The sequence below is a fragment of the Streptomyces sp. NPDC093260 genome, from assembly GCF_040683715.1.
In the GTDB taxonomy this organism is placed as follows: Bacteria; Actinomycetota; Actinomycetes; order Streptomycetales; family Streptomycetaceae; genus Streptomyces; species Streptomyces sennicomposti.
The window spans coordinates 1-56,130 of sequence record NZ_JBFBEK010000009.1; the positions used below are offsets into that span (position 1 = coordinate 1).

Here is a 56,130-nt window from a genome sequence, read left to right on the forward strand (position 1 = left end):
TCACACGCACGCCCCCGCCGCACTCATCCGCCGTCGTGCGCGCTCTCCCCCCGGCCTGCCGCCCGCGCCCGCCCCCCCGCCGGCCCCCCCCCCCCCCCCGCGGCCGGAGCCGGCCGTGGCGGTCGCGGCGGCCGCCGCAGCGGAGTCCGCGGCGGAGGCCGGGGTGGGGTCCGGGTCCGGGGCGGCGGTGGGGTCCGTGGTCGTGGCGGGGTCGTCGTCGCCGTGGCCGTGGTGCTCGATGGTCGACTTGCCGGTCCCCGCCTCGATCTGCCGATCGGTCGGCGCGGAGGCAGCGGGCGCCGGTGCGCTGCCGCCGCCTTCGGGACGGCTTCCCGCGCCGCTGCCGCCGAAGGTCACGTCCGAGCAGGAGTAGAACGCCTCCGGGCTGTCCGAACGCTGCCAGACCGCGTACAGCAGCTGCCTGCCGCTGCGCTCGGGCAGGGTGCCCGAGAAGGTGTAGAAGCCGCCCGAGGCCACCGGGTCGGTGACCGTCGCGACCGGGTGCCGGAGATCCAGGTCGGACCAGGCCAGCGGCTTCGCCGGGTCGTAGCCGGGCTTGGTGACGTAGACGGTGAAGGTGCCCTTGTGCGGGGCGGTCACGCGGTACTCGAAGGTGTACGCGCCGCTCTTGACCGAGGTCGCCGGCCAGTCCGCGCGGGCCAGGTCGAGCCCCTTGAACTCCTCGTTGTTCGCGCTGCACAGCTTGCCGTCGGGGATCAGGGCCTGGTGCCGCCCGCCCGCGTCGCCGATCCGGATGCCGTTCCAGTCGTAGAGCGCCTGAGTGCCGCCGGCCGCGACCGCCGCCCGGCACGCCGCCGACCTGGGGCTCTCCGGACCCTCCGCGTAGCACTGCGAGATCCGGCTGACCGGGTCGCCCATCGAACCGTGCGCGGCGGCGGGGGACGCGGCGAGCGCGGTCAGGGCGAGCGGGGCCAGACCGAGGACGGCCAGCGCGGCGGCCGTACGGCGGCGGGACGTCCCCTGCTCGGACACCGCGCAGGGCCTGGGGAGGAAGGACACCGAGGACACCAAGGACATGCCGGAACTCCTGGGAGGGCTCTGATGCGGGACGGGGCGGACGGGATCCCGTGGGTGATCAGAAGCTAGCCCGGGAAGACCGGGAAACGGCCTGCTGGGGGCGGGGGAGGGCGATCCTTATGGTGACGTTAAGGAAGCGCTCAGGCTGTCCTCAGGAAGGCCGGCCGCGGCGGGCCGCGCGGACCCGCCGCGGCCGGCCCGCGCGCGCGGCGTCGCCGGCGCGCACGGTGCGTGCGGCAGGAAAAATCGCCGTCCACCCCGGCGCGCACGGCAGGGGAGTGGGACGGCGACTGCTGGGACTCGTGGCGGTGACGTGCGCGCGTGCGCCGCGTGGCCGTGGGTCACGACCGGGTCAGCTGCCGCGGACGGCCGCTCTGACGCGTCTCATCGGCCGACCCCCGTCATCCGTCCGGCCACCATGTGCGCGCGATGTCCTTGCGGACCTCCGGCCGCCCGGCGGGACGTTCGTCGACCACTTCCTCCCGGACCCGTCGGGTGTCCGTCTTCCTCAGGGGCTTCTGCACTGTCACACGGCGCATCGGTGCCTCCTTCGACGCCTACCGGGTTCCGTGTTCTCACGGAGGTAGACCTTTCGGGCGAGAGTTCCTCATCGGTGCGGGTCTGTCTGTGGCGGCTGTCACGAACAGGACGTCAGTGTCGGGTGTCACCCCGGGGCCGGATGTCAGTGGCGGGTGCCACCCTGGGGCGCATGAGTGAACCGATCACGACCGACGGTCACGCGACGGCACCGGCCTCCGTCGACTGGGACGCACAGGCCGCCGTCTTCGACGACGAGCCGGATCACGGGCTGCGCGATCCGCTGGTGCGCGCCGCCTGGGCCGACCGGCTCCGCGGCTGGCTGCCCGCACCGCCCGCCGACGTGCTCGACCTCGGCTGTGGCACGGGCAGCCTGTCGCTGCTCGCCGCCGAACAGGGACACCGGGTGACGGGCGTCGACCTGTCCGAGGCCATGATCGAACGGGCCCGCGTCAAGCTCGCCGGCCATGACGCGGTGTTCCTGCCCGGTGACGCGGCCCGCCCGCCGGTCGGAGAGCGGCGCTTCGACGTCGTCCTCGTCCGCCATGTGCTGTGGGCGCTGCCCGATCCCACCGGTGCGCTGGCGCACTGGCGGAGCCTGCTGCGGGCCTCGGGGCGGCTCGTCCTGGTCGAAGGCGTCTGGGGGACGGTCACGCCCGTCGGCATACCCAAGGATCGGCTTCTCACTCTTCTCGCCCCCCTCACGGAGCACATCCGTGTGGAACATCTGTCCGAGGATGTACGCCTGTGGGGGAAGGAGGTCGCCGACGAGCGGTACGCCGTGGTGGCCGGGCCGTGAGGCCGGGGAGCCCGGCGGACCCAGCGGTTCCGGTGCTCCGGGGCGGTGGCGCGGCGGGACGACACGGCGGTGGCGCGCGGGGCGTCCGGCGGCTCAGGCCTGGGGCGTGGCCGTGGCCGGGCCGAGGTCGCGGAGGTACCGCACCTCGCTCGCGCACCTCTCGTACCCGAACCACTCGTTGATCGCGAGCATCGGCCCGTTGTCGCTGTCGTTGCCGGTCAGCGCCTCCGTGTACCCGGCGGCGCGGGCGCGGTGCAGCGAGTCGTTCTTGGCGAGCTTGGCCAGGCCCCGGCCGCGGAAGGCCCGCGCGGTGCCCGTCATCGCCGTGACGTACCGGCCGGCGCCGTCCGTGTGGGCGGCGGTGAAGGCCGCGGGCCGTCCGTCGACCACCGCCACCGAGGTCAGCTCGGCGTCGAGCAGCGGATGCCGCCAGGTCTCGGCCAGCCATGCCTCGTAGTCGGTGATCTCGAAGTCGACGTCGCTCGGCTCGTCGGCGGTGGTCTCCGCGTCCAGTGCGAACAGCGGACGCGGGTCGGCGGCGAAGTCCGAGCCGCGGCGCAGCTCCACGCCCGGCGGCAGGTCCCGCAGCGGCGGCAGCTCGCCGGCGGCCAGGTCGAGGCGGAAGAAGTGCGCGGAGCGGCCGGCGCGGTAGCCGTGGCGTTCGGCGAAGGCGCGGTTGCCCGGCTCGTCCAGCACCCAGGAGTGCAGCCGGCGCCCGCCGTGCGCGGCCAGGTGCTCCTCGGCGGCCCGCACCAGGGCGGTTCCCGCGCCGCGGCGGGTGTGCTCGGGGTGGACGTACACGTTGATGTTGCCCTGGCCCGGCTCGGGGCTCTGGTACGACAGGTGCACCTGTGCCGTGCCGATCACCTCGCCGTCGGCGACGGCGACCAGCGGCCGGTAGTGGGCGTCGGGATGCAGATGGGTGAGGTCGTGGACGAGCGTTTCAGGAGTGGTCAGGCCGTACGGCATCGCGATGTGCCGGACCCGGGCGAAGCCCTCGAGGTCGGCGCGCGCGTCGGGGCGGAGCTCACGGACGATCACGGTCATGAGGGCGCACGCTACGGGGGCGGTGCGGTCGGGCGCCTCCCATTTTCGGGCGGGTGCGCGACAATCGGCCCGTGACCTTGAAGATCCACATCGACGACGGCGCGGCCCCCTATGAGCAGGTGCGGGCGCAGATCTCCGAGCAGGCCCGGTCGGGCGCGCTGCCGGTCGGCTACCGGCTGCCGACCGTGCGCGGTCTGGCCGAGTCGCTCGGGCTCGCGGCGAACACGGTCGCCAAGGCGTACCGGGCGCTGGAGGCGGACGGCGTGATCGAGACGCGGGGCCGCAACGGCACGTTCGTGGCCGCCGCGGGGCCCGCCTCCGCCCGCGAGGCGGCGAGCGCGGCGCAGGCATACGCGGAGCGGGTACGGCGACTCGGCCTCACCGAGGACGCGGCCCTCGCCACCGCCCGCGACGCCCTCCGCGCGGCCTACGACCGGTAACCCGCACCGCCGCACACGCCCGGGCCCACGTGTACGGGCCGCCCCCGCCACGGGAGGGGCGCCGCCGTACGGGCCACCGAGCCCCGCACACGGACGCGGCCCGCCGCACGCGCCCGGGAGGCCGGAACACCGCGCACCCGCACGCGGCCTCCCCGGCCGCGCCCCGCCCCGCGCGGCCTCGCCGGCACGCCCCCCATCGCGCCGTGACCGCTCACGCCCCCACCGGCAGGCGGGCCGGGCAGCGGGTCACCGTGCGGTCGGCCCTGCGCGCCGCGGCGGCGAAGACGGTCGCGTCCTCGACCGCCGCGCCCGTCGGGTCGTTGTTGAAGTACGCGTACACGTCCCGCTCGTCCGGCCAGGTCGTCGCGATCCGGTCCACCCAGGTCTCCAGCGAGCGGCGGCCGTAGTGCGGCCAGGCACGCGCCCGGCCCACGTGGAAGCGGACGTAGCCCCAGCCGGCGGTCCGCCACAACGGCGTCACCGGGCGGCCGTGGGCGTCCGCCCAGCACAGGGCCGCACCCCGCGCCTCCAGCACCTCGCGCACCCGCGGCGTCCACCACGAGTCGTGACGCGGCTCGACCGCGACCCGGGCGCCGGGCGGGAAGCAGGCGAGACAGGCATCCAGCAGGGCCGGGTCCGCGCGCAGCGTGGGCGGCAGCTGGAGCAGCACCGGCCCGAGCCGGTCGCCCAGCCCCGCCGCGCGCGTCATCAGGCGGTGCACCGGCTCCGCCGGCTCACGCAGCCGTTTGACATGGGTGAGGAAGCGGCTCGCCTTGACCGCGATCACGAAGTCCGCCGGGATCCGCTCACGCCAGGCCTCGAACGTCTCCCGCTCCGGCAGCCGGTAGAAGGCGTTGTTCAGCTCCACCGTGGCGAACGCGGCGGCGTACTCCTCGAGCCACAGCCGCGTCGGGCACCCGGGCGGGTACAGCACGCCCCGCCAGTCCTTGTACTGCCAGCCCGACGTCCCGACGAACAGGGTCATACGACCATCACAACACCGGATCAGCGCAAGGGCACGGAACGCGCGTCCCGCCCGGCACGCCCCCGCGCTCGCGTCCGCTACAGGTACAGCCCCGCGTCCGCCCCCTCGCGCGGCTCCGGGAGCGCCGTCGGCGAGGTGCCCCGGCGCAGCGCGTACAGCTCGGCCAGGGTGGCCCCGTCGCGTCCCACGCCCTCCTCGGCGCCCAGCCAGGTCACCGCCTCCTGGCGGGTCAGCCTCCCCACCTCGATCCGGGCCAGACAGCGGCCCGGCCGGACCACGGCAGGGTGCAGCCGCTCCAGGTCCTCGTTGGTGGTGACGCCGACCAGCACGTTGCGGCCCTGGCCGAGCAGGCCGTCGGTGAGGTTCAGCAGCCGGGACAGCGCCTGCCCGGCCGTGTGCTTGGCCTCGCCGCGGATCAGCTCGTCGCAGTCCTCCAGGAGCAGCAGCCGCCAGCGGCCCTTGCCCGCCGCGTCCTCCTCGCCGATCGCGATGTCCATCAGATAGCCGACGTCGCTGAACAGCCGCTCCGGGTCCAGGACGCAGTCCACCTGGCACCAGTCCCGCCAGGAGCGGGCCAGTGTGCGCAGCGCGGAGGTCTTGCCGGTGCCCGGCGGGCCGTGCAGCAGCAGGAGCCGGCCCGCGATGTCCTCGGGCGTCGTCCTCATCAGGCGCTCCATCGCGTCCGCGACCGGCGCCGTGTAGTTCGCCCGCACCTCCTCCCAGGTGCCGGCCGAGATCTGCCGGGTGGTGCGGTACGGGCCGCGCCGGGGGGAGACGTACCAGAAGCCCATCGTCACGTTCTCCGGCTGCGGCTCGGGCTCGTCGGCCGCGCCGTCCGTGGCCCGGCCGAGGACCTTCTGCGCCAGCTCGGCGCTGGTCGCCGTGACCGTCACATCGGCGCCCCGGTTCCAGCGGGACACCAGCAGCGTCCAGCCGTCGCCCTCGGCGAGGGTCGCGCTGCGGTCGTCGTCCCGGGCCACCCGCAGCACCCGGGCGCCGTCCGGCAGCAGCGTGGCGCCCGGGCGGACCCGCTCGATGTTCGCCGCGTGGGAGTACGGCTGCTCGCCCGTCGCGAAGCGGCCGAGGAACAGCGCGTCGACGACGTCGGACGGCGAGTCGGAGTCGTCGACGTTGAGCCGGACCGGCAGAGCGTCGTAAGGGTTCGCAGACATGCCGCCATGATCCGCCACCGGACCGCCCCACGCACCCCGTTTGCCGGGCGCGCGCCGTGTCGGCCCCGTCAGGACGCCGAACCCGCCAAACCCTGTCCGCGACGCGATTCCCGCCCGTACTGTTGTCCTTGATGGGACGTCATGGGTGGAATTCGGGGGCGGGGCGGTGGCGGCTCACCGCGCTGCTGGGGGTGGGCGCCGCGGCGCTGGCCCTGGTGGTGGCCCTGCTCAACGCACTGCCCGGCGGCGCGAGCACCGAGGGCACCACACGCGACGGGGCACGGGCGCACGGCACCCCGGCCGCGCCCCGGCACGCGGACGCGCCGTCCGTGGGCTGGGGGTTCACGCACACCCAGTTCAGCGCCGACCAGGGCAGCCCCGCCGCCGTGGACCGCGTCAAGGGACTGCTGGGCAAGGACGGCGGGCTCCCGCAGAACCAGGCGATCATGGGCTGGGGCGCCGACAACCCGGAACCGGTCGAGGGACGCTACGACTTCGCCGCGCTGGACCGCCGGATCGACTTCATGCGCTCCTCCGGCGCCACCCCGGTGATCACCCTGTGCTGCGCCCCGGACTGGATGAAGGGCGGCCGGGCCGGCGTCGACAACACCGACTGGAGCCAGTCCGCCCTGGAGACGGCCCCCACCCCCGGCCACTACGCCGACTACGCCGCCCTCGCCGCGGCCGTCGCCGAACGCTACCCGGACGTCCGCCACTTCATCGTCTGGAACGAGTTCAAGGGCTTCTGGAACGACGGCGCCTCCCGCTGGGACTACGAGGGCTACACCAAGCTGTACAACCTGGTCTACCGGGCGCTCAAACGGATCGATCCCCAGATCATGGTCGGCGGACCGTACCTGGTCATGGACAGCCTCGACCCGCGGCAGAAGGACAACGCCTCCGCCGCGCTGCGCGGCGACTGGGGCGCGATGGACCAGCGGGTCCTGGACGCCTTCGCCTACTGGAACGCGCACAAGGCCGGCGCGGACTTCGTGGTCGTGGACGGCTCCAGCTACACCAAGGACGACGATCTGCTGCCGGACGAGTTCGCCGCCACCGAGAAGTTCACGGCCGTCGGCCGGTGGGTGCGGCAGCAGACGCACGGCCTGCCCCTGTGGTGGGCCGAGTACTACGTCGAGCCCGCCGACGGCAACGACGACCGCAAGGGCTGGACCGAGCAGCGGCGCCTCGCCGTCCAGGCCGCCGGGATGATCGCCATGGCCGAGGGCGGCGCCACCTCCGGCTTCTACTGGAACCCGGAGGAGGAGAAGGGCGCCGGCTGTCCCGGCTGTCTGTGGACGCCCACCGACGGCGCGGACGGCGGCCGCGCCCTGCCGATGCACGGCCTGGTCTCCCGCTTCGGCCGCTCCTTCCCGCCCGGCACCCGCTACGAGACGGTCGCCGTCGCCCCGGACGACGTGCCCGACGTCCGCGTCCTGGCGAGCGCCAAGACGGTCCTCGTGGTCAACACGCGAAACCACCCGACCAGCGCCCGGGTCGACGGCCGCCGCTTCGAGCTGAAGGCGTACGAGGTGAAGTGGCTCGACCGCTGACCAGCGCCCGAGCCGCACCTGACCGGACGCCGCCCCGAGCCGTCCGACCGGGCCCCGCCCGAGCCACTCCCGCCCCGGGCTAGCCGCGTCCCATCGTCATGAACCGCTGCACCAGCGAGGCCGACAGCACCGCCAGCAGGGGCAGCGAGAACCAGAAGCTGCCCTGGAGCCAGTGCAGTTTGCGCACGCTGGGCCGCACCGCCACCCGGACCACCTCGCGCGCCCCGAGCAGCACGACCAGGGCGAGCGCCGCGAGCGCGCCGACCACCGACCACGGCGTCCAGGTCACCTCGGGGCCGATCGGTCCGGGCCGCGGCGCGGGCGCCGCACCCGGGGGCGGCTCGCGCAGCGCGTACATGCTCACGTCGCCGTTGACGAGGACCCGGGTCAGCTCGCTCCGCCCGTCGAGGTTCCGCAGCAGCCGCGCCTCCCAGGTGGCCGAGTAGCCCTTGTCCAGCCGCAGAGAGGAGACCTGGCTCTCGTTGACCATGAGGTACGAGTGCGGGCCCGCGTCCCTGAGCGCCTTGACCAGGCCCGACACCAGCACGGGGTCGGCCGGCGCCAGGGTCGGCACATAGTCGACGCGCTCCATGTCCCGCGCCCCCCACGGCATGGCCGGGGTGACGTCGTTGACGGGGTCGTCGCTCAGCCACAGCAGCCGTACGGTCGGCCGGTCGTGGGCGTAGACGTACTCCATCGCGGCGACCTCGCCGGGTCTGATCCGCTCGAACGGCTCGTTGCCCCACCGGGCCACAAGGAAGCCGCCCATCAGCAGCAGCCCCGTCAGCAGCGCGGCCAGCGGGGCCAGGCTCGCCCGGTCCTTCTCGCGTTCCCGGGCGGTGACCCCGGCGCGCGGGAACAGGGCCAGCCCGGCGAGCAGCCCGGCCCCGGGCAGCGCGAACATGAAGACCCTGAGCGCCATCTCGCCGCCGTAGGACTGCATGCCGAAGCCGAGGAACGGCACGAACGTCAGCACCGGCAGTGACCGTTCCCGGTACCGGTGCCCGCGCCGCCGCCACCAGCCCCAGCAGGCCAGCGCCAGCACCGTCCCGGCCAGCAGCACCCGCGTGTACAGCACCAGCTTGTGCGTGGGGTCGCCGCCCTCGATACGGCCCGAGACGGAGGTCGAGACATTGCCGCCGACCCCGCCCACCCCGCCGAACAGCTCGTCGAAGTGCCCGGACCAGTACGGCTCGGCCATGAAGCCCAGCCAGCACACCACCAGCACCGTGAACAGGACGGGCAGGCCGCGCAGTTCGCAGCGGCCGGCCAGGACGAGCGCGGCCAGCACGCCCAGCATCACGAACGGCGTGAGCTGGTGGGCCGGGACGGTGGCGGCGAACAGACCGATCACCACCGCGAGCAGCACGGTCCGCTGCCGCCGGTCGGCCGGCTCGACCTCCGCCTCGCCGGGCCGCGCCGTCGTCCACAGCATGCGCGGCGCCCGGAACCAGACCAGCAGGACCGCGACGAAGACCAGGTAGAGCAGATAGGTGAAGCCCTGCGGGGAGAAGTAGTCCTGGCCGACCCAGCCGCCCAGCACGAAGATCCACACCCCGGTCCACTTGGCGCGCCAGCCCGCCCGCATCGAACGGGTCAGCAGGAACATCGGCGGCAGATGGAGGAGTTGGACGGTCAGCGGCCACCAGCGGATGACCTCGGTGAAGTCGCTCAGCCCACAGGCCTTCGCGGCGAACGCGGCCACCGCGAAGAACCCCGGCCAGCTCCAGCGCGCGTCCAGGTCGGGCACGGCCTCGCCGGTGCGGTCGATGTAGTCGATGAAGCCGAGGTGCTGCCAGGCCGTGGCGAACCGCGGCTCGGTCTCGATCACCGCGGGCAGCGCGTGCAGCGAGACCACGGTCGCCAGCAGCGTCACCACCAGCAGCGCCCGGTGCTCGCGGCGCGGCCGGAGCAGTGCGGCGAACACCGTGACCAGCAGCGCCGCTCCGGCCAGCGTCGCCGGCGGCAGCACCGAGACGAGTCCGAGCCCGCCCATCCGGTCCAGGTCGGCGTCGGTCAGCCGCAGCGCGGGCACCCAGTACAGCAGCAGCGCGGCGACCAGCAGGCAGCCGAGGACGACCCCGGACCGGGTGGGCGCGAGGCGACTCGGCCGGATGGCCGGGGGAGCGCCGTCCTCCGGCGCCGTCTCCGCCGCCGGACCGGGTGCCTCCACCGCCGCACCGGCGGCCTCCGGTACGACCGTCTCCCCGGCGAAGAGGACCGGCCCGTCCGGTGCTTCCCGTCGCGGCTCCCCGGCGGGGTCCGGCCCGCCGGGCACGACCGTCCGCTCCCCGGTGGTGAACGGCGCGTCCACTTCTCGCCCGGCCGCCGGCCCCGGCGGGGCGGTGCCGGCCGGCGGGGTGCCCGGTCCGGGGCGTACGTCGGGCCGGCGCTCCACATGGTCGAAGTCGACATGGATGCCGAGGGCCAGGGTGTCGGACTCCGGCGCCCACGCGGGCCGTCGCCGGCCCTTCCCGGCGCCGTCCTCGCCCGCGCCCAGGTCGGCGAGGTCACCGTCGGGCGCCACGTCCTCGGGGACGCCCCGGGCCGGTGCGGCCCGGACCGTCCGGTACAGCTTCGGCGCGGCGATCGCCACGATCACGGCGAGACTGGAGATCTCCGCGACGCCCGCCCCGGTGAGCCCCGTCCGCGGCAGCAACAACAGCGTCAGCCCGAGCACCAGCACGCACAACAGGCCCTGCAACCAGGCCAGTCCGGCGGTACGGCTCTGCGCGCGCAGCACCGCGAAGTACGTCTCCGTCACCACCCGCAGCAGCGCGCCGACCGCGAACCAGCGCAGCAGCGGGGTCGCCGCGTGCGCGTACCCCGCGCCGAAGACGTGCAGGATCTGCGGGGCGAGCAGGAACAGCAGCCCGCAGATCGGCAGCATGATCCGGGCCATGCGCCCGAGGGCCGCCCGGGTGTTGGCGGCCAGCCGCGCCGGGTCGTGCGAGCCCTCCACGGTCAGCGAGGCGCCCATGTTGATGGCGAGCAGGTTGACGGTGCCGCCGATGGTCGTGGTGATGTAGAAGTAGGCGTTGTCCGCCGAGCTGACCTGCGAGGCGATGATCACCGGCACCAGGTAGACCACGGCGAGCGAGAACAGCGAGCCGGTGTAGTCGCCGGCCAGGAAGCGCCCCAGCTCGCGGGCGGAGGGCGGCCTGGCGTGCCGTTCGGTCGCCGCCACGTGCCGGGGCACCAGCCGCCGGAACACCAGCCAGCCCAGCGGCACCACGGAGGTGGCGATGGCGACGACCCAGGAGACGAACACCCCGGTGGTGGCGAGCACGGTGGCAAGGCCCACCAGCAGCGCCAGCTTCACCGCCGAGAACACGGTGTTGCCCACGGGCACCCACGGCGCGCTGCGCAGCCCGGTCAGTACCCCGTCCTGGAGGGTGAGCAGGTTCCACGCCATCACGGCCGCGATGAAGCCGAGCCCGTGCGAGAGCCCGTGCAGGAAGCGGTACGACGGCCCCCAGACGTCCAGGGTCAGCAGGAACACCGCCGCCGCGCACGCCACCACCAGCGAACTGCCCGCGTAGGTACGGGCGATGAGGCGTCCGGTGGCGCGGCCGGAGACGGGGATGAACCGGGCCAGCGCCCCGGTGAGCGTGACCGCGGTCAGTCCGGCCAGGAACTTCATGGCGGCGATCGCGGCGGAGCCCTGGCCGACGGCGGAGTCGGAGTAGTAGCGGGCGGCGACCAGCCAGAAGCCGAGGCCCAGCACCGCGGAGATCCCGGTGTTGAGCATCAGCGCGTAGGCGTTGCGGAACAGCTGGCCGCCGCCGGGGGACTCGCCCCGGCCGGGCAGGCGCAGCCGGCGTGCCGGCCGCTCGGGCGCCTCGGGTCCGGGCGCCGGTTCCTCGGTGGTGGTGGTCGTGTCAGACACGGGTGAGGGAAGCCTTCCGGCCGAGCTGGCGGGCTCTGCGGACCAGGGCGTACCCCTTGGTGAGGGCACGGTCCCGGGCGAAGTCGCGGGCGATCGAGCGGCCCTGGACGAGTCGTGTGAACTCCTCGACGGTGGTGGAGCGGCGCACGGTCAGCCGCCGTACCGCGTACGGCCCCTGGCTGCGGCGGGCCAGCGCGTTGCCCACGGCGAGCGCCTGCCGGTAGCCGGCGGCCCTGACACGGGCGCGCACCCGGTGGCTGGAGTAGCCGTACGGGTAGGCGAACGAGACCGGCACGGCGCCCAGTTCACCGGCGACGATCTCCTTGCAGCGGATCAGCTCCGTCCACAGGGCGTCGTCGTCGAGCTGGTCGAGCTGCGGGTGGGTGTGGCTGTGCCCGCCGATCTCGACTCCGACGGCGGCCAGTTCCCGCACCTGGTCCCAGTCGAGCATGGCGTCCAGGCCGCCGCCCGTGTCGTGGGCGCCGCGCAGCCAGCCGGTGGAGACGAACAGCGTGGCCCGGAAGCCGTGTTCCGCGAGGGCGGGCAGGGCGTGCCGGTGGACGCCCTCGTAGCCGTCGTCGAAGGTGATCAGGACCGGGTCGCGTGGCAGCGGCCGGGAGCCGGGGCCGCGCCAGTGGGCGGCGAGTTCTGCCGTGGTGACCGGATGGCGGCCCAGCTCGCGCAGCACCGCCATCTGCTCGGCGAAGGCGGCGGGGGACACGGACAGGTCCCGAGTGGCCGCGTTCGGCTCGTCGGCCACCGCGTGGTACATCAGCACCGGCACGGCTGCGTTCATACGGATCTGCCCCCCACCGCTCTTCCTCCCACCGCTTCCTCGTTCGCCCCGGTCCGCGGGCCGCCCGCGGCGGTCCGGTCCGTCGCGGCCGTCGTGCCGCCTGCGGCCTTCTCGCCCGCCTCGGTCGTCCGGCCGTCCGCGGCCTCTTCGCGCTCCTGGCTCTTGCCACCGCCCGCGGCGTCCCCGTCGGCTCCGGGTCCGGCGGCCGTGAGCCGCGGCGCCCCGGCGGCGGCGTCCGCGGCCCCGGCGGCCGGCGCCGAGAACGCCGTGCCGCCCCGGCGGGCCCGGACGGTGCCGACGGCGTAGCCGCCGGCCGCCGTCAGCACCCCGGCGACGATCGCCCCGGCCCGGCCCGCGCCGCCCTCCCGGGCCAGCAGCGCGTCCCGCAGCCCGCGCGCCACCCCGGCGGGCAGCACCCGGGTCGTGTAACGGCGTTCGGACTCCAGCCCCTTGGCCGCGCCGACGCTGCGCGCCACCAGCGCCTTGGACAGGCCCTCGGCCCAGGTACGGGTGCGGAAGTAGCGGAAGCGCTCGCGGGCGTGCGGCACCCGGTGGTGGATGACCGCCCGGTCGTCGATCAGGAGCACCGCGTCCGGGCGGGCCCGGCTGAGCCGGATGCAGAGCTCGGTCTCCTCGCAGCCCAGCGGACGGCGGTCGCCGTCCCGGCCGATGCCGGTGGCGAAGCCGCCCGCCGCGTCGAACGCGGTGCGCCGGAAGGAGGCGTTGCCGCCGAGCACGTTGCGCACCCGGACCCGGCCGGGCGGCAGGCCCTTGTAGGTGCAGCCCACCACCCAGTCGAACTCCTCCGGGAACCAGGCCGGCCGGCGTCCCGACTCCCACACGGGCACCGTCCGGCCGCCGACCGCCAGCACCTCCGGGTCGGTGTAGGCCTCGGCGAAGCGGCGCAGCCAGTCCCGCTCGGCCACCGCGTCGTCGTCCAGGAAGGCGATCACCTCGCCCCGGGAGGCGGCGATGCCGGTGTTGCGGCCGGCGGACAGGCCGCGCGGGCCCGCGTTGGCGAGCACCCGCACCCCACCGCTCGCCTCCGGGTCCCTGTAGTGGCCGGCCAGTCGGTCCAGGAGCGCCCGGTTGTGGTCCACGACCAGCAGCGTCTCCAGGGCCGGCCGGGACTGCGCCCGCACCGAGGCGACCGCGGCGAGGATGTCCTCCCAGCGGTCCTCGGTGTAGACGCAGATCACGACGGAGATGTCCGGACCGGTCAAGACGTCTCTCCCGGGAACGTGCCGAGCATCGGGGAGTGCCGCTCCTGGCGGCGCAGTTCGCGCCGGTTGGAACGCTCGGCGAGGATCACCTTCAGCACCCGGAGGCCGTCCCGCACGGCGCGCAGATTGCTGGCGCCGTGGATGCGCAGATACTCGTAGCTGGGGATCTCCTGCACCTTCAGTCCGGCCTTGACCACTCTGATGTTCATCAGGGTCTCGACCTCGAAGCCGGTGCAGTCCAGCTCGATCTTGTCCAGGCAGTGCCGCCAGAAGGCGTTGTAGCCGTAGCACAGGTCGGTGTAGCGGGCGCCGAACTTGCGGTTGACCACGGCGCACAGTACGCGGTTGCCGAGCTTGCGCACGAAGGTCATGTCGTCGGTGCCGCCGCCGTTGGCGAAGCGGGAGCCCTTGGCGAAGTCGGCGCCCGAGACCAGGGCGGAGACATAGCTGACGATCTCGCCGCCGTCGGCCGAGCCGTCCGCGTCGACCATCACGATAATGTCGCCGGTGCACGCCTCGAAGCCGGTGATCAGCGCGTCGCCCTTGCCCTTGCCCTGCTGCGGGACGACCCGCACGCCGGGCCACAGTTCGCGGGCGGTCTCGACGGTGCCGTCGGTGGAGTCGCCGTCGACGAGCACCACTTCATGTATCCAGTCCGGCAGTGTCCTGAAGACGTAGGGCAGGTTCTCCGCCTCGTTCATGGCGGGGATCACCACGCTCACCGGCGGCGTGATGGCCAGGTGCGAGGAGATCGGCCGGTACTGGGCGGTCGTGGACGGGGCGGTCGTGGACGGGGCGTCCGCGGCCGGCCGGCGCAGAACGTAGCTCATGGGTTGTGTCCCTCTCGTCCGGCGGACCGCCCGCCCCCGGGCGGCCCGGCTGTGTGTCCGGTTCGAAAGGGGGGCTCTCACCTTGTGGGCACGGCGGAGCGGTCCCCGGGCCCACCGGGTGAGCTGGCAGAACTGACCGGCCGCCAAAGTCGCGGCGGCCGACCGCGCGGCACGGCCCGATCGCCCCTCGGCGACCAGGCACGGCACCCCCCTGCCGCGCCTCACTCCGGCCTGTCCCGGTTTCTGAGCCCTCCCCTGGAACCGCGTGCGGACGGGCCGGTGCGAGTGAGATGTACGACGGTATTGACGATAGAGCCGGTATGGCAAGACCTGATATCAGATCTCACGTTTTCAGGGATTTCGCTGGATTTCCGTGGTACGTGTCAAGCTCGGTGCTTTGAGCGAATTCGCCCCATCTGTTTCAGCAGTCGGTCGGCCGGCTGGAACAGTTCCGGCCGCGACTGCACCGCGTTGCGCAGCGCCCGGACCGGGGCGCGGCGCGCCCGGTGTCCGACCGCCACCGGGTGGCGGCGCGTCACCCAGCCCTCGGACACGCTCAGTTCGCGTGTCTTGAGGGAGTCCTTGTACTCCTTCTGGCCCCGCCCGAGATCGAGGTACGCGATGCCCTCGGCGGCGGCCGCCTCGGCCATCCGCAGATGCAGGACCAGGCCCGGCGAGTACTTCGCGTACGCCGGGTCGTACGCCGGGAACCAGCAGGCGAGCACCCGCTCGGTGCGCAGCCCGAAGTGGGCGGCGACCGGCTCGCCGCCGGCGTACAGCACCGACAGGACGCCCGCGAACGGTTCGGAGCGGGTGTGGAAGAGCCGGGTCACCAGATCGGTGATCCAGGCGTGCGCGAAGCGGTCGCTGCGCCCGGTGCGGCGGTACTGCGCCGACTTCCAGGCCATCAGCGTGGTCAGCACGGCCGGATCGCGTTCGTCGTGGACGTAGGCCACCGGGCCGGCGTCCCGGCCGAGCCGACGGTCCTTGGCGAGGGTGGTGCGGGTGAACTTCGGCGAGCGGGCGCGCAGTTCACCCAGATAGGCGTCGTAGCCCCGGTCGACGTCCATCACCGGGGACGGGAAGGCGCCGGAGGCCCCCGCCTCGAACGGCTCCTGGCCCGCGACCAGATGGTCGAACTCCCAGACCGCGAGCCCGCAGGCCCGCAGCAGTTCGCGGGCGTCCCAGGTGAAGCCGGGCCGGTGCACCATGCCCTGGCAGTCGGAGACGCCGAGTCCGACCGCCCGGCCGACCCCGGCGGCCGATCTCTGGAACGGGAAGAACGCCACCGGTTCGCCGCCCTCGCGGACCACCGCGATCCGCACCCCGCGTCTGCACCGCCCCACCGCGAGGGCGAACTCGGGTGCGAGGAACGGATTGGCCAGTTCCTCCGCGCCGTGCAGATGGGCCTTGGACTGCAGTGCCGTCCACACGGTCCGGTCGGCGGCGCTCAGTTCGCCGGGGCGGTACACACTGATGTCCACGTCACAGGCCCCGTCTTCTCGCCGCGCGGTCACGCCGGCGCCGTACGGCGGCCAGCAGCAGGACGGCGGCGCTGAAGACGGCCACGGTCACGATCCCGCCGGGGACGGACCACCGGTGCACGGCCAGCATCCCCTGGGCGACCAGCATGTCGAGGGCGACCGCGCCCGCCAGCGAGACGAGGGCCCGGGCCGCGGGGTCCAGTCCGCCGAGCAGCGCGGCGATCGCGGCGGCCGGCGCGGCGAGCAGGAAGAACAGGGCGGTCGGGCCGCGCAGCGGCGAGTGGGAGCCGGTCAGCGCGAGCAGCGCCCCGAGACCGGCGACGGCCGTCGCGGCGCCCGCGAGCCACGGCGCGAGGTCCCTCCCCGGACCCGGCCGCGCACGCTCCGCGCCGTCTGTTGGAGCTGTCTTGACGTGGATGGTCTGCATTGGCGACTTTGCCCCCCGAAGCGCCGGATGCCGGGCTTCAATGTCGCGCAGTCGTGCGGGGCCGTCAAGACGCACCCGGCACCCGTAGGAGTGCATCCCGGCGGTCGAAACCTCTTTCCGCTGGTGGCTGACGGGGTGTCGGACAACCGTACGGAACCCCCTCTTTCTGGTTGAACGCCAAAGAATTTTTGGCATGGACACTTCCGGTCAACGCGCGTAGCTGCTACCACAGTTGACGCAGAGATCCTGCTAAAGGGAGGTTCCATGAGACGTTCCCGCATCGCCGCCCGAGTCAGCTCGATCCTTGTCGCCGTCGGCCTCGCCCTGACCGGAGCGGCCTCCGCGCAGGCGTCCCAACAGACCGCCGCCGCAGGGGGTTACGTCGCCCTCGGCGACTCCTACTCCTCCGGCGTCGGCGCCGGAAGCTACATCAGCTCCAGCGGCAGCTGCGACCGCAGCACCAAGGCCTACCCCTACCTCTGGAGCGCCGCACACTCCCCGTCGTCGTTCTCCTTCACCGCCTGCTCCGGCGCGAAGACCGACGACGTGCTCGCCGGCCAGCTCGGTTCGCTCAACTCCGCCACCTCGCTGGTCTCCCTCACCATCGGCGGCAACGACGCCGGCTTCGCCGACGTCATGACCACCTGCGTCACCTCGTCCGACAGCACCTGCATCTCCCGCATCAACACCGCCCGGGCGTACGTCACCTCGACGCTGCCCGGAAAGCTCGACAACCTCTACTCGGTGATCCGCGGCAAGGCGCCCTCCGCACGCGTGGTCGTCATCGGCTACCCCCGCTTCTACCAGCTCGGCCAGACCTGCCTCGGCCTGTCCGACACCAAGCGCTCCGCCATCAACGACGCCTCCGACCTCCTGAACACCACCATCGCCAAGGCCGCCGCCAATCACGGCTTCGTCTTCGGTGACGTCCGCACCACCTTCAGCGGCCATGAGATCTGCTCCGGCGACTCCTGGCTGCACAGCGTCAACTGGCTCGACATCGGCGAGTCCTACCACCCGACGGCCAGTGGTCAGTCGGGCGGCTACCTGCCGGTCCTCACCAACGCCGCCTGATCCCCACGGCGGTCGCACCACCCCGCACCGAACGGAGACCCCGTCCCCCGGGGTCTCCGCCTTCTCCTTCTTCTCCGCGCGAGACGGGCTTCCTTTCGCGCGAGACGGCCCTCTTCTCCGCGTGAGACGGGCTTCTTCGCGTGAGATGGGCCACGTTCCCGCCGCTCCCGGCACACGCGCCGCTTCCGGTCGCACCGCCCGGAGCCCGGCGTATCGGAGTGATCGCTTCCGCCGGTGAGGGCATGCCGCGCTCACCCTGAGCGGGGGCGCGGCTCCACCGCGTGGCGAGGCGCACCGGCACCGCGGCACGCGCTCCGGCGCACCACCGCGATCCCGCGGGCTCCGCACGGGCGACACGCCTCCGGCGGCCCGCGGGACGGCCAAGTCGCGGGCATCACTGGCCGTAATCGTGGAATCCGACCAGGGGCCGGTCCGGCCCGGCAGCCAGCCGGTTGTCCAACTCGCCGTGGAATCGGTCGGATTCGGAGAGTAGTCGTCAACACCCTTACGGGGAAGGTGAATCCTGTGACCGTGATACCCGCATGCCCCCATGGGGAGATAGGGTTACTCTGCCCGGGCCGGGTGGACTCGTACGGGTGGGGAGTGACATGGAGCAGATAACAGTGCGCAGCAGGGCGAGGGTCCCTGCGATCACCTGCGGCAGCAGCGCGACCAGCTCGCGTCTCGACCGCCATCTCGCGGTACTGGGCGGCCCCGCCGTCCCGCAGCGCGAAGCGGCCGAGGCGACCCTGCTGATGCGCGAGCTGACCGCGCGTGACACCGCGCACGACCGCACGGGCAGGGGCGCACGGGTGAGCCGGGTGTCGCTGTTCGCGCCCCTGCGCCGGCTGCGCCGCTCGCTGTTCGGCGGTCGCTGACCGCCGTCGGCGCCCTCCGGAGACGCCCCCGGCGTCCCCGGAGCCGCTCAGCAGGCCCCGCGCTCAGGCCACCACCCCGTCCCGGCGCAACGCTGCGATCTCGTCGTCCGCCATCCCCACGGCTCGCAGCAGTGCCTCGGTGTGCTGCCCGAGCGCGGGCACGTCCCCCATCCGCGCCTCGCCCCCGCCCGGCAGAGTGATCGGCGGCAGCAGCGCCTTGAGCGGCCCGACCGGAGTCCCCACCTCCCGCCACCGCTCCCGCGCCGCCAGTTGCGGATGCCCGGCCACCTCGTGCACGTCCCGCAGGCGTGCGCACGCGATCCCCGCGCCCTCCAGCCGCGCCAGCGCCTCGTCCGCGTCCAGCGCGCCCAGCGCCTTCGCGACCAGCTCGTCCGTACGCTCCCGGCGCGCCACCCGCGCCGCGTTCGTCGCGAACGCCGGGTCCGCCCCCAACTCCGGTCGCTCCAGCACCTGTTCGGCCAGCCTGCGCCACTCCCGGTCGTTCTGCACCGACAGCAGGACCCGCCCGCCGTCGGCCGTGCCGTACGCGTCGTAGGGCGCGATCACCGCGTGCGCCAGGCCGGTGCGCGCCGGGGCGGCGCCCCCGTGCATCGCGTGGTGCAGCGGATGGCCCATCCACTCGGCCAGCGCCTCCAGCATCGACACCTCCACCGGCCCGCCCCGCCCGGTCGCCCCGCGCCGCACCAGGGCGGCCAGCACCCCCGAGAAGGCGTACATGGCCGCCGCGATGTCCGCCGCCGGGATGCCCGCCTTCACCGGCCGCCCCGGCGTCCCGGTCACCGACACCAGGCCCGCCTCGCACTGCACGAGCATGTCGTAGGCCCGCTTGTCCGCGTACGGGCCGCCCGAGCCGTACCCCGAGATGTCCACGGCGATCAGCCGCGGGTGCGCGCCGCACAGCGTGGCCGCGTCCAGACCCAGCCGGGCGGCGGCGCCCTGGGCGAGGTTCTGCACGAACACGTCCGCGTCCGCGACCAGCCGCCGCACCACGGCCAGGCCCCGCGGGTCCTTCAGGTCCAGCGCTATCGACTCCTTGCCGCGGTTGCACCACACGAAGTGGGAGGCCAGGCCGCCGGCGGCGGTGTCGTAGCCGCGCGCGAAGTCGCCGCCGTCGATCCGCTCGACCTTGATCACCCGGGCGCCGAGATCGGCGAGCTGCCGGGTCGCGAAGGGGGCCGAGACGGCCTGTTCGACGGCGACGACGGTGATGCCCTCCAGGGGCAGGGGAAGCTGGTCCATGCGCTGGATCATGACCCGCGCACGGGCGTCTTGTCAGCAGCGTCCGCCCCCCTCCAGGCGGGCCGCGGCTCAGCGGCTCAGTCCGCGCCGCGCGCGTACCGGCGTACCGCGAGCGGCGCGCACAGGGCGATCAGCGCCACGCTCCAGGCGAGCGTCCCGGCGACCGGGTGGGCCACCGGCCAGGCGGCGCCGTCCGGGGCGGGGGCGTTGCCGAACAGGTCCCGCAGGGCCGCCGTGACCGCGCTGATCGGGTTCCACTCGGCGACCGCGCGCAGCCAGCCGGCCAGGTCGCCGGTCGGGATGTAGGCGTTGGACAGCAGCGGCAGGACGAACGTCGACGCGCCGAGCTGACCGGCCGCCTCCTCGCTGCGCGAGAGCAGTCCCAGCAGGATGCCCGCCCAGGTGCAGGCGAAGCGGAAGAGCAGCAGCAGGGCCACCGCCCCGGCCGCCCGCGCGGGGCCGCCCTCGATCCGCCAGCCCACGGCCAGCCCGACCAGCAGCAGCGGCACCGTGCCGAGCGCGGTGACGACCAGGTCGGCCACCGCCTGCCCGAGCGGCACCGCCGCCCGGCTCACCGGCAGGGCGCGGAAGCGGTCCGTCACGCCCCGGTGCGTGTCCTGCGCCGCCTGGAACATGCCCGTCATGATCCCGCCCGCCGCCGTCGCCGCCAGCAGGCCCGGCACCAGGAAGGCGCGGTACTCCCGGCCGGGCATCGCCAGCGCGCTGCCGAAGACGTAGCCGAAGAACAGCAGCATGTTGATCGGCATGATCTGGGTCAGGATCGCCAGGCCCGGGTTGTTGCGGACCCGGAGCAGCTGCCGGCCCACCATCGCCGTGCCGTCGTGCGCCAGGGCGTTCATGCCGCGATCTCCTTCACCGGGGTGTCTGCGGTCAGCCGGAGGAACACGTCGTCGAGGGTGGGCGGTCTGAGGCTGACGTCGAGCACGAGGACGCCGGCCGCGTCGAGTTCGCGCACCAGCCGGGGCAGGGTGAGCGTCGGGTCGGTGCAGACCGCGCCGACGGTGACCCGCTCGTGGTCGAGCACCGGCTCGGCGCCCGTGAGCCGGTCCAGCACGGCCGCCGCCCGCGTCAGATCGGCGGCGTCGGCGAGGACGGCCTCGGCGTGGGCGCCGACCAGTGCCTTGAGCTGGGCCGGAGAGCCGGTGTGCGCGATCCGGCCGCGCTCCACCAGGGCGATCTCGTCGGCCAGCCGGTCGGCCTCCTCCAGGTACTGGGTGGTCAGCACCACCGTCGTGCCCTGCTCCTTCAGCTCCTGCACCGCCGCCCAGATCCGGTTGCGGCTGGCCGGGTCGAGACCGGTGGTCGGCTCGTCCAGGAACAGCACGGCCGGGCGGCGCAGCAGACTGGCCGCCAGGTCCAGGCGGCGGCGCATCCCGCCCGAGTAGGTCGAGGCGCAGCGCCCGGCGGCCTCGGTCAGGCCGAACCGCTCCAGCAGCTCGTCGGCGCGGGCGGCGGCGTCCGGGACGCGGTGCAGCCGGGCGAACAGGCGCAGGTTCTGCCGTCCGGTGAGGTCCGCGTCCACGGAGGTGTCCTGGCCGGTCACCCCGATCGCGCGGCGCACGGCGGCCGGCTCGCGCACCAGGTCGTGCCCGGCCACCCGGGCCGAGCCCGCGTCCGGCCGCAGCAGCGTGGTCAGCAGGCGTACGGCCGTGGTCTTGCCGGCGCCGTTGGGCCCGAGCACCCCGCAGACCGTGCCCTCGGCGACCGCCAGGTCCAGCCCGCGCACGGCGTGGATCTCGCCGAACCTCTTCTCCAGACCCTCACTGAGTACAGCGTACGTAGAAGTCATGGCTCGACCATAGCGCACTACGTACGGTGTACGTAACTACGATGGTGGGGCGAGGTGGTGAACCATGGCTGGCCGTGCGGCCCGACCCGAAGTGATCTGGGCCCGTCCCGAGCGGACCGGCCGGGGGCCGAAGCCCGCGTACACGCGCGCGGACATCGCGGCGGCCGCCGTGCGGATCGCCGACGCCGGCGGTCTCGACGCGGTCTCGATGCGGCACGTCGCCGCCGAACTGGGCTGCGGCACGATGTCGCTGTACAACTACGTCCCCCGCAAGGAGGACCTGTACGAGCTGATGGTGGACGCCGTCGGCGGCGAGCACGAGCTGTGGGAGCCGAGCGGCGACTGGCGCGCCGACATGCGCCGGGTCGCGCACCAGTCCCGCGACCTGATGCGCCGTCACACCTGGCTGCCCCGCCTGATGTCCGGGATCTACGGCTTCAGCCCCCACACCCTGCGTTATCTGGAGCACTGCCTGACCTGCCTGGACCCGCTGGAGGCGTCCTACGGCACCAAGATGGAACTCGTCGCCATGCTCAACGCCGTGGTGACCATGTACGTCTCCAACGAGCTGGCCACCGCCGAGCGCACCCGCTCCCTGCCCTGGTCCGAGGCGGAGGAGACCGCCGTGCGGATCGCCTACCTGGGCGGCCAGGTCGCCACCGGCGCCTACCCGCGCATGGCGGCCGCCTTCGCCGAGGGCGCGGGCCCCGTCGACCTTGAGGCGGTGTTCGAGCGGGCGGTGACACGGGTGCTGGACGGCTTCGCGCCCCGCGGCTGAGCCGGCCGCCGCCTGACCGGGGACGCCCTCAGAGCAGGGCGAACTGGCCCTCCGGGCCCTCCTCCTGGTGGTCCAGGACGGTGGCCGGGCGGCGCGCGGACTCCGGTACCGGCAGGACGCCCGCCGCCCGCAGTTCGGCGACGCCGACCGGATCGGTCACCGGCTCCTCAGGTCCTGGGCCGCGGGCCTCGGCGAGCAGGGCCAGGACCGTGATCAGCTCCAGCAGCTCGGACGTCCACGTCTGCGGCCAGGCCGCCGGGCGGATCGCCGCGAGACCGTCCGCCTCGGCGGGGCCGGTGCGGGCCGCGAACCACTGCTCCAGCACCCGGCCCGATGCGGTCTCGAAGTCCCAGGCCGCCGGCGGCACCGGCGCGATACGGCCCTCGTCCAGGTACAGCGCCTCCTCGTCGCGGTCGTAGCGCACGGTCAGCGGGCGGGGCGGCAGTGGTGCGCGGACGTAGGGGCGGCGGCCGCCGGGCAGCTTGGGGCGCTCGCCGTCGCGGCGCATCAGCCACAGCGTGCGGCGGCCCGCCGCCACACCGGCCGCCCACCGCCCGGGGTCCCCGGTGAGCGGGACGACCGGGCCGTCCGGTCCCGGCCGGCCGGCCGTCAGCGTCCAGGCCAGCACGTCCTCCGGGGCCGGGGCGTGCCCGAGACGGCCGGCCAGATGCTCCAGCAGACCGGGCGCGAGGTTGGGCTCCCGGCCCTCCGGGCGGCGGTACAGCGGGCGGACGCGGCCCGGCCGCAGCAGCGGCAGCAGGGAGGTGGCCAGCAGCGGCGGCCGCCCCGGGCCCGGGGCGGCCGGCGTCTCCACGACGAAGACCTGCCGGTCGTCCGCCACCCGCCACAGCTCCGGCCGGGCCGCGTCGATCAGCCGGTGGTCCGGGATCAGCCACTGCTCGTCGAAGGGCGCCGCCAGCACCCGTACCGGCTCCGGGCACGGGCCCGACGCCCGGGCCAGCTTCTCCGTGCCGCCCGAGCGGCCCGGCAACTGCCCCACGGCCGTGGACGGCGTCCGGGCCCGCGTCGGCTCGAAGAGGGCCTCCCGCTCCGCGCCCTCGGCCCGCAGCAGGGCCTCCCAACGGGAGCGCAGACAGGCGGCGTCGGGGGCCGTCGGCCACCCCCGCCCGAGTCGCGGCGGTGCGACGGACCACGGCATGAGGTCCGCCAGCGGCGGAGCGTCGTCGTCGTACGGCACGCCCGGAATCGTACGGCCTGCGCGGCGGGCGCGGGCCAGGGGCCGGGCGGTGCTCAGGTGGCGTCGAGCGTGACCGTGAACGAGAAGCGGTCGCCCCGGTAGTTGATGACCACCACGTCCAGCGGGCGGCCCGCAGTGTCGTAGGTGACGCCCGTGTAGTGCAGGATCGGACTCAGCAGCGGCACGTCCAGCAGCCGGGCCGTCTCCGGATCGGCCAGCCGGGCCTCCACGGTGTCCGTGATCCGGCTGATGTCCGCGCCCACCACGTCCCGCAGCACCTTGGTCATCGGCCAGCGCACCAGATCGTCCGGTGATATCCGCCCGGCCAGCTCCGGACGGACGTAGTTGCGGGCGTGGTTGGTCGGCTCGCCGGTCTTCTCGTCGCCGCGCAGCCGGTGGTACGTCGCCACCTCGCCGAGATCCGGGAAGAACTCGGCGAGTTCGGCGGGCACCGGCGCCCTGCCGTGCTCCAGCAGCTCGGTCGTCATGCCCGACTGCTGGGCCACGATCGCGTCCACCGAGCCGAGGAGCCGCACCGGGGAGCCGCGCCGCGCCTCCGGCTCGATGAACGTGCCGCGCCGCCGGTGCCGGGTGATCAGCCCCTCGTCCTCCAGCTCCTTCAGCGCCTGCCGCATGGTCAGCACGCTCACCCCGTAGTGCCCGGCCAACTGCTCCTCGGTGGGCAGGCGCAGCGGATCGCGGGGGGAGCGGCCGAGGATCGAGGCGCGCAGCGACTGCGACACCTGGTACCACAGCGGCAGCTTGCGGTTCAGGACGATCGAATCCGGGGCGAAGGAGGTCACGGGCCATCCGTACCGGTAGGGGCCGGTCAGTGCAAGGTCGGTCGCGGGGTCAGTGCGTGGGGCGGAAGTGGCGTTCCAGACCCTGCCACACGTCGTCGTATCGCTGCTGGAGATGCTCGGCGCGGGCCGCGTGCGGGGTGAGGGTGACCGGCCAGCGGGTCTCGAACATGAACGCCAGGCCGTCGTCGATCTTCTGCGGCTTCAGCTCGGCCGCGCTCGCCCGGTCGAACGTCTCCCGGTCCGGTCCGTGCGCCGACATCATGTTGTGCAGCGAGCCGCCGCCGGGCACGAAGCCCTCCGCCTTCGCGTCGTAGGCGCCCTCGATCAGGCCCATGTACTCGCTCATCACGTTCCGGTGGAAGTACGGCGGCCGGAAGGTGTCCTCGCCCACGAGCCAGCGCGGCGCGAAGACCACGAAGTCCACGCCGGCCAGGCCCGGGGTGTCGCTCGGCGAGGTCAGCACCGTGAAGATCGACGGGTCCGGGTGGTCGTAGGAGATGGTCCCGATGACGTTGAACCGGCGCAGGTCGTAGACGTACGGCACGTAGTTGCCGTGCCAGGCGACGACGTCGAGCGGGGAGTGGTCGTAGGTCGCGGTCCACAGGTTGCCGCAGAACTTGTTCACCACCTCCACGGGGCCCTCCACGTCCTCGTACGCGGCGACCGGGGCGCGGAAGTCCCGGGCGTTGGCGAGGCCGTTGGCGCCGATGGGACCGAGGTCGGGGAGGCGGAAGGCGGCGCCGTAGTTCTCGCAGACGTAGCCGCGCGCGGTGGCGTCGAGGAGCTCGACCCGGAAGCGCACCCCGCGCGGGATCAGCGCCGTCTCGCCGGGCTCGGCGTGCAGCAGCCCGAACTCCGTGTGCAGCAGCAGCCCGCCGTGCTCGGGGACGATCAACAGTTCGCCGTCCGCGTCGCCGAAGACGCGCTCCATCGAGGAATTGGCGTGGTACAGGTGTACGGCCATGCCGCTGCGCTGGGTGGCGTCGCCGTTGCCGCCGAGGGTCCACAGCCCGGCCAGGAAGTCCGTGCCGGCCTCCGGCTCCGGCAGCGGGTTCCAGCGCAGCCGGTTGGGGTCGGGCACCGCCTGGTTGAACGGCGCGGTGCGCAGGGAGCCGTTGCCGGTGCGGACGAACTTCGGGTGCGCGGCGGACGGCCGGACGCGGTAGAGCCACGAGCGGCGGTTGTGCGCCCTCGGCTCGGTGAAGGCCGTGCCGCTGAGCTGCTCCGCGTACAGGCCGAGGGGGGCGCGCTGGGGGGAGTTGCGGCCCGCCGGCAGTGCGCCCGGAACCGCCTCCGAGCTGTGCTCGTTGCCGAAACCGGAGAGGTAGGCCAGCGCCTCGGCCCTCTTGCGTGCGTCCCCGCTCATCATCGCTCCCTTGCCGACTGATTCCTATGGAACACCGTAGGATTGCGTTTTCCCGGGCGCAAGAGGGCCTCGGCGATCCCGGTCGTCCTGCGGGTGGTGCGGGAACCCGACCTGAGGGGGATCCAGGCTGTCGGACGGTTGTTCTACCCTCCGGACATGACGTCATGGACCCGTGGATCTCTCGCCGCGCTCGCGGCCTGCGTCCTGCTGTGCGCCGGCGCGGCCGGCTGCGGTTCGGGCGGTGCGCGGGGGAGCGGCACGGCGGAGAAGTCGGCATCGCCGGTGGGCAGGGTCGTCGACCGCGCCGACGAGGAGGGGCGGCCCTACCGCGAGGTGGCCCAGGGGGAGGCGCCCGAGGTCGGCGTCGAGGTACGGCCCGACGCCGACGGCAGCTGGGACGTACGGCTGACCGTCCGCCGCTTCCGCTTCTCCCCGGCCGGCGCGGCCGCGCGTCCGGCGGCCGGGCGCGGCCTCGCCCACCTGCTGGTGGACGGCCGCCTGGTCGGCCGCCTGCGCACTCCCGACTACCGCCTCCCCGCCCGCCTCGTCCCGCGCGGCACCCACCACGTCACCGCCCGCCTCTACGCCGACGACGGCACGGTGTGGGCGGTGGCGGGCCGCCCGGTCCAGAGCACCGCGGACATCACGGCGTCGGGACTGGCGCCGGGGGCCGTGCCGTCGGGAGAGGCGTCGTCTCCGGGAGCCGTGGGGGCAACGGAGGGCGGGCCGGGGTCGGGTGCGCCGAGTGCGACGGCTGCGGGGGCGGGTTCGCCGGGGTCGAAGGAGGCGGGGCCGGGGGCGAAGGGTTCGGGCCCGGAGTCGAAGGGGGCGGTCTCGCCCTCGCCCGCGCCGACGGGATCGTCCTCGCTCCCCGGCACGCACGGGCCGACGGGTACGGCCTCGAGGGCGGGTGCGCCGAAGGGCCGGGCGGATTCGGATGCGGGCGGCAACTCAGGTGCGTCGGAGGAGCACAGGGTGGGTCCGGGACCGGCCCGTGGTGCACCGGTCGGCGACGCGGGTCCGGCCGCGGCCGCGCGCGTGCCGGCGGCGACGGCGGCCCCGGCGGCGGCCCGGGACACGGTGGCGGGCGTGGTGGACGCCGCGACGCGGGCGGCCGGTGCGGCGCGGGACGCGGGCACCGCGGCGGCGGGTGGTGCGGGGCGCGGTTCACCGCCGTGGCCGGGGGATGCATCATGATGCCCGTGCACCAAGCGACCTCGCTCCGCCGCGCCCCCGTGCAGCGGCGCAGCGCCGAACGGCTGACCAGGATCCTCGACGCCTGCGCCGACCTCCTCGACGAGGTCGGTTACGACGCGCTGAGCACCCGCGCCGTGGCTCAGCGCGCGGGCGTGCCGATCGGCTCCGTCTACCGTTTCTTCGGCAACAAGCGGGCCATGGCCGACGCGCTCGCGCAGCGCAATCTGGAGCGGTACACCGAGCGGGTGCTGGAGCGTCTGAAGAAGACCGCCGACGAGGCGGCGGACGAGGACGCGGACCCGTCGGCGGAGGCGGACGGAGGCGTCCGGGGCGTCCACTGGCACGTGGCCGTGGACGCCGTCCTGGACGAGTACCTGGCCATGAAGCGGACCGCGCCCGGTTTCTCCCTGGTCGACTTCGGCAACCAGATCCCCCTCGGCACCCGCCACACCGAGCCCAACCACCGCGTGGCCCGCCGCCTCACCCAGTTGCTCTCCGGTCACCTCCACCGGGAGCCGGACGAGGACCTGCGCCGCGTCTTCCTGATCGCCGTCGAGACCGCCGACACCCTGGTCCAACTCGCCTTCCGCGTCGACCCCGAGGGCGACGAGAAGATCATCGCGGAGACGCGGGAGCTGCTGCGGGCCTATCTGGGCCGCGTACTGGACTGAGCGCGCGGAACAGGCTCGCGCCGGACGGACGTCGGCCGGCTGCACGCCGCGCACGCCCGGCCGCCCGGAGGGAGCGGCCCGCGTCGGCCCCCGGGGAAGCCCGCGCCACGCCGGGCCTGACCCTACGACCGACCCTGGGCCGGCCCTGGGGGCGACCTCCGGGATCGCCGGGGCGGCCGAGTCCGCTTCGGCCGCCGCCCCGGGGAGAGACGTGCCCGCGTCGGCCCCGGGAGGTCCGCTGCGCCGGGCTCGGCCCGGGCGGCCGACCAGGCACGGCCCCTGAGGGCCGGCGCGGGATCGCCCCGGCGGCCGACCCGGGCGCGGTCATGGCGGCGAAGCCGTCCGGGGACGGCCGGGGCGGCGAAGCCCTCCGGGGGCCGCCGCCACGGCCGGACCCGCCCGGGCCCGGGGCCGGCCTCGGTCCGCCGTCGCGGCCGAAGACGCCTCGACCCCCTGGTCCCCCCGGACCACTACGGTCGCCGGCCGGGGCACCCGCGGCAGCCGAGGGACACCCCGTGGCGGCCGGCAGGGACATCCGCGGCGGCCGGGCCGGGGCCCTGGCGGGGCCGGGGATCGGGGCCGTCGGGGGGTCGCTCCGCGGCTGTACCCGGACATCCCCGCCTCCGGCGGTGCGCCGTCTGCTCCGCACGAGTGATCTTTCGCGGCGCGTCGCGCCGGGGTGCCGTGGCGGTGAGGAGCGGTGTGAAAGAGAGTCAGGTGAAAGAGCGATTTGTATGAAAATCGTCTGACTCGGAGGAGCGCGCATGCCCACCCTGACGATCCCACGGACCCTCGGCTCCCGTGCCGGCGCCGTCGCGGCCCTGACGGCCCTCACCGCGGTGGGCGCCACGTGGCTGTCCGCGCCGGACGCCATGGCGCAGGGGGAGGCCGGCGACATCAAGATCCACCGAGCGGGCGTGCCGTTCGGCGTCTCGAAGGACGACCCCGTCGTCTGCCGGTTCTACCTCGACGCCGTCAACTTCGACGTCCTCCCCACCATCGGCTACACCATCCAGGCCCAGCCCCCGCTGCCCACCCGGGCCACCGTCACCGGCACCGTCCCGCTGGCCAACGGCGCCGGCCACACCGACCCGCTGATGCTCTCCGACGGCCAGTACAAGCTGATCTGGACCGTGGCGGGCATCTCGAAGGAGAAGCTGTTCCGCGTCGACTGCCACGACGAGGAGCACCAGCAGGGCGCCCCGGGCCCCGGCCGTCAGATCGACGACCAGAGCCGCGGCGACGGTGACCAGGACCGCGACGACAACGGCCAGCGCGGCGGGAGCGCCCCGGGCCACGACGGGCAGGGCGGCGGCCCCAAGGGCGGCGTGCACGCGGGCGGCGGTGGTCTCGCCAGCGCCGCCGACGCGTTCTCCCCGGTCGCCGGGGCCGCCGCCGTCGGCCTGGTCGTGGTCAGCGGGGTCGCGTACTTCCGGCTGATCCGCCGGCGCCCCCATGGCGCCGCGTAGACGCCGACGCAGGCCCTGGTACCGGACCCGCGCCTACCGCCTGGTCAGGACGGCCGCCCTCACGGCCGTCCTGGTGACGGCGGGGGTCCGGTGCGGGGGGCACCACGCGCACGACGCACCCGGCCGCGCGGCCGGCCCCGCCGCGGCGGCCCGCGTCGGCACGGACGGCGAGGGCGCGGACCCCACCGCACCGCCGCACGACACGGGCCCGCCGCCCGCACCGCTGCCCCCCTCCAAGGCGACCTCGCTGCGCATCCCCTCCCTGGGCATCGAGGCCCCGACCATCGGCGTCGGCCTCGACGCGCACCGGCAGCTGGGGACCCCGCCGGTCGACAAGCCCAAACTGGTCGGCTGGTACGAGGGCGGCCCCACCCCGGGCGAGTCCGGCACCGCCCTCGCGGTCGGGCACCGCGACACCACGACCGGCGCCGCCGTCTTCGCCGCGCTCGGCCAGGTGGAGCCGGGCCGCACCATCGAGGTGCGGCGCGCGGACGGCCGTACCGCCGTCTACACCGTGGACAAGGTGCGCGTCTTCGACAAGGACCGCTTCCCCGACAAGGAGGTGTACGGCCCCTCCCGCCGCCCCGAACTGCATGTCATCACCTGCGGCGGCCTCTACACCCGCCGCACCGGGTACTCCAGCAACGTCGTGGTCTTCGCCCACCTGACGGCGACGAAGTGAGCCCGGGCGGCAGGAGCCGGGGCGGCCGAGACCGAAGTGACCGAGGCCGGGGCGTCCGAAGCCCGGTGGGGGCGCCGGCTCCCGAACCGCCGCCCCCACCCGCCCCTCGCCCCGGACCGCCCATCTCAACAGGTGGACGCCCACGCCGGATCATGTCCGGTGTCTTCCCCCGAGTGCGTACATTCCGTTAACTTCCGTGACTCACACGCCCCGTACGACCCGCACGGGGCGTCCGACGCGCGGAGCCCCAGCGCTCTGGTGAGTCCCCGAAGGCATGCCTCATGACACGCGCCATCTCTCTGCACGACGTGAGCAAGACCTACGGCACCAAGGGCGGCCGGGTGGTGGACCGGCTGTCGCTCGACATCGCACCGGGTGAGTTCCTGGTCCTGCTCGGCCCCTCCGGCTGCGGCAAGTCCACCGTCCTGCGGATGATCGCGGGGCTGGAGGAGATCACCGAGGGGCAGTTGCTGCTCGACGGCGAGTACGCCAACGACCTGCCGCCCGCCGGCCGGGACATGGCGATGGTCTTCCAGAACTTCGCGCTCTACCCGAACATGACCAGCCGCGACAACATCGGCTTCCCGCTGCGCATCGAGTCGCCCGGCGCGGACCACGGCGCACGCGTCGGCGCCACCGCCCGGATGCTCGGCATCGAGGACCTGCTCGACCGCTTCCCCGGCCAGCTCTCCGGCGGCGAGCGCCAGCGGGTGGCCATGGGCCGGGCCATCGCCCGCCACCCCTCCGCCTTCCTGATGGACGAGCCGCTGTCCAACCTCGACGCCAAGCTCCGCAACCATCTGCGCGCCGAGATAGCCAAGCTGACCAGGCAGCTGAAGGTCACCACCGTCTACGTCACCCACGACCAGTCCGAGGCCATGTCGCTCGGCGACCGGGTCGCCGTGCTGCGCGGCGGCGTCCTCCAGCAGGTGGACACCCCGCGCGCGGTGTACACGCTGCCCCGCAACGTCTTCGTCGCCGCCTTCGTCGGCACCCCGCGCATCAACCTGCTGCGCGGCCTGGTCCGCGCCCCGCTGGACGGCGCCATGACCATCAGCCTCGGCAAGCAGTTCCTGCGGCTGCCCGAACCGCTCACCCTGGACCACCAGTTGCTGCGTGTACAGCAGGGCCGGGAGGTCATCGTGGGCCTGCGCTCGGAGGCGGTGCGGATCGCGAAGCCGAGCGCCGCCCGGCCCGGCGAGGTGCCGCTCACCGGACTGGTGGAGCACCTGGAGTTCCAGGGCCACGAGGTCCTCGTGCACTTCGACACCGGCTCCAGTCCCGCCGTCGTACCGGACCTGGAGGCCCCGCGCCCGGCCCGCCGCCCGGCCGGCAGGCGACGGCGCGACGGCGGCACGGCCCTGGAGTGGCTGCGGGAGCGGGCGGGCGCCCTGCGCGCCGGATCGCCGGTGGCCGTGCTCGACCGCACGGCCGAGGCGCCCGGCATGCCGGACGCCCCCGCCGCGCCGGAGCCGCGGCTGCCCGGCGACCTCGTCGTGCGCACCACGCCGGACATCCGGCTGGGGCACGGCATGCAGGTGCCGCTCCTGGTGGACCTCGCCCACCTGTTCGTCTTCGACCAGCACGGCGAGCGGATCTGCCCGGTCCCGGATCATCTGCCCGACCTGGACGAGTGAACCGGCGGGGGAGGAGGGCGGGGTGATCCGGCGGACACTTCCCGGCGGTCTCTGGTATCCGAAAACTATCGACGCTAGTTTATGGCCTGTCGGTAGGTTGTGACGCGGACGGAGCGACCGCGGTCCACGGACCAGGACGATGCCGCCCCCGCCCCCAAGGAGCGCAGCACCATGAAGGCACACGACGGCATGTACATCGACGGCGCCTGGCGGCCCGCCGTGGGCCGGGACGTCATCGAGGTGGTGAACCCGGCCGACGAACAGGTCATCGCCACCGTCCCCGCGGGCACCGCCGAGGACGTGGCCGCGGCGGTGCGCGCCGCCCGCGCCGCCCTGCCCGGCTGGGCCGCCACCCCGCCCGCCGGACGAGCCGCGCGCCTGGCCGCCCTGCGGGACGTCCTCGCCGCCCGCAAGGACGAGATCTCCGAGACCGTCACCGCCGAACTGGGCTCGCCCCTGGCGTTCTCGCAGGCGGTGCACGCGAGCGTGCCGATCGCGGTCGCCGGCTCCTACGCCGGCCTCGCGGCGACGTACGCCTTCGAGGAGGTGGTCGGCAACTCGACCGTGTTCCACGAGCCGGTCGGCGTGGTCGGCGCCATCACGCCCTGGAACTACCCCCTGCACCAGATCGTCGCCAAGGTCGCCCCCGCGCTGGCCGCCGGCTGCACGGTCGTCCTCAAGCCCGCCGAGGACACTCCGTTGACCGCCCAGCTGTTCGCCGAGGCGGTCGACGAGGCCGGGGTCCCGGCCGGCGTCGTCAACCTGGTCACCGGCCTCGGCCCGGTCGCCGGCCAGGCGCTCGCCGAGCACCCGGACGTCGACCTGGTCTCCTTCACCGGCTCCACGGCCGTCGGCCGGAGGATCGGCGCGACGGCCGGCGCCGCCGTCAAGCGGGTCGCCCTGGAACTCGGCGGCAAGTCCGCCAACGTCATCCTGCCCAGCGCCGACCTAGCCAGGGCGGTCAACGTCGGCGTCGCCAACGTCATGTCCAACTCCGGCCAGACGTGCAGCGCCTGGACCCGCATGCTGGTGCACCGCGACCGGTACGACGAGGCGGTGGGACTCGCCGCCGCCGCTGCCGCCAAGTACGGCGACCGGATCGGCCCGCTGGTCAACGCCAAGCAGCTCCAGCGGGTGCGCGGCTACATCGAGCAGGGTGTCGCCGAGGGCGCGCGCCTGGTCGCCGGCGGCCCCGAAGCCCCACGCGAGCGCGGCTACTTCGTCGCCCCGACCGTCCTCGCCGACGTCACGCCCGGCATGACCGTCGCCCAGGAGGAGATCTTCGGCCCGGTCCTGTCGGTCCTGCGCTACGACGACGAGGACGACGCCCTGCGGATCGCCAACGGCACGGTCTACGGCCTGGCCGGCGCGGTGTGGGCGGGTGACGAGGAGGAGGCGGTCGCCTTCGCCCGCCGGATGGACACCGGTCAGGTCGACATCAACGGCGGCCGGTTCAACCCGCTGGCCCCCTTCGGCGGTTACAAGCAGTCCGGCGTCGGCCGGGAACTCGGCCGGCACGGCCTGGCCGAGTACCTCCAGACCAAGTCCCTCCAGTTCTAAGGGAGTCACGAGCCATGGCCGTACGCGCCGCCGTCCTGCCCGCCATCGGGGCCCCGCTGGAGATCACCTCCGTCGAGCTGCCCGAGCCCGGCCCCGGCCAGGTCCGCCTGCGCCTGGCCGCCGCCGGGGTCTGCCACTCCGACCTGTCGCTGACCAACGGCACCATGCGGGTCCCGGTGCCCGCCGTCCTCGGCCACGAGGGCGCAGGCACCGTGCTCGCCGTCGGGGAGGGCGTCGACCATGTCGCACCCGGCGACTCCGTCGTCCTCAACTGGGCGCCATCCTGCGGCAGTTGTCACGCCTGCTCGCTCGGCGAGGTGTGGCTGTGCGCCAACGCGCTCAACGGCACCGCCGACGTCTACGCCCGCACCGCCGACGGCGTCGAGCTGCACCCCGGACTGAACGTCGCCGCCTTCGCCGAGGAGACCGTCGTCGCCTCCTCCTGCGTCCTGCCCCTGCCCGAGGGCGTCCCGCTCGCCGACGCCGCCCTCCTCGGCTGCGCGGTCCTCACCGGCTACGGCGCGGTCCACCACGCGGCCGAGGTCAGGCCGGGGGAGACCGTGGCCGTCTTCGGCGTCGGCGGAGTCGGCCTCGCCACCCTCCAGGCCGCCCGGATCGCGGGCGCCGAACGGATCGTCGCCGTCGACGTGTCCCCGAAGAAGGAAGAGCTGGCCCGCGCGGCGGGCGCCACGGACTACGTCGTCGCCTCCGGGAACACGCCCCGCGAGATCCGCGCCCTCACCGGGAAGCAGGGCGTCGACGTGGCCGTGGAGTGCGTGGGCCGCGCCGTCACCATCCGCGCCGCCTGGGAGTCCACCCGCCGGGGCGGCCGTACGACGGTCGTCGGCATCGGCGGCAAGGACGAGCAGGTCACCTTCAACGCCCTGGAGATCTTCCACTGGGGCCGCACCCTCACCGGTTGTGTCTACGGCAACTGCGACCCGGCCCGGGACCTCCCCGTCCTCGCCGACCACGTCCGCACCGGCCGCCTGGACCTGAGCGCCCTGGTGACCGAACGCATCGCCCTGGACGGCATCCCGGCCGCCTTCGAGAACATGACGGCCGGCAAGGGCGGCCGGTCCCTGGTGGTGTTCTGACCGCGCCCGTCCCGCACGGCGGACGCGACGGGCGCCCGCGAGCCGGTCAGGACACGTGCCCGCGCCGCCGTCCCGCCGGCGCCGTCGGGACGGCGAACCGCGACGCCCGCCAGGCACGGCACCCCGCCCGCCGGCGGCAGCGCGCCCGGCGCCTCGCCCGGCAGCGGCCACGACATCAGCACCACCGGTGCCGGCACCGCGTACGTCGTCGCGGCCGTCCGGCTCGCCGTCGTCCGGGGGCAGGCCCGGACGCGGCCTACGCCCCTCGCCCGACCTGCTCGTACTGTTGCGCCAGACCGTCCAGCAGCGCGGACAGCCCCGCCTCGAAGGCCCGTTCGTCGATCTTCTCCTGCTGCTCGGCCAGCAGGTGCGCCTGGCCGAGATGCGGGTAGTCGGCGGGGTCGTAGGCGCTGGCGTCGTCCACGAAGCCGCCGGCGAAGGAGCCGAGCGCGGAACCCATGATGAAGTACCGCATCAGCGCGCCGATGGAGGTCGCCTGCGCCGGCGGCCACCCCGCGTCGACCATCGCGCCGTAGACCGCGTCGGCCAGCCGGAGCGCGGCCGGGCGGCGGCCGGGGCCGCGGGCCAGCACGGGGACGATGTTCGGGTGGTCGCGCAGGGCGGCCCGGTAGGAGACGGCCCAGTCGTGCAGCGCGGTCCGCCACTCCCGGCCGTCCTCGAACATCGACAGATCGACCTGCGCGCTCACCGAGTCCGCGACCGCCTCCAGGATCTCGTCCTTGGTGCGGAAGTGGTTGTAGAGCGAGGGCCCGCTGACCCCGAGTTCGGTCGCGAGGCGCCGGGTGGAGACGGCCGCCAGGCCCTCGGCGTCCACGAGCTCCCGCGCCGTCGTGACGATGCGGTCGGTGCTGAGGAGGGGCTTGCGCGGTCGGGCCATGGCCCACATAGTAGGGCTGCGGGGTAAAACTAGCAGTGTTAATTTAAATGTACGGCTTTCAAGATCTGTCATCTTTGGGGTGATCCGTCATGAACCTCGGCCTCAGCGAGGAGCAGACCGCGGTGCGGCAGCTCGCCCGGGACTTCGTCGAGCGGGAGATCGCCCCCCACGTCGTCGCCTGGGACCGCGCCGAGGAGGTCGACCGGTCGCTCGTGAAGAAGCTCGGGGAGGTCGGCTTCCTCGGGCTCACCGTCCCCGAGGAGTACGGCGGCTCCGGCGGCGACCACCTCGCCTACTGCCTGGTCACCGAGGAACTCGGCCGCGGCGACTCCTCCGTGCGCGGCATCGTCTCCGTCTCCCTCGGCCTGGTCGCCAAGACCGTCGCCGCCTGGGGCGACGAGGAGCAGAAGCGGCGCTGGCTGCCGGGCCTGACCTCCGGTGAGTACGTCGGCTGCTTCGGCCTGACCGAACCCGGCACCGGTTCCGACGCGGGCAACCTCGCCACCCGGGCGGTGCGCGACGGCGACGACTACGTCATCAACGGCGCCAAGATGTTCATCACCAACGGCACCTGGGCCGACGTCGTCCTGCTCTTCGCCCGCTCCACCGACGCCCCCGGCCACAAGGGCGTCTCCGCCTTCCTCGTCCCCGCCGACACCCCCGGCCTGACCCGCCGCACCATCCACGGCAAGCTCGGCCTGCGCGGCCAGGCCACCGCCGAACTCGTCCTGGAGGACGTGCGGGTGCCGGCCTCCGCCATGCTGGGCCCGGAGGGCAAGGGCTTCGCGGTCGCCATGTCCGCGCTGGCCAAGGGCCGGATGTCGGTGGCGGCCGGCTGCGTCGGGATAGCCCAGGCCGCGCTGGACGCCGCGGTCCGCTACGCCGGCGAGCGCGAACAGTTCGGCAAGAGCATCGCCCACCACCAACTCGTCCAGGAACTGATCAGCGACATCGCCGTGGACGTGGACGCCGCCCGGCTGCTGACCTGGCGGGTCGCCGACCTGATCGACCGCGGCCTGCCCTTCGCCGTGGAGTCCTCCAAGGCCAAGCTGTTCGCCTCCGAGGCCGCCGTGCGCGCCGCCAACAACGCCCTCCAGGTCTTCGGCGGCTACGGCTACATCGACGAGTACCCGGCGGGCAAGCTGCTGCGCGACGCCCGGGTGATGACCCTCTACGAGGGCACCAGCCAGATCCAGAAGCTGGTCATCGGACGGGCGCTGACGGGGGTCTCCGCCTTCTGAAGCCGCCCTCGCCCCCGGTGGGTCCGGTGCCGCGGCCGAGTACCCGGTATGAGTACCCGGACTGAGTATCCCGGCGGATGTGGCCGCGGCCACATCCGCCGATGCTGTCGGGCATGAGTGACACACCGGTCAAGCAGCAGAGCACGGCCGCCTTCTACGGCCAGGCCGTCGCCTCGTTCTCCATCGCCCTCGCGGCCACCGCCGTCGGCATCTTCCGGCTCGACACCGACGCCTGGGTCCGGGGCTTCCTCGCCATCGCCGTGCTGTACCTGGTCACCTCCGCCTTCACGCTCGCCAAGGTGATCCGGGACCGCCAGGAGGCCGGGCAGATCGTCAGCCGGGTCGACCAGGCCCGGCTGGAGAAGCTGCTCGCCGAGCACGACCCCTTCGAGAAGCTGTGAGGCCCGTGCCCGCAGCCCGCCCGCTCCGCTAAGCGCCCGCTCAGCTTCGGCGGTATGGTGGTGCCCCGGACGCAGAAAGGGGCTTGTGAGCGATGAGTACGGCGGAGGAGACGGGCGGCGACGCGCAGCCGTGGGGCGAGGTCACCCCGGACGCGGCCCGGAGGCTGCTGGTGGCAGCCGTGGAGGCCTTCGCCGAGCGGGGCTACCACGCGACGACGACCCGTGACATCGCGGGCCGCGCCGGGATGAGCCCGGCCGCGCTCTACATCCACTACAAGACCAAGGAAGAGCTGCTCCACCGCATCAGCCGGATCGGCCACGAGAAGGCCCTGGACATCCTGCGCACCGCGGCCCGGGGCGAGGGCGGCGCGGCCGACCGGCTCGCCGACGCGGTCAGCTCCTTCGTCCGCTGGCACGCCGGCGGGCGCACCACCGCGCGCGTCGTCCAGTACGAACTGGACTCGCTCGGCCCCGACGCGCGCGCCGAGATCCTCGCGCTGCGCCGCCAGGTGGACGCCGTGGTGCGCGCGATCATCGAGGAGGGCGTGGCCGCGGGCGAGTTCGACGTGCTGGACGTGCACGGCACCACGCTGGCCGTGCTCTCCCTGTGCATCGACGTGGCCCGCTGGTTCAACGTCGACGGCCCCTACACCCCGGAGGAGGTCGGCACGCTCTACGCCGACCTGGTCCTCCGCATGGTCGGCGCGAAGCCGGAGGGGGCGGGGCGGGGGTAGGACGCTGGCCGCCCCACAAGGGCGGTGCCCTCCGAAGGGGCGGCCCGGCTTCCCGCCCCCCGGCGGCGCTCAGAGGTAGTAGCGGGACACCGACTCCGCCACGCACACGGGCTTGTCGCCGCCCTCGCGTTCCACGGTGAAGGCGACGGTCACCTGCACGCCGCCCTGCACGTCGTCCACGCCGGTGATCACGGCGGTGGCGCGCAGCCGCGAGCCGACCGGGACCGGGGCGGGGAAGCGGACCTTGTTGGTGCCGTAGTTGACGCCCATCTTCACGCCCTCGACCGCGATCAGCTGCGGCCCGAACAGGGGCAGCAGGGACAGGGTCAGGTAGCCGTGGGCGATGGTGGTGCCGAACGGGCCCGCCGCGGCCTTCTGCGGGTCCACGTGGATCCACTGGTGGTCGCCGGTCGCCTCCGCGAACAGGTCGATCCGCTTCTGGTCGATCTCCAGCCAGTCGGTGTGCCCCAGCTGCTCGCCCACCGCCGCCTTCAGCTCGTCGACGGAGGTGAAGATCCTCGGCTCTGCCATGTGCCCGGCCTCTCGCATCGCACGTCATTGTCTAAGCAACTGCTTAGCATGCTAGCGGCGACGGCCCCTGTCAACGGCGGCCGGGTGCGACACGGTGGGTAGGCTGTGACGAGTGCCCCAGATTCCCGGCAAGATCCACGAGCTGACCGTAGGCCAGGTCGCCGCGCGCAGCGGCGCCGCCGTCTCCGCCCTGCACTTCTACGAGTCCAAGGGCCTGATCAGCAGCCGCCGCACCAGCGGCAACCAGCGCCGCTACTCCCGTGACACCCTGCGCCGGGTGGCCTTCGTCCGGGCCGCGCAGCGCGTCGGAATCCCGCTGGCCACGATCCGCGAGGCGCTCGCCGAACTCCCCGAGGAACGCACGCCCACCAAGGAGGACTGGGCTCGCCTCTCCGAGCGGTGGCGGTCCGAACTCGACGAGCGCATCCGGCAGTTGAACCGGCTGCGCGATCACCTCACCGACTGCATCGGCTGCGGTTGCCTGTCCCTGGACACCTGCGTGCTGTCCAACCCGGACGACGTCTTCGGCGAGCACCGCACCGGATCCCGCCTGATGGAGGAGCGCCGCGGCACGAAGGGCGGCGGCGCGGCGTAGGCGCCGCCCGGGAGGGCGTGGCCCTCGGGGCCCGCACCCCGACGGTGCGCCGTCCGCCGACCGGCGGTCCGGCCGCTCGTCCCGGAGCCGGGCGGGCCGGATTCCCGCGCCTGGCGACCGCACGCGTGCGGGAGAGGGGCCCACGACCGCCTTTCGACACGCCGATCCTCGCCCGGCGCGGTGTCCAGCCGCCGGCACGACGAGCCCGGGCGCCTTGGTCCGTACGGGATCGGCGTCCCCGCACGGGCGGCGGGGGCCGGCGCCCGGCGCGCCCGTCCGGCTCACGGGACCTCTCACCCGCTCTTCCGGCCGACGCATGGGGCGTCCCACCCGCGTACGGCGTCCGGCGGCCACGACCGCCCCGCCGGACCCGGCGCCCCCGCCCGGCGCCCCCGCCCGGCGGGCACGGCCGCCGTGCCCCCAGCCTCCGCGCAGCGGACGCGCCCGCCGTACGCAGCGCCCGGCTGGGTCGCGCCGCCGCGCACCCCGCGCCCCGTCCTGCGGGCTGACCGGCCCGCGGCGGGGGCCGCCCCGCCCCGCACCCGGTTCCACGGGCAGCGCCGGCGGGCGCCCCGGACCCGCCCGGCGGGCGCCCCGGACCCGCCCGGCGGGCGGGCCGGCCCCGCGGTGAGGGGGCGCACAGACGCCCGCCCCCTCAGGCCGACACCAGCAGTCGGCCCCGCCTGGCGTGGGCCATGGCCTCGTCGGTGAGGACCGGACGGGGGACCAGGATCCCGCAGTCCGCGCAGACCGGGCCCGAGGACGGCTCGTGGTCCAGGCCGTAGCGCCAGACCAGGCGCTCACCGTCGCACACCGGGCAGGCCGCGCCCGGCTCGCGCTCCAGCGCGGCGATCAGCCGGCGCAGCACCTCCGCCAGCGGCTCACCGGGATGCACCCTCGGGTCGTCGCACCAGGCCACCCCGAAGCCGCCCCAGGTCAGGCGGTGCCAGTCGTCCACGCTGCCCGGCCGGCGCAGCCCGTCGTGCTTCTCCCTCCTGCGCCGCCGCGCGAAGGACGCCTCGTAGTCGAGCCACACCGAGCGCGCCTCCTCCAGTTCCTCCAGTGCGGCCACGAGCCGCACCGGATCGGGGGACCTGTCCTCGGGACCGAACCCGGCCCGGGAGCACAGATGGTCCCAGGTCGCCCGGTGCCCGTAAGGAGCGAACCGCTCCAGGCACTTGCGCAGCGAGTACCGACGCAGCGCCAGATCGCACCGCGGGTCCCTCACCTGTCTCGCCAGACTCCGGAAACCGGCCATCGCCCTGCACCTCCGTCACACCTGCACCTGTACATCGGTCACTTCGGCGGCGTCGCACGGCCCTTCACGCGCGGCCGTCGTACGAGCGTCGCCGAGTAGACGTGCCGACCGGCGATCCGGCTCCATCCGATTTCCGATGTCTGCCATAACTCCGCCCCTGTTGACCGTCATGTCCGCCGCGAGAAAGCCCTCCCTTCGAAAAGTGACGCATGCTCATCTTCCAACTCGGGTGTACCGGCGGTAACCTCCGGGCCGACCCCATCGGGAGGAGCTGCCCATGCCACGGCGCACCCCACATGACGCGCTCGACGAAGTGAGAACTCCCCGCAGATTCCCCGGGTTCCTGAAGACCGCATCCGTATGCGTCCTCGTTGCCGGTCTTTTGGCGCCCTTTTCCCCGGCGATGGCCGCCGACACCGCCCCGAAGGCCGCCGCGGACGACTACTGCGGCGGCCAGTGCTCGGACATCCTGCCGCCCGGCGAGAACGGCAACGCCACACTCGCCCAGATCCTCCTCAACCAGGGCTTCGGCACCCAGCCGAGCCACGCCGAGGACCAGCTCGGCCCGTACGCGAACCTCGCCAAGGGCTACCCGGCGCTCACCGACGACAAGATCAACAGCTTCTTCAACGACGCCTCGTTCGGAGTCCCCGCCGGACAGGTCGCCTCCACCGAGAAGCCCGCCGGCCGCGGCGACGTCACGATCGTCCGCGACAAGAGGACCGGCGTCCCGCACATCACCGGCACCACCCGCTACGGCACCGAGTTCGGCGCCGGGTACGCCGCCGCCGAGGACCGGCTGTGGCTCATGGACGTCTTCCGGCACGTCGGACGCGGCCAGTTGACCTCCTTCGCCGGCGGCGCCCCCGCCAACCAGGGCCTGGAGCAGCAGTTCTACCGCAACGCCCCCTACACCGAGGCCGACCTCCAGGCCCAGATCGACAGCGCCGTCGCCAAGGCCGGCGACCGCGGTCAGCAGGCCCTCGCCGACGTCAACGCCTACCTCGCCGGCATCAACGCCTACATCGACGCCGCCGATCCCGGCCGCTACTTCCCCGGCGAGTACGTCCTGACCGGACACAAGGACGCCATCACCAACTCCGGCGCCATCGACCACTTCAAAGTCACCGACCTGGTCGCGCTGGCCTCCGTGGTCGGCTCCCTCTTCGGCTCGGGCGGCGGCGGCGAGGTCGACAACGCCCTCTCCCTGCTGGCCGCGCAGGCCAAGTACGGCGTCGAGGAAGGCACCAGGGTCTGGGAGTCCTTCCGCGAACGCAACGACCCCGAGGCCGTCCTCACCCTCCACGACGGCCAGAGCTTCCCCTACGCCGCCAAGCCCGCGAACCCCAGGGGCCAGGCGCTGCCCGACCCCGGCTCGGTGACCGACGAGCCCCTGGTCTACGACCGCACCGGCGGCGCGGCCGGCGCCGCCGCCGAGAGCGCCACCACCACGGCCGCCAAGTCGACTCTGTCCTCGGCCAGGCGCGGCATGTCCAACGCCCTCGTCGTCAGCGGCGCGCACACCGCCAGCGGCCACCCCGTCGCCGTGTTCGGCCCGCAGACCGGCTACTTCGCCCCCCAGCTGCTCCTGCTCCAGGAGATCCAGGGCCCGGGCATCAGCGCCCGCGGCGCCTCCTTCGCGGGCCTGAGCATGTACGTCGAACTCGGGCGCGGCCAGGACTACTCGTGGTCCGCCACCACCTCCGGCCAGGACATCATCGACACCTACGCCGTCGAACTGTGCCAGGACGACCACCACTACCTGTACCACGGCACCTGCACGGCCATGGAGCAGGTGCAGCAGGCCAACTCCTGGAAGCACACCGTCGCCGACGGCACCGCGGCAGGCTCCTACACGATGCGCGTGTGGCGCACCAAGTACGGCCCCGTCCAGTACCGGGCCACGGTCGGCGGCAAGAAGGTCGCCTACACCAGCCTGCGCTCCTCCTACCTGCACGAGGCCGACTCCATCATCGGCTTCCAGATGCTCAACGACCCCGACTTCGTGAAGGGTCCCGCCGACTTCCAGAAGGCTGCGCAGCACATCAACTTCACCTTCAACTGGTTCTACGCCGACTCCCGGCACACCGCCTACTACAACAGCGGCGACAACCCGGTGCGGGCGAGCGGCGTGGACGCCGAGTTCCCGGTGTGGGCGCAGCCGGCGTACGAGTGGCAGGGCTGGGACCCGGCCGCCAACACCGCCGACTACACCCCCGCCTCCGCCCACCCCAACTCGATCGACCAGGACTACTACATCTCCTGGAACAACAAGCAGGCGAAGGACTACGCGGCCGCGCCCTGGGGCGAGGGCTCGGTGCACCGCGGGAACCTGCTGGAGGACCGGGTCAGGAAGCTCGTCGCGGCCGGCGGCGTGACCCGCTCCGCCCTGACCAGGGCGATGGCGGACGCCGCCCTCGCCGACCTGCGCGCCGAGGACGTCCTGCCCGAGCTGTTGAAAGTGATCGACACGTCGGCGGTCACCGACCCGACGGCCGCCGCGGCGGTCGCCAGGCTCAAGACCTGGGTCGCGGCCGGCGCGCAGCGCACCGAGACCTCGGCCGGCTCCAAGACGTACGCGAACGCCGACGCCATCCGCATCCTGGACGCCTGGTGGCCGCTGTTGGTGAAGGCCGAGTTCGAACCGGGCCTCGGCAGCGGCCTCTACACCGCCATCGGGGCCAACCTGCCCGTCGACGAGGCCCCCTCCGCCGGACACGGCCCGACCGGCTCGCACGCCGGCAGCGCCTTCCAGTACGGCTGGTGGAGCTATGTCGACAAGGACATCCGGGCGGTGCTCGGTGAGTCCGTGCAGGGGCCGCTGGCCCGGAAGTTCTGCGGGAACGGCGACCTGAACGCCTGCCGGGACAGCCTGCTCGGCAGCCTCAAGCAGGCCGCGGGGCTGACCGCCGCGCAGGTCTACCCCGGCGACGACCAGTGCTCGGCGGGCGACCAGTGGTGCGCCGACTCGATCGTCCAGCGCGCCCTGGGCGGCATCAAGCACGGCAGGATCAGCTGGCAGAACCGGCCCACCTTCCAGCAGGTGGTGGAGTACACCTCGCACCGGTGACCGCCCGGAACGGTACGACGCGTGGCGGGGGCGCGGCACCGCCCCCGCCACGCGCCCGGTCGGCCGGCCCCGATAATGGCGTGGTGATCGACAGGCGTCTGCGCGTGGTACTGGCCGAGGACTCCGTCGTCCTCCGCGACGGCATGGTGGAGCTGCTCGGCGCCCGCGGCTGCGAGGTGGTGGCCACCGCCGGGACGGCGCCCGACCTGCTCGCCGCGGTGGACGCGCACCGGCCCGACGCGGCCGTGGTCGACATCCGGATGCCGCCCACCCACACCGACGAGGGCATCCGGGCCGCCGTGGAGATCCGCGGGCGGGCGCCCGAGGTGGGCATCCTGGTCTTCTCCCAGCACGTGGAGATCGCCTGGGCCGCGCGGCTGCTGGCCCACGGCGCGGCGGGCGTCGGCTACCTGCTGAAGGAACGCGTGGCCCGCACCTCCGAGTTCGTGGACGCGCTGCGCCGCGTCGCCGACGGGGGCACGGCGCTCGACCCCGAGATCGTCACCCAGCTGATGCGCGGCGGGCGCAGCAGCCGGGTGGACGCCCTGACCCCGCGCGAGCGCGAAGTGCTCCAGCTGATGGCCCAGGGGCACTCCAACCGGTCCATCGCCGCGCTGCTGGTGGTGTCGGAGCGGGCGGTGGAGAAGCATGTCGCCGCCGTCTTCACCAAGTTCGGCCTGCATCCGGCGGACACCGACAACCGCCGGGTGAAGGCCGTCCTCACCTACCTGGAGGACAGCGGGAGGTGACCGCCCGCCACCGGTGGCCCGCCGGTCACAGACGCACCGGCAGCTCGGCGGTGATCACGGTGGGGCCGCCGGGCGGGCTGTCGATCCGCAGGACGCCGTCCACCGCCGCGAGCCGCCCGGCCAGCCCCGACAGCCCGGTGCCGGTCCCCGCCGCCGCACCGCCGCGGCCGTCGTCGCGCACCGTCAGCCGCACGCGGCCGCCGGCCGTGCGCGCCGTCAGCTCGGCCGCGCGGGCGCCGCTGTGCTTGGCGACGTTGGTGAGCAGTTCGGCGGCGCAGAAGTAGAGGGCCCGTTCGACCGCCGGGTCCGGGCGCTCCGGCAGGTCCAGCCGGACGGCGACCGGCACCGGGGAGGTGGCGGTGAGGGCGGGCAGCGCCTCGGCGAGGCCGCCGTCCAGCACGGGCGGATTGATGCCCCGGGTGAGCCGCCGCAGCTCGGCGATGGTCTCGTCGGTCTGACCGCGGGCGCGGTCCACCAGGGCGCGCAGCCGGCCGAGGTCCGGGTGCGGGACGGGCGCGAGGGCGTCGTCGGCCAGCGAGAGGGTGATGGCGAGGGCGACCAGCCGGGCCTGGGTGCCGTCGTGCAGATCGCGCTCCAGCCGGCGCAGCCGGTCGGTGTTCTCGGCGAGCAGGGTGGCGCGGGCGGTCTCCAGTTCCCGGACGCGCCGCTGGGTGCGGGCGGGGCCGAGCAGCAGCCGGGCCAGCCCCCGGTTCGCCGCGCTCAGCGCCCGTACGGCCCCGGGCACCGCGGCGAGGAGGGCCAGGCCGAGGGGTACGCAGACGACGTCCAGCCGGTCGACCCCGTGCGGACCGGCTTCCAGTGCCCGCCGCCAGAGCGGGAAGCCGGTCAGCCAGCCGCAGCCGAGGGGGAGTGCCACGGCGGCGGCGAACCCGAGCACGCCGAGCGGCAGCCGCAGCACCAGGTAGAGCAGCGTCCGCCAGGCGACCGGATCGGCCAGCACGACCCGGCCGCGGGCGACGAACCCGGCCGGGCGGGGCAGCGCGGCCGGCGCCTCGACGCGCTCGCCGAGCAGCCGGCCGACCAGCCGCCGGTGCAGCGCGCCGAGCCCCCGTGCACCCCGCAGCGCGGCGACCAGGAACGGCAGCCCGAGCACGGTCAGCGACAGCAGCGTCCCCGCGTACAGCACGGCGAGCGCGTACACCCCGCCGGCCACGGCGACCGGCAGCCCGACCACGGCGAACCCCCACTCCCCACCGCGCACGGCGAACCAACGCCGCACCACCTCAGCCACACCGCCCCCGAACCCCCACGCCCTGGCCGGCCGCCCCGCCTCGCCCGGCCGACCGGCCCGCGCCGACCCGCCCGGCCTCGAACCCGCGGGCCCGCCCGGTCGCCGCGACCCGCTGGTACGCCCCGTCCTGCCCGGCTCGTTCAGTCCGCCCGGCTGCCCCGCCCGGTCGGGGCACCGCAGCCGGCCCGTACGCCGCGGCCCCGGCGGCCTCGGTCTCTCCGGTTGCCTGGGCATGCGCGGACGCCCCCGCTCGCCCTGTCCGTTCGGCCTCCCCGCTCGGCGAAGCGCCTTCGGCTCGCCCGGTCCGCGTGGCCTGCCCGGCCCGTCCGGCCGCAGCGGAGGGCAACGGCGAACCGGCGCCCGCCGTGTCCGCCGGCCGCCCGGCGCGGGCCGCGCCCCCAGCGCCGGGCCCGCCCGGTCCGGGCGTCGTCACCGCCGCGGCGGCCGGCGCCTCCCCGGGCACGGTCCCCGTCGTCGCCCCGACGCCCGGGGCCCCACCGAGGTCAGTCACGCTCGCCGCCCGCCAGTTCCGCCGCCGGGCCGTGCAGTGCCCGCAGGCCCGCGGGCACGACGGCCGCGGCAGTGAGCGCCGCCGCGGCCGCCGCGATGCCGCAACAGGCCGCGACCGGCACGGACGGCACCCAAGAGCCGGTCGCGGCCCTGCTGAACGCGGCCGACGCCGCGCCCGCGACCGCCGCGCCCAGCAGCACCCCCACCGCCGTGCTCAGCGCCGCCTCCGCGGTCAGCATGCGCAGCACCTGCGGCCGGGTCGCGCCCACCAGCCGCAGCAGCGCGAACTCACGGCGCCGCTCGGCCGTCACCGCGATCAGGGTGTTGACCGTGGAGACGGCGGCGAAGCAGGTCAGCATGGTCAGCTCGGCCTGGCGCAGCCAGACGTCCGTGGCGGAGGCGGCGCCGGCCGCCGACGCGTCCGTGGCGTGCCCGGCGGTGCGTGTCATGATCAGCATGGTGCCCGACAGCCCCACGAGCAGCGCCACCGGCACCACGGCGGACGACAGCCGCCGCGCGTACCCGCGCAGGTTCGCGTCGGCCAGCCAGCCCGCGCCGGGCGCCAGTGCCCGCACCGGCGCGCCCAGCGCGGCCGTCACGGCGCGCGCCGCGAGGGGCCCCGCCAGGGCCAGGGCGAGCAGCAGCACCACCGCGCCGAGCAGCGCCGCCTGCCCTGCCTTGTCCGTCTGCTCCGCCGGCCGCGTCGCGGCCAGGCGCAGCAGCAGACCGCCGCCCGCCAGCGCGGCGATCCCGGCCAGCAGGCGCGGCACGCCGGTCCGCCTGTGCTCCGTCGAACTCGCGGCGAGGGCGGCGGCGGGAGCGATCCGGGAGATCCGCCGGGCCGCGACGGCCGAGGCGGCCAGGCCGACGACGAGCACCGCGGTCAGTGCGACCAGCCCGGGCGCCAAGCTGCCCGGAATCCGTACGCCCGGCGCCGCCATCCCCCGCCGCCGCAGTTCGGCGAGGAGGAGACGGGCCGTCACCGAGCCCGCACCCCAGCCCGGCGCGGCGACGAGCAAGGCGGTCGCGACGACCTGGCAGCGGACCAGTCGCCGCGCCTGGCCGGGCGTCGCCGCGATGGTGCGCAGCAGGGCCAGCTCACGGTGCTGCTGACGGAGCGCGGAGCCCAGCGCGCCGACGACGACGAAGAACGCCACCAGCACGGCGATCTCGCCGAACGCCCCGGCGATCACCGTCAGCGAGGGGCCGGTGGCCGTACGCCGGACCGCCGCCTCGGTGGCGATGTCGGCCGCGAGCAGCGAACCGAACAGGGTGAGGGTGGCGAGGGCGAGGAACAGCGCGGCCGCGAGACCGGCGAAGGCGGCCGGACGTCGGCGCATCTGCCCGAGGGCGATCGGAAAGGTCGGGGCCATCATGTTCACCCGCCCAGCCGGCTGAGCGCATCGCCGACCCGGGCGGCGGTGGGCCGGTACAGCTCGTCCACCAGCACGCCGTCGGCGAGCAGCAGCACCCGGTCCGCGTAGGCGGCGGCGACCGGGTCGTGGGTGACCATCGCGCAGGTCTGCCCCTCCCGGTCCACACCGGCGCGCAGCAGGGCGAGGATCTCGTGCCCGGTGGCCCGGTCCAGCGCACCGGTCGGCTCGTCGGCGAACAGGACCCGGGGCCGCGTGACCAGCGCCCGCGCGATCGCCACCCGCTGCTGCTGCCCGCCGGACAACTGCCCGGGCCGGAGCCGTTCCCGCCCGGCGAGCCCCACCCGGGCCAGCGCGTCCAGCACCCGCTCGCGGTCGGGGCGTTCACCGGCGAGCCGGCCGGGCAGCTCGACGTTCTGCGCGACGGTCATCGCGGGCATCAGATTGAACGCCTGGAAGACGAACCCGACCCGGCGCCGCCTGAGCCGCGCCAGCCGCCGTTCGGGCAGCCGGGACACCTCCGTACCGCCCCACCAGACCGAGCCCCGCGTGGGCCGGTCCATCCCCGCGAGGCAGTGCAGCAAGGTGGTCTTGCCGGACCCCGAGGGCCCCATCACCGCCGTGAAGGTGCCGGGCGCCAGCGCCACCGACACCCCGCGCAGCGCCCGCACCGCGGCGCCGCCGCGCCCGTAGTCGCGGTGCAGGTCCCGCGCCCGGGCGGCGGTTTCCGTCCCGGCGTCCGTCGTCGTCTCGGTCATGCCCTCATCCTCGGCGGGCGGGACACGGTGATCGACCGTGCCCGCCCCCGGATCGAGGGTTCGGGAAACCGCACCCCGGGCCGCGCGGCCCCGGCGGGGGCCGGTGCGCCGGAGCCGTCGGGGCCGCCGCCCGCCGAACGCCTCACCCGCAGGGCGTCCGCCCCGGACCTCACCGGTAGAGCAGGTACCCCTCGCGCACCTTCCGGAACGCGGCCAGTTCCCCGCTCCACCCGGCCACCACCTCGTCGGTGTCCGCCCCGGCGTCGATCATCGTGCGTACCCGCGTCGAACCGGTGAGCTTGTCGATCCAGTCGTCCGACCGCCAGGCGAAGCCGTCCCAGACCCGCTTGGCGGTGACCAGCAGCGCGACGCCGGTGCGTACGGGGTCGAAGGCGGCCCGGTCGTGGACGTGCAGCTGCACCCCGCCGACCGTCGTGCCCTGGAACTTGGAGAAGGTGGGCGCGAAGTACGCCTCGCGGAACCGCACCCCGGGCAGGCCGAGCGCGTTCACCGCGGCGGCCCAGCGCCCGTCGAGGCCCTCCGCGCCGAGGAGTTCGAAGGGGCGGGTGGTGCCGCGCCCCTCCGACAGGTTGGTGCCCTCGAACAGACAGGTGCCGGAGTAGACGAGGGCGGTGTCGGGGGTGGGCATGTTCGGGCTCGGCGGCACCCAGGGCAGGTCCGAGGCGTCGTAGAAGCCGGACCGCTGCCAGCCGGTCATCAGGACCGTCTCCAGCTCCACCGGCGTGCTCAGGAACTCGCCGTTGAACAGCCGCGCCAGCTCCGCGACCGTCATGCCGTGCGCCTGCGCGATCGGCTGCCGTCCGACGAAGGTCGCGAACTCCTTGTGCAGCACCGGCCCGAGAGCCTGGCGGCCGGTCACCGGGTTGGGCCGGTCCAGCACCACGAACCGCTTGCCGGCCAGCGCGGCGGCCTCCATGCAGTCGTACAGGGTCCAGATGTACGTGTAGAAGCGGGCTCCCGCGTCCTGGATGTCGAAGACGACCGTGTCCACGCCGGAGGCGGTGAACACGTCGGCGAGCGGCTGTCCGCTCTTGAGATACGTGTCGTACACGGGCAGCCCGGTGGCCGGGTCGTCGTAGCGGCCCTCGGAGCCGCCGGCCTGCGCGGTGCCGCGGAAGCCGTGCTCGGGGCCGAACACGGCGGTCAGCTCGACCCGGCGGTCGGCGTGCATCACGTCCACGATGTGCCGCACGTCCCGGGTGACTCCGGTCGGGTTGGTGACGATGCCGACGCGCTGCCCGGACAGGAGGCGGTAGCCGCTCTCGGCGAGCCGCTCGAACCCGGTCCGCAGGGACCGGTCGCGGCCCCGCCCGGCCGCCTGGGCCTGCCCGGCCGGGACGGTCGTGGCCGCGACCGCGGCCGTCGTGGCGAGCAGGCTCCGTCGGGACAGCTTCATACGGTGACCTCCGTGATCGCGGCACGTGTCATGCCCACGCACGCTAGCGCGCGGCGGGACGGCAGGGAACGCGCCGGACCGCCCCGGTGATCGGGGAGCGGGCGGAAACCCCCCTTCCGGACTCCATACCGACCGGTTAGTGTGGCGCGGCAGAGCCGTAGCGTGCCGTGTCGAAGGAGACCGATGGTGCAAGCCGTTCAGGGTGCGGGAGTGGTCGTCACCGGAGCAGGGGGCGGCATCGGGGCCGCTCTGGCCCGCCGGTTCGCCGCAGGCGGCGCGAAGGTCGTCGTCAACGACCTCGACGCCGTACGGGCCGCCGCCGTCGCCGAGGAGATCGGCGGCATCGCGGTGCCGGGCGACGCCTCCGCGATCGTCGCCGAGGCGCGGGACGCGCTCGGCGGCGCCGTCGACGTGTACTGCGCCAACGCCGGCCTCGCCTCCGGCGGCTCCGAGGCGGCCGGCGAGGAGGTCTGGGCGCAGGCCTGGGACGTCAACGTCATGGCCCACGTCCGCGCCGCCGAGGCGCTGCTCCCTCACTGGCTGGAGCGCGGCGCCGGCCGGTTCGTCTCCACCGTCTCCGCCGCCGGGCTGCTCACCATGATCGGCGCCGCCCCCTACAGCGTCACCAAGCACGGCGCGTACGCCTTCGCCGAGTGGCTGTCACTGACGTACCGGCACCGCGGGATCAAGGTGCACGCGATCTGCCCGCAGGGCGTGCGCACCGACATGCTGGCCGCCACCGGCAGCGCGGGCGACCTGGTGCTCCAGCCCACCGCGATCGAACCGGAGGACGTGGCCGACGCCCTGTTCAAGGGCATCGAGGAGGACCGCTTCCTGATCCTGCCGCACCCGGAGGTCGCCGGCTTCTACCAGGCCAGGGCCGCCGACCCCGACCGCTGGCTGAGCGGCATGAACCACCTCCAGCGCAAGTGGGAGGAGACCCGGTGACCGCCGCCCCCGCCTCCCGCTACGCCGCCAAGCCCTGGCTGGACCTGCTCGACCAGGCCCAGCGCGCCCCGGTCCACCCGGCCGACTCCCTCGTGCACGCCCTGCGCCGCTCGGCCGCCGAGGCCCCCGACCGCACCTTCCTCGCCTACTTCGACGCCCGCCTCACCTACCGCGAGGTGGACGAGCTGAGCGACTCGGTCGCCGGCCACCTCGCCGCGCGCGGCCTGGAGCGCGGCGAGCGGGTCGCGGTCCTGTTCCAGAACTCCCCGCACTTCGTGCTCGCCGTCCTCGGCGCCTGGAAGGCCGGCGCGGTCGTCGTGCCGGTCAACCCCATGTACAAGTCGGCCGAGGTCGCCCACGTCCTGGCCGACGGCGAGGTCGCCGCGCTGGTCTGCTCGGACCGCGCCTGGGAGTCGTATCTGCGCGAGACGGCCGCCGGCTCGCCGGTGCGCATCGTGCTCACCGGCTGCGAACGCGACCTGCAGACCCGCGACGACGCGCGCGTGCTCGCCTTCGAGCGGCTGCCCCAGGCCGCCGACGCCGACGACCTGGTCGCCGTCGCCCGCGCCGGCCGCACCGCGCCCGCCGACCGCGACCCCGCGCCCGACGGCATCGCCCTGATCAGCTACACCTCGGGCACCAGCGGCACCCCCAAGGGCGCCACCAACACGCACGCCAACATCATGTACAACGCCGAGCGGCAGAGCACCGGACTCGGCCTGCCCGAGGCGCCCGTGTACTTCGCGCTGGCCCCGCTGTTCCACATCACCGGCATGGTCTGCCAGTTCGGCGCCTGTCTGAACAGCGCCGGCACGCTGGTGCTGGCGTACCGCTTCGAGCCGGGCGTGGTGCTGGAGGCGTTCGCCGAGCACCGGCCGCACTACACCGTCGGCCCCTCCACCGCCTTCATGGCGCTGGCCGCCCACCCCGCCGTCACCGCGGACCACTTCTCCTCCTTCGCGGTCATCTCCTCCGGCGGCGCGCCGCTGCCGCCCGCGCTGGTGGAGAGGTTCCGGGCCGGCTTCGGGCCGTACATCCGCAACGGCTACGGCCTCACCGAGTGCACCGCGCCCTGCGCCTCCGTGCCGCCCGGCCGGGAGGCGCCCGTCGACCCGGTCTCCGGGACGCTCGCGGTGGGCGTGCCGGGCCCGGACACCGTGGTGCGGATCGTGGACGACGAGGGCCGGGAGCTGCCGTTCGGCGAGTCCGGCGAGATCGTCGTCAGCGGCCCGCAGGTCGTGCCCGGCTACTGGCGCCGGCCCGACGCCACCGCCGAGACCTTCCCCGGTGGCGAGCTGCGCACCGGCGACATCGGCTTCATGGACGAGCGGGGCTGGCTCTACGTCGTCGACCGCAAGAAGGACATGATCAACGCCTCCGGCTTCAAGGTGTGGCCGCGCGAGGTCGAGGACGTCCTCTACACCCACCCGGCGGTCCGCGAGGCGGCCGTGGTCGGGGTGCCCGACGGGTACCGCGGGGAGACCGTCAGGGCGTACATCAGCCTGCGTCCGGGCGCCCGGGCGGACCCGGAGGAGCTGGCCGCGTACTGCAAGGAGAGACTGGCCGCCTACAAGTACCCGCGGCAGGTGGAGATCCTGCCCGAGTTGCCGAAGACGACCAGTGGGAAGATCCTCCGTCGGGAGCTGCGTTCCCGTACACGTGGAAGTCAGCAGGAACAGCAGGACCGGTAGGTCCACGGAAAGGCAGGTGGCGGCAGTGCCCAGGACGACGGACCCGGCCGGGACCCCGGTTCCCCAGCGGCTCCTGGCCGCTGCCACCCGGCTCTTCGCCGAGCGGGGGTACGACCGCACCTCCGTGCAGGAGATCGTCGAGGCGGCCGGCGTCACCAAGGGCGCCCTCTACCACTACTTCGGCTCCAAGGACGATCTGCTGCACGAGGTGTACGCGCGCGTGCTGCGCGTCCAGCAGGAGCGGCTGGACGCCTTCGCCAACGCCGACGAGCCGGTGGAGAAGCGGCTGCGGGACGCGGCCGCCGACGTCGTCGTCACCACGATCGACAACCTCGACGACGCGATGATCTTCTTCCGCTCCATGCACCACCTCAGCCCGGAGAAGAACAAGCAGGTGCGCGCCGAGCGCAGGCGCTACCACGAGCGCTTCCGCGCCCTCATCGAGGAGGGCCAGGAGCAGGGCGTCTTCTCCACGGCCACCCCGGCCGACCTGGTGGTGGACTACCACTTCGGCTCGGTCCACCACCTCTCCACCTGGTACCGCCCGGGCGGCCCGCTGGCCCCGCAGGAGGTCGCCGACCACCTGGCCGACCTGCTGCTGCGGGCGCTGCGGCCGTAGGCCTCATGGGAACGCGTAAGGGGCGGTCGCCACGGCGACCGCCCCTTACCTGCCTGCCGTCACAGGCGTTGTACCGGCTGTCACAGGTACTTCTTCAGCTCCCGGCGGGCCAGCGACCGCTGGTGCACCTCGTCCGGGCCGTCGGCCAGCATCAGGGTGCGCGCCCCCGCGTACAGCTCGGCCAGCGGGTAGTCCTGGCTCACCCCGCCCGCGCCGTACAACTGGATCGCCCGGTCCAGGATGGCGACCACCGCACGCGGCGTGGCGATCTTGATGGCCTGGATCTCGGTGTGCGCGCCCCGGTTTCCGACCGTGTCCATCAGCCAGGCCGTCTTCAGCACCAGCAGCCGCAACTGCTCGACCTGGACCCGGGCGTCGGCGATCCAGTTCTGCACCACGCCCTGCTGGGCCAGTGCCTTGCCGAACGCCGTGCGCGACACCGCCCGGCGGCACATCAGCTCGATCGCCCGCTCGGCCATGCCGATCAGCCGCATGCAGTGGTGGATGCGGCCCGGACCGAGGCGGGCCTGCGCGATGGCGAAGCCGCCGCCCTCCTCGCCGACCAGGTTGGACGCCGGCACGCGCGCGTGGTCGAAGACCACCTCGGCGTGCCCGCCGTGGTAGTGGTCCTCGTACCCGAACACCTGCATGGCCCGCTTCACCGTGACGCCCGGCGTGTCGCGCGGCACCAGCACCATGGACTGCTGGCGGCGGATGTCGGCGCCGTCCGGGTCGGTCTTGCCCATCACGATGAAGACGGCGCAGTCCGGGTGCATCGCCCCGGAGATGTACCACTTGCGGCCGGTGATGACGTACTCGTCGCCGTCCCGCTCGATGTGCGTGGTGATGTTGGTGGCGTCCGAGGAGGCCACCTCCGGCTCGGTCATCGCGAACGCCGAGCGGATCTCACCGGCCAGCAGCGGCTGGAGCCACTGCTTCTTCTGCCGCTCGTCGCCGAACTGGGCCAGCACCTCCATGTTCCCGGTGTCCGGGGCCGCGCAGTTGGTGGCGGTGGGCGCCAACTGCGGGGAACGGCCGGTGATCTCGGCCAGCGGGGCGTACTGGAGGTTGGTCAGCCCGGCGCCGTGCTCGGCGTCCGGCAGGAACAGGTTCCACAGCCCCTGCCGGCGTGCCTCGGCCTTCAGCTCCGCCACCACCGGCGGGTTCTCCCACGGGGAGGCGAGCCGGGCGCGCTGCTCGTGCGCCACCTGCTCGGCCGGGTAGACGAACTCGTCCATGAAGGCGAGGAGTCGGGTGCGCAGTTCCTCGGTGCGCGCGTCGAACGCGAAGTCCATGGTGGATCAGCCCTCCTGGAGGCCTTCGTGAAGCGTGGTCAGACCGTGCTGGATGAAGACGGGGACGAGATCGCCGATGCGGTCGAAGCCGCCGCCGACCGTCTGGCCGAGCGTGTAGCGGTAGTGGATGCCCTCCAGGATCACGGCGAGCTTGAACCAGGCGAACGCCGTGTACCAGGCCACCGACGAGACGTCGCGCCCCGAGCGGGCGGCGTAGCGCTCGATCAGCTCGGCAGGGGAGGGGTGCCCGGCCGCCTCGGCGGTGGTGGACACCGGCGACTTCGGCAGACCGAGCGGGGTGCAGTACATCACCAGCAGGCCCAGGTCGGTGAGCGGGTCGCCGAGCGTGGACATCTCCCAGTCGAGGATCGCCGTGATCCGGTCGTCCGCGCCGATCAGCACGTTGTCCAGGCGGTAGTCGCCGTGCACGACGGTGGGCGCCGGGGAGTCGGGCAGGGCCCGGCCGAGTGCGGAGTGCAGTTCGTCGATGCCGGGCAGGTCGCGGTTGCGGGAGGCGTCGAGCTGCTTGCCCCAGCGGCGCAGCTGCCGGTCCAGGAACCCCTCCGGCCGCCCGAAGTCGGCGAGGCCCACCTCGGCGGGGTCCACCGCGTGCAGCCGGACCAGCGTGTCCACCAGCGAGAGCACCGCGTCGCGGGTGCGCTGTTCACCCAGCGGGGCGAGCTGGTCGGCGGTCCGGTACGGGGTGCCCTCCACGAACTCCATGACGTAGAAGGGCGCGCCGAGCACCTCCTCGTCCTCGCACAGCAGCACGGGGCGCGGCACCGGCACGTCCGTCGGGTGCAGCGCGCTGATCACCCGGTGCTCGCGCTTCATGTCGTGCGCGGTGGCCAGCACATGGCCGAGCGGAGGCCGCCGCACCACCCACTCGGCGGTGCCGTCGGAGACCGCGTACGTCAGGTTCGAGCGTCCGCCCTCGATCAGCCGGCCGGACAGGGGGCCCTGCACCAGGCCGGGCCGCTCCCGGTCGAGCAGGCCGCGCAGCCGGTCGAGATCGAGTCCGGGTGGGTGGTCGGGGCTCATCATTGCTCCTGGGGGCAGATCCGAAGCGAACGGGACCCGTCCATGATGCCGACCGGTCGGTATGTCGTCCAGTGCCCGCCCCGAACGTGACCGGGGCCACCTTCCCAGGGGCACGGGGCCTCCTGGGTCTTTCGTCCGGACCGGGCCGCCGCGATCCGGACGAGCGGGCCTGAGGCGTGTTCCGGAAGCGGCGTCGTCCGCCCGAAGGGCGGGACCCGCGGCGTCCGGCGCGGTGCATCGCAAGGCGGAAGGTCGTCCGCGTACCGGGCGTACACGGAGGATCCCGGCAACGCGGCGAGGCGCCGTGCCGGACGCCGCGGGCCGGACGGGACCTTCGGAACACACCTAGACGACCAGCGCCGCCGCACACACCGCCAGTGCGGCCGTGGCCAGCACCGCCGCCGCGGCGAGCCGTGGGGTGAGTGCGGGCGGGGTCGCCCGGTCGAGGCGGCGGATGCGGAACTGGGCGAGCAGCAGGAAGCCGAGCCAGAGCAGACAGCAGACGGCGCACACGACGACGCTCCCGGCCGTGGCCCCGCCGCGCAGGGTCGCCCGCACGGCCAGCACGGCGGCCACCGTCCCGGACAGCGTCGTACGCCGCCAGGCCAGCCGGGTCCGCTCGGGCTGCAACCCGGGGTCCCGCCGCCCGGCCGCCCCTCCCGAGCCGCCTCGCCCGCCGCCTTCCGCTGGCCCGCCCGGCCCCGCGCCGCCTCGCCCCGTGCCGCTCATCCCGCCCGGCCGGTGAGGACGACCGCGACCATCACCACGGCGACCACCGCGACGACGACGCTCAGCAGCGCCGGGAACCGCGACGCCGGCAGGTCCTCCCCGCGCCGCATCGCCCGTTCGCACCGCACCCAGTGGTTGATCGCCCGCAGGGAGCACAGCACCCCCGCGCCGAGCAGAGCCAGCGCGAGACCGACCCGCCACTGCCAGCGCAGGTGCGGCAGGAACTGGTCCACCGCGAACCCGCCGCCGATCAGGGCGAGCGCGGTCCGCAGCCAGGCGAGGAAGGTCCGCTCGTTCGCCAGCGAGAAGCGGTAGTCCGGCGTACGGCCCTCCTCCCGCACCTCCTCGGGGGCGAACCACAGGCGGACGTTCCGTACGAAGTCGATCACGCCAGGACCCTACCCGGGCGGGTGAGGCGGTGATCCGTGCGCCGTCTCACCGCGTACGTTCGCCGCCTCACCGCGCCGACCGGTACGCCTTCAGCCGCTCGTACGCCGCCAGGCTGTCCGGCGTCCACTCCCACGCGTGCAGCCGGCGCTCCACCTCGTCGGCCGGCAGGAAGTCGTGCCAGGCGACCTCCTCCGCCTGCGGCCGGACCGGCAACTCGCAGCGGACCTGGTACACCGACGACCACCAGCCGGAGCCGTCCACGTGCTCGTAGAGGAACTTGAACAGGAACTCGGGGCGGGCCAGCCCGCTCACCCCCAGCTCCTCCTCGGCCTCGCGCAGCGCCGCGTCGTCGTAGTTCTCGCCGGCCCCGACGACCCCGCCCACGAACATGTCGTGCAGGGACGGGAAGGCGAGCTTGGTCGCGGTGCGGCGGTGCACGAAGAGCCGGCCCTCGGCGTCGCGCACCTCGATGAAGACGCAGCGGTGCCGCAGCCCCCGGGCGTAGACCTCGCCGCGCGGGGCCTGTCCGATGATGTGGTCGTTCTCGTCGACCAGGTCGAGGATCTCGTCCGCAGCGCTCATGCCCCCATCCAACCAGCCGCCCCACCGCCGCGGGCGGCCGGAGGCCTCAGCGGGTCTGGAGCTTGTGCTCGTCGCGTTCCGTGGAGGAGGCGCCGCAGGGCATCGCCGGGTGCAGCCCCAGCAGCACGATGCCGGCGACGATCGCCGCCAGGCCCGCCGCCTCCCAGGTCAGTGCGGCCACGTCGGTGCGCAGCCGGTCGCCGAGGAAGCCCACCCCGCAGGCGATCCCGGCCAGCGGCTCGGCCGCCGTCAGCGCGGGCAGCGACATCCGCAGCGGGGCCGTCTCGAAGGCGCTCTGCACCAGGATCAGTCCGGTGACGCCGATGGCGAACAGCCCGTACGGCTGCC

The 56,130-nt window shown here is 74.2% G+C and carries 51 protein-coding genes and 2 pseudogenes (1 of these 53 only partly in view); 22 read left to right on the top strand and 31 right to left on the bottom strand.

Annotated elements, in window-relative coordinates; all coding sequences use genetic code 11:
• Together AB0N63_RS13395 and AB0N63_RS13400 are read right to left on the bottom strand one after the other, a co-directional pair.
• On the bottom strand, positions 1-1,038 hold the full coding sequence (locus tag AB0N63_RS13395; protein WP_365528180.1) for a lytic polysaccharide monooxygenase: 1,038 nt from the start codon (positions 1,036-1,038) through the stop codon (positions 1-3).
• A gap of 401 nt (positions 1,039-1,439) precedes the next feature.
• The gene (locus AB0N63_RS13400) at positions 1,440-1,577 is read right to left on the bottom strand and encodes a hypothetical protein (protein WP_086025454.1); all 138 of its coding nucleotides are present in this window, start codon (positions 1,575-1,577) and stop codon (positions 1,440-1,442) included.
• 170 nt (positions 1,578-1,747) lie between these two features.
• On the opposite strand from AB0N63_RS13400, the gene AB0N63_RS13405 reads away from it, so the two are divergent.
• Positions 1,748-2,374, top strand: coding sequence for a class I SAM-dependent methyltransferase (locus AB0N63_RS13405; protein WP_365528184.1), 627 nt, complete (start codon positions 1,748-1,750; stop codon positions 2,372-2,374).
• 93 nt (positions 2,375-2,467) lie between these two features.
• Here the strand turns inward: AB0N63_RS13405 and AB0N63_RS13410 are convergent, their stop codons facing one another.
• Positions 2,468-3,421, bottom strand: coding sequence for a GNAT family N-acetyltransferase (locus AB0N63_RS13410; protein ID WP_365528187.1), 954 nt, complete (start codon positions 3,419-3,421; stop codon positions 2,468-2,470).
• A gap of 71 nt (positions 3,422-3,492) precedes the next feature.
• On the opposite strand from AB0N63_RS13410, the gene AB0N63_RS13415 reads away from it, so the two are divergent.
• Positions 3,493-3,861, top strand: coding sequence for a GntR family transcriptional regulator (locus tag AB0N63_RS13415; protein WP_365528190.1), 369 nt, complete (start codon positions 3,493-3,495; stop codon positions 3,859-3,861).
• A gap of 211 nt (positions 3,862-4,072) precedes the next feature.
• Here AB0N63_RS13415 and AB0N63_RS13420 read toward each other — a convergent pair whose 3' ends face one another.
• Both AB0N63_RS13420 and AB0N63_RS13425 read right to left on the bottom strand, forming a co-directional pair.
• The gene (locus AB0N63_RS13420; protein WP_365528193.1) at positions 4,073-4,846 is read right to left on the bottom strand and encodes a DUF72 domain-containing protein; all 774 of its coding nucleotides are present in this window, start codon (positions 4,844-4,846) and stop codon (positions 4,073-4,075) included.
• Between the two features lie 77 nt (positions 4,847-4,923).
• Entirely contained in the window at positions 4,924-6,018 is a 1,095-nt protein-coding gene (locus AB0N63_RS13425; RefSeq protein ID WP_365528196.1) for a DUF5925 domain-containing protein, read from the bottom strand.
• Between the two features lie 131 nt (positions 6,019-6,149).
• Between AB0N63_RS13425 and AB0N63_RS13430 the strand changes: the two genes are divergently transcribed.
• A complete protein-coding gene (locus AB0N63_RS13430; RefSeq protein WP_365528199.1) occupies positions 6,150-7,571 on the top strand; it encodes a xylan 1,4-beta-xylosidase in 1,422 nt (473 codons plus the stop codon).
• 79 nt (positions 7,572-7,650) lie between these two features.
• On the opposite strand, the gene AB0N63_RS13435 is transcribed toward AB0N63_RS13430, so the two are convergent.
• The 6 genes from AB0N63_RS13435 to AB0N63_RS13460 form a co-directional block, all read right to left on the bottom strand.
• Positions 7,651-11,460: a lipopolysaccharide biosynthesis protein gene (locus AB0N63_RS13435; protein ID WP_365528202.1), complete on the bottom strand. Its 3,810-nt coding sequence runs from the start codon at positions 11,458-11,460 to the stop codon at positions 7,651-7,653.
• On the bottom strand, positions 11,453-12,256 hold the full coding sequence (locus tag AB0N63_RS13440; protein WP_365528204.1) for a polysaccharide deacetylase family protein: 804 nt from the start codon (positions 12,254-12,256) through the stop codon (positions 11,453-11,455). Before AB0N63_RS13440 ends, AB0N63_RS13435 begins: the two co-directional genes overlap by 8 nt.
• Positions 12,253-13,479 (bottom strand): glycosyltransferase family 2 protein, encoded by a 1,227-nt coding sequence (locus AB0N63_RS13445; RefSeq protein ID WP_365528207.1) that lies wholly within the window; start codon positions 13,477-13,479, stop codon positions 12,253-12,255. The genes AB0N63_RS13440 and AB0N63_RS13445 overlap by 4 nt, the downstream gene beginning before the upstream one ends.
• Positions 13,476-14,309 (bottom strand): glycosyltransferase family 2 protein, encoded by an 834-nt coding sequence (locus AB0N63_RS13450; protein WP_365528209.1) that lies wholly within the window; start codon positions 14,307-14,309, stop codon positions 13,476-13,478. The genes AB0N63_RS13445 and AB0N63_RS13450 overlap by 4 nt, the downstream gene beginning before the upstream one ends.
• A gap of 383 nt (positions 14,310-14,692) precedes the next feature.
• Positions 14,693-15,793, bottom strand: a complete 1,101-nt coding sequence (locus AB0N63_RS13455) for a GNAT family N-acetyltransferase (protein WP_365528212.1) — start codon at positions 15,791-15,793, stop codon at positions 14,693-14,695.
• A gap of 1 nt (position 15,794) precedes the next feature.
• On the bottom strand, positions 15,795-16,220 hold the full coding sequence (locus AB0N63_RS13460; protein ID WP_365528214.1) for a hypothetical protein: 426 nt from the start codon (positions 16,218-16,220) through the stop codon (positions 15,795-15,797).
• A 264-nt stretch (positions 16,221-16,484) separates the two neighbouring features.
• Here AB0N63_RS13460 and AB0N63_RS13465 point away from each other — a divergent pair, with 264 nt between their 5' ends.
• Positions 16,485-17,294, top strand: coding sequence for an SGNH/GDSL hydrolase family protein (locus tag AB0N63_RS13465; RefSeq protein WP_365528217.1), 810 nt, complete (start codon positions 16,485-16,487; stop codon positions 17,292-17,294).
• A gap of 608 nt (positions 17,295-17,902) precedes the next feature.
• Positions 17,903-18,172, top strand: a complete 270-nt coding sequence (locus AB0N63_RS13470) for a hypothetical protein (RefSeq protein ID WP_009187810.1) — start codon at positions 17,903-17,905, stop codon at positions 18,170-18,172.
• A gap of 63 nt (positions 18,173-18,235) precedes the next feature.
• Here AB0N63_RS13470 and AB0N63_RS13475 read toward each other — a convergent pair whose 3' ends face one another.
• The 3 genes from AB0N63_RS13475 to AB0N63_RS13485 all read right to left on the bottom strand — a co-directional run bounded on the left by AB0N63_RS13475 (position 18,236) and on the right by AB0N63_RS13485 (position 21,242).
• Entirely contained in the window at positions 18,236-19,432 is a 1,197-nt protein-coding gene (locus AB0N63_RS13475) for a CaiB/BaiF CoA-transferase family protein (RefSeq protein ID WP_365528219.1), read from the bottom strand.
• A gap of 77 nt (positions 19,433-19,509) precedes the next feature.
• A complete protein-coding gene (locus tag AB0N63_RS13480; protein WP_365528222.1) occupies positions 19,510-20,292 on the bottom strand; it encodes an ABC transporter permease in 783 nt (260 codons plus the stop codon).
• Positions 20,289-21,242, bottom strand: coding sequence for an ATP-binding cassette domain-containing protein (locus tag AB0N63_RS13485; RefSeq protein WP_365528224.1), 954 nt, complete (start codon positions 21,240-21,242; stop codon positions 20,289-20,291). The genes AB0N63_RS13480 and AB0N63_RS13485 overlap by 4 nt, the downstream gene beginning before the upstream one ends.
• Positions 21,243-21,306: 64 nt before the next feature.
• Between AB0N63_RS13485 and AB0N63_RS13490 the strand changes: the two genes are divergently transcribed.
• A complete protein-coding gene (locus AB0N63_RS13490) occupies positions 21,307-22,020 on the top strand; it encodes a TetR/AcrR family transcriptional regulator (protein WP_365528226.1) in 714 nt (237 codons plus the stop codon).
• Positions 22,021-22,048: 28 nt separating this feature from the next.
• On the opposite strand, the gene AB0N63_RS13495 is transcribed toward AB0N63_RS13490, so the two are convergent.
• From AB0N63_RS13495 to hmgA, 3 genes are read right to left on the bottom strand one after another with little or no spacing between them, the layout of a single operon-like run.
• Positions 22,049-23,227: a type ISP restriction/modification enzyme gene (locus AB0N63_RS13495; protein ID WP_365528754.1), complete on the bottom strand. Its 1,179-nt coding sequence runs from the start codon at positions 23,225-23,227 to the stop codon at positions 22,049-22,051.
• A gap of 44 nt (positions 23,228-23,271) precedes the next feature.
• On the bottom strand, positions 23,272-24,021 hold the full coding sequence (locus tag AB0N63_RS13500) for a GntR family transcriptional regulator (protein WP_365528228.1): 750 nt from the start codon (positions 24,019-24,021) through the stop codon (positions 23,272-23,274).
• A gap of 49 nt (positions 24,022-24,070) precedes the next feature.
• The gene (gene hmgA, locus AB0N63_RS13505; protein ID WP_365528231.1) at positions 24,071-25,387 is read right to left on the bottom strand and encodes a homogentisate 1,2-dioxygenase; all 1,317 of its coding nucleotides are present in this window, start codon (positions 25,385-25,387) and stop codon (positions 24,071-24,073) included.
• 156 nt (positions 25,388-25,543) lie between these two features.
• Between hmgA and AB0N63_RS13510 the strand changes: the two are divergent.
• The 7 genes and pseudogenes from AB0N63_RS13510 to AB0N63_RS13540 form a co-directional block, all read left to right on the top strand.
• Positions 25,544-26,041 (top strand): annotated as a pseudogene (locus AB0N63_RS13510) (hypothetical protein); the annotation flags it as partial.
• Between the two features lie 539 nt (positions 26,042-26,580).
• Positions 26,581-27,255 (top strand): TetR/AcrR family transcriptional regulator, encoded by a 675-nt coding sequence (locus AB0N63_RS13515; RefSeq protein WP_365528234.1) that lies wholly within the window; start codon positions 26,581-26,583, stop codon positions 27,253-27,255.
• Positions 27,256-28,019: 764 nt separating this feature from the next.
• The gene (locus AB0N63_RS13520; protein WP_365528237.1) at positions 28,020-28,724 is read left to right on the top strand and encodes a hypothetical protein; all 705 of its coding nucleotides are present in this window, start codon (positions 28,020-28,022) and stop codon (positions 28,722-28,724) included.
• Positions 28,711-29,406, top strand: a complete 696-nt coding sequence (locus AB0N63_RS13525) for a class F sortase (RefSeq protein ID WP_365528239.1) — start codon at positions 28,711-28,713, stop codon at positions 29,404-29,406. Before AB0N63_RS13520 ends, AB0N63_RS13525 begins: the two co-directional genes overlap by 14 nt.
• Positions 29,407-29,687: 281 nt before the next feature.
• Complete coding sequence (locus AB0N63_RS13530; protein WP_365528242.1) at positions 29,688-31,043, top strand: ABC transporter ATP-binding protein; 1,356 nt, start codon at positions 29,688-29,690, stop codon at positions 31,041-31,043.
• Between the two features lie 171 nt (positions 31,044-31,214).
• A complete protein-coding gene (locus tag AB0N63_RS13535; protein WP_365528244.1) occupies positions 31,215-32,603 on the top strand; it encodes an aldehyde dehydrogenase family protein in 1,389 nt (462 codons plus the stop codon).
• Between the two features lie 14 nt (positions 32,604-32,617).
• Positions 32,618-33,700 carry a Zn-dependent alcohol dehydrogenase gene (locus AB0N63_RS13540; RefSeq protein WP_365528246.1) on the top strand — a complete coding sequence of 361 codons (1,083 nt, stop codon included), beginning with the start codon at positions 32,618-32,620 and terminating at the stop codon, positions 33,698-33,700.
• 89 nt (positions 33,701-33,789) lie between these two features.
• Here AB0N63_RS13540 and AB0N63_RS13545 read toward each other — a convergent pair.
• Both AB0N63_RS13545 and AB0N63_RS13550 read right to left on the bottom strand, forming a co-directional pair.
• Positions 33,790-33,936 (bottom strand): annotated as a pseudogene (locus AB0N63_RS13545) (EamA family transporter); the annotation flags it as partial.
• Positions 33,937-33,956: 20 nt separating this feature from the next.
• Entirely contained in the window at positions 33,957-34,598 is a 642-nt protein-coding gene (locus tag AB0N63_RS13550) for a TetR/AcrR family transcriptional regulator (RefSeq protein WP_365528249.1), read from the bottom strand.
• Between the two features lie 89 nt (positions 34,599-34,687).
• Between AB0N63_RS13550 and AB0N63_RS13555 the strand changes: the two genes are divergently transcribed.
• The 3 genes from AB0N63_RS13555 (at position 34,688) to AB0N63_RS13565 (ending at position 36,974) form a co-directional block, all read left to right on the top strand.
• Positions 34,688-35,839, top strand: coding sequence for an acyl-CoA dehydrogenase family protein (locus AB0N63_RS13555; protein WP_365528251.1), 1,152 nt, complete (start codon positions 34,688-34,690; stop codon positions 35,837-35,839).
• Positions 35,840-35,952: 113 nt separating this feature from the next.
• The gene (locus AB0N63_RS13560; RefSeq protein WP_009187793.1) at positions 35,953-36,240 is read left to right on the top strand and encodes a YiaA/YiaB family inner membrane protein; all 288 of its coding nucleotides are present in this window, start codon (positions 35,953-35,955) and stop codon (positions 36,238-36,240) included.
• A 92-nt stretch (positions 36,241-36,332) separates the two neighbouring features.
• Positions 36,333-36,974: a TetR/AcrR family transcriptional regulator gene (locus AB0N63_RS13565; RefSeq protein ID WP_365528254.1), complete on the top strand. Its 642-nt coding sequence runs from the start codon at positions 36,333-36,335 to the stop codon at positions 36,972-36,974.
• Positions 36,975-37,043: 69 nt separating this feature from the next.
• Here AB0N63_RS13565 and AB0N63_RS13570 read toward each other — a convergent pair whose 3' ends face one another.
• The gene (locus AB0N63_RS13570) at positions 37,044-37,505 is read right to left on the bottom strand and encodes a MaoC family dehydratase (protein ID WP_009187791.1); all 462 of its coding nucleotides are present in this window, start codon (positions 37,503-37,505) and stop codon (positions 37,044-37,046) included.
• 112 nt (positions 37,506-37,617) lie between these two features.
• On the opposite strand from AB0N63_RS13570, the gene soxR reads away from it, so the two are divergent.
• The gene (soxR, locus tag AB0N63_RS13575) at positions 37,618-38,100 is read left to right on the top strand and encodes a redox-sensitive transcriptional activator SoxR (protein WP_365528257.1); all 483 of its coding nucleotides are present in this window, start codon (positions 37,618-37,620) and stop codon (positions 38,098-38,100) included.
• A 655-nt stretch (positions 38,101-38,755) separates the two neighbouring features.
• Here the strand turns inward: soxR and AB0N63_RS13580 are convergent.
• The gene (locus tag AB0N63_RS13580; protein WP_365528259.1) at positions 38,756-39,358 is read right to left on the bottom strand and encodes a hypothetical protein; all 603 of its coding nucleotides are present in this window, start codon (positions 39,356-39,358) and stop codon (positions 38,756-38,758) included.
• 277 nt (positions 39,359-39,635) lie between these two features.
• On the opposite strand from AB0N63_RS13580, the gene AB0N63_RS13585 reads away from it, so the two are divergent.
• Positions 39,636-42,428 carry a penicillin acylase family protein gene (locus tag AB0N63_RS13585; protein WP_365528262.1) on the top strand — a complete coding sequence of 931 codons (2,793 nt, stop codon included), beginning with the start codon at positions 39,636-39,638 and terminating at the stop codon, positions 42,426-42,428.
• A gap of 83 nt (positions 42,429-42,511) precedes the next feature.
• A complete protein-coding gene (locus AB0N63_RS13590) occupies positions 42,512-43,177 on the top strand; it encodes a response regulator transcription factor (protein WP_365528264.1) in 666 nt (221 codons plus the stop codon).
• Positions 43,178-43,202: 25 nt separating this feature from the next.
• Here the strand turns inward: AB0N63_RS13590 and AB0N63_RS13595 are convergent, their stop codons facing one another.
• The 4 genes from AB0N63_RS13595 to AB0N63_RS13610 form a co-directional block, all read right to left on the bottom strand.
• Complete coding sequence (locus AB0N63_RS13595; protein ID WP_365528266.1) at positions 43,203-44,429, bottom strand: sensor domain-containing protein; 1,227 nt, start codon at positions 44,427-44,429, stop codon at positions 43,203-43,205.
• Between the two features lie 503 nt (positions 44,430-44,932).
• The gene (locus AB0N63_RS13600; RefSeq protein ID WP_365528268.1) at positions 44,933-46,312 is read right to left on the bottom strand and encodes an ABC transporter permease; all 1,380 of its coding nucleotides are present in this window, start codon (positions 46,310-46,312) and stop codon (positions 44,933-44,935) included.
• A gap of 5 nt (positions 46,313-46,317) precedes the next feature.
• Complete coding sequence (locus AB0N63_RS13605; RefSeq protein ID WP_365528271.1) at positions 46,318-47,070, bottom strand: ABC transporter ATP-binding protein; 753 nt, start codon at positions 47,068-47,070, stop codon at positions 46,318-46,320.
• Positions 47,071-47,239: 169 nt separating this feature from the next.
• Entirely contained in the window at positions 47,240-48,487 is a 1,248-nt protein-coding gene (locus tag AB0N63_RS13610) for a DUF1343 domain-containing protein (protein ID WP_365528273.1), read from the bottom strand.
• A 183-nt stretch (positions 48,488-48,670) separates the two neighbouring features.
• Here AB0N63_RS13610 and AB0N63_RS13615 point away from each other — a divergent pair, with 183 nt between their 5' ends.
• From AB0N63_RS13615 to AB0N63_RS13625, 3 genes are read left to right on the top strand one after another with little or no spacing between them, the layout of a single operon-like run.
• Positions 48,671-49,435 (top strand): SDR family oxidoreductase, encoded by a 765-nt coding sequence (locus AB0N63_RS13615; protein ID WP_365528276.1) that lies wholly within the window; start codon positions 48,671-48,673, stop codon positions 49,433-49,435.
• Complete coding sequence (locus AB0N63_RS13620; protein WP_365528278.1) at positions 49,432-51,126, top strand: AMP-binding protein; 1,695 nt, start codon at positions 49,432-49,434, stop codon at positions 51,124-51,126. Before AB0N63_RS13615 ends, AB0N63_RS13620 begins: the two co-directional genes overlap by 4 nt.
• A 25-nt stretch (positions 51,127-51,151) precedes the next feature.
• Positions 51,152-51,745 (top strand): TetR/AcrR family transcriptional regulator, encoded by a 594-nt coding sequence (locus AB0N63_RS13625; protein ID WP_365528281.1) that lies wholly within the window; start codon positions 51,152-51,154, stop codon positions 51,743-51,745.
• Positions 51,746-51,825: 80 nt separating this feature from the next.
• Here AB0N63_RS13625 and AB0N63_RS13630 read toward each other — a convergent pair whose 3' ends face one another.
• From AB0N63_RS13630 to AB0N63_RS13655, 6 genes are all read right to left on the bottom strand, one after another.
• On the bottom strand, positions 51,826-53,040 hold the full coding sequence (locus AB0N63_RS13630; protein WP_365528284.1) for an acyl-CoA dehydrogenase family protein: 1,215 nt from the start codon (positions 53,038-53,040) through the stop codon (positions 51,826-51,828).
• Positions 53,041-53,046: 6 nt separating this feature from the next.
• Positions 53,047-54,081: a phosphotransferase family protein gene (locus tag AB0N63_RS13635; RefSeq protein ID WP_365528287.1), complete on the bottom strand. Its 1,035-nt coding sequence runs from the start codon at positions 54,079-54,081 to the stop codon at positions 53,047-53,049.
• 345 nt (positions 54,082-54,426) lie between these two features.
• Entirely contained in the window at positions 54,427-54,711 is a 285-nt protein-coding gene (locus tag AB0N63_RS13640; protein ID WP_365528290.1) for a DUF202 domain-containing protein, read from the bottom strand.
• 95 nt (positions 54,712-54,806) lie between these two features.
• Positions 54,807-55,199 (bottom strand): DUF202 domain-containing protein, encoded by a 393-nt coding sequence (locus AB0N63_RS13645; protein WP_365528293.1) that lies wholly within the window; start codon positions 55,197-55,199, stop codon positions 54,807-54,809.
• A gap of 67 nt (positions 55,200-55,266) precedes the next feature.
• On the bottom strand, positions 55,267-55,782 hold the full coding sequence (locus AB0N63_RS13650) for an NUDIX domain-containing protein (protein WP_365528295.1): 516 nt from the start codon (positions 55,780-55,782) through the stop codon (positions 55,267-55,269).
• A 46-nt stretch (positions 55,783-55,828) separates the two neighbouring features.
• Positions 55,829-56,130 carry the 3' end of a DMT family transporter gene (locus AB0N63_RS13655; RefSeq protein ID WP_365528297.1) on the bottom strand. It continues 595 nt past the right edge of the window, so the window shows 302 of its 897 coding nt (coding positions 596-897); its start codon lies beyond the right edge, outside the window; its stop codon occupies positions 55,829-55,831.

Bases quoted from the DNA above. Each gene is read 5' to 3' on its own strand.
- AB0N63_RS13395 (WP_365528180.1), bottom strand. From the start codon at position 1,038: ATGTCCTTGGTGTCCTCGGTGTCCTTCCTCCCCAGGCCCTGCGCGGTG.
- AB0N63_RS13400 (WP_086025454.1), bottom strand. From the start codon at position 1,577: ATGCGCCGTGTGACAGTGCAGAAGCCCCTGAGGAAGACGGACACCCGA.
- AB0N63_RS13405 (WP_365528184.1), top strand. From the start codon at position 1,748: ATGAGTGAACCGATCACGACCGACGGTCACGCGACGGCACCGGCCTCC.
- AB0N63_RS13410 (WP_365528187.1), bottom strand. From the start codon at position 3,421: ATGACCGTGATCGTCCGTGAGCTCCGCCCCGACGCGCGCGCCGACCTC.
- AB0N63_RS13420 (WP_365528193.1), bottom strand. From the start codon at position 4,846: ATGACCCTGTTCGTCGGGACGTCGGGCTGGCAGTACAAGGACTGGCGG.
- AB0N63_RS13425 (WP_365528196.1), bottom strand. From the start codon at position 6,018: ATGTCTGCGAACCCTTACGACGCTCTGCCGGTCCGGCTCAACGTCGAC.
- AB0N63_RS13430 (WP_365528199.1), top strand. From the start codon at position 6,150: ATGGGACGTCATGGGTGGAATTCGGGGGCGGGGCGGTGGCGGCTCACC.
- AB0N63_RS13440 (WP_365528204.1), bottom strand. From the start codon at position 12,256: ATGAACGCAGCCGTGCCGGTGCTGATGTACCACGCGGTGGCCGACGAG.
- AB0N63_RS13450 (WP_365528209.1), bottom strand. From the start codon at position 14,309: ATGAGCTACGTTCTGCGCCGGCCGGCCGCGGACGCCCCGTCCACGACC.
- AB0N63_RS13460 (WP_365528214.1), bottom strand. From the start codon at position 16,220: ATGCAGACCATCCACGTCAAGACAGCTCCAACAGACGGCGCGGAGCGT.
- AB0N63_RS13465 (WP_365528217.1), top strand. From the start codon at position 16,485: ATGAGACGTTCCCGCATCGCCGCCCGAGTCAGCTCGATCCTTGTCGCC.
- AB0N63_RS13470 (WP_009187810.1), top strand. From the start codon at position 17,903: ATGGAGCAGATAACAGTGCGCAGCAGGGCGAGGGTCCCTGCGATCACC.
- AB0N63_RS13475 (WP_365528219.1), bottom strand. From the start codon at position 19,432: ATGGACCAGCTTCCCCTGCCCCTGGAGGGCATCACCGTCGTCGCCGTC.
- AB0N63_RS13480 (WP_365528222.1), bottom strand. From the start codon at position 20,292: ATGAACGCCCTGGCGCACGACGGCACGGCGATGGTGGGCCGGCAGCTG.
- AB0N63_RS13485 (WP_365528224.1), bottom strand. From the start codon at position 21,242: ATGACTTCTACGTACGCTGTACTCAGTGAGGGTCTGGAGAAGAGGTTC.
- AB0N63_RS13490 (WP_365528226.1), top strand. From the start codon at position 21,307: ATGGCTGGCCGTGCGGCCCGACCCGAAGTGATCTGGGCCCGTCCCGAG.
- hmgA (WP_365528231.1), bottom strand. From the start codon at position 25,387: ATGAGCGGGGACGCACGCAAGAGGGCCGAGGCGCTGGCCTACCTCTCC.
- AB0N63_RS13515 (WP_365528234.1), top strand. From the start codon at position 26,581: ATGATGCCCGTGCACCAAGCGACCTCGCTCCGCCGCGCCCCCGTGCAG.
- AB0N63_RS13520 (WP_365528237.1), top strand. From the start codon at position 28,020: ATGCCCACCCTGACGATCCCACGGACCCTCGGCTCCCGTGCCGGCGCC.
- AB0N63_RS13525 (WP_365528239.1), top strand. From the start codon at position 28,711: ATGGCGCCGCGTAGACGCCGACGCAGGCCCTGGTACCGGACCCGCGCC.
- AB0N63_RS13530 (WP_365528242.1), top strand. From the start codon at position 29,688: ATGACACGCGCCATCTCTCTGCACGACGTGAGCAAGACCTACGGCACC.
- AB0N63_RS13535 (WP_365528244.1), top strand. From the start codon at position 31,215: ATGAAGGCACACGACGGCATGTACATCGACGGCGCCTGGCGGCCCGCC.
- AB0N63_RS13540 (WP_365528246.1), top strand. From the start codon at position 32,618: ATGGCCGTACGCGCCGCCGTCCTGCCCGCCATCGGGGCCCCGCTGGAG.
- AB0N63_RS13550 (WP_365528249.1), bottom strand. From the start codon at position 34,598: ATGGCCCGACCGCGCAAGCCCCTCCTCAGCACCGACCGCATCGTCACG.
- AB0N63_RS13555 (WP_365528251.1), top strand. From the start codon at position 34,688: ATGAACCTCGGCCTCAGCGAGGAGCAGACCGCGGTGCGGCAGCTCGCC.
- AB0N63_RS13560 (WP_009187793.1), top strand. From the start codon at position 35,953: ATGAGTGACACACCGGTCAAGCAGCAGAGCACGGCCGCCTTCTACGGC.
- AB0N63_RS13565 (WP_365528254.1), top strand. From the start codon at position 36,333: ATGAGTACGGCGGAGGAGACGGGCGGCGACGCGCAGCCGTGGGGCGAG.
- AB0N63_RS13570 (WP_009187791.1), bottom strand. From the start codon at position 37,505: ATGGCAGAGCCGAGGATCTTCACCTCCGTCGACGAGCTGAAGGCGGCG.
- AB0N63_RS13580 (WP_365528259.1), bottom strand. From the start codon at position 39,358: ATGGCCGGTTTCCGGAGTCTGGCGAGACAGGTGAGGGACCCGCGGTGC.
- AB0N63_RS13585 (WP_365528262.1), top strand. From the start codon at position 39,636: ATGCCACGGCGCACCCCACATGACGCGCTCGACGAAGTGAGAACTCCC.
- AB0N63_RS13600 (WP_365528268.1), bottom strand. From the start codon at position 46,312: ATGGCCCCGACCTTTCCGATCGCCCTCGGGCAGATGCGCCGACGTCCG.
- AB0N63_RS13605 (WP_365528271.1), bottom strand. From the start codon at position 47,070: ATGACCGAGACGACGACGGACGCCGGGACGGAAACCGCCGCCCGGGCG.
- AB0N63_RS13610 (WP_365528273.1), bottom strand. From the start codon at position 48,487: ATGAAGCTGTCCCGACGGAGCCTGCTCGCCACGACGGCCGCGGTCGCG.
- AB0N63_RS13615 (WP_365528276.1), top strand. From the start codon at position 48,671: ATGGTGCAAGCCGTTCAGGGTGCGGGAGTGGTCGTCACCGGAGCAGGG.
- AB0N63_RS13630 (WP_365528284.1), bottom strand. From the start codon at position 53,040: ATGGACTTCGCGTTCGACGCGCGCACCGAGGAACTGCGCACCCGACTC.
- AB0N63_RS13635 (WP_365528287.1), bottom strand. From the start codon at position 54,081: ATGAGCCCCGACCACCCACCCGGACTCGATCTCGACCGGCTGCGCGGC.
- AB0N63_RS13650 (WP_365528295.1), bottom strand. From the start codon at position 55,782: ATGAGCGCTGCGGACGAGATCCTCGACCTGGTCGACGAGAACGACCAC.